This is a genomic window from Brevundimonas diminuta ATCC 11568 (assembly GCF_000204035.1).
GTDB classification, from domain to species: domain Bacteria; phylum Pseudomonadota; class Alphaproteobacteria; order Caulobacterales; family Caulobacteraceae; genus Brevundimonas; species Brevundimonas diminuta.
Genome location: NZ_GL883086.1, coordinates 524,853 through 571,127, shown reverse-complemented (window position 1 = coordinate 571,127; position 46,275 = coordinate 524,853). Strand labels below are relative to the sequence as shown.

Annotated in this window: 48 protein-coding genes and 2 tRNA genes; 16 read left to right on the top strand and 34 right to left on the bottom strand. The window is 65.8% G+C overall.

Annotation, left to right across the window (positions count from 1 at the left end; all coding sequences use genetic code 11):
- Positions 1-700: 700 nt before the first annotated feature.
- Positions 701-2,374: a lysine--tRNA ligase gene (locus tag BDIM_RS06515; protein ID WP_003164768.1), complete on the bottom strand. Its 1,674-nt coding sequence runs from the start codon at positions 2,372-2,374 to the stop codon at positions 701-703.
- 88 nt (positions 2,375-2,462) lie between these two features.
- Here BDIM_RS06515 and BDIM_RS06510 point away from each other — a divergent pair, with 88 nt between their 5' ends.
- A complete protein-coding gene (locus BDIM_RS06510; protein WP_003164767.1) occupies positions 2,463-2,891 on the top strand; it encodes a GNAT family N-acetyltransferase in 429 nt (142 codons plus the stop codon).
- On the opposite strand, the gene BDIM_RS06505 is transcribed toward BDIM_RS06510, so the two are convergent.
- Positions 2,888-3,346 (bottom strand): MaoC family dehydratase, encoded by a 459-nt coding sequence (locus BDIM_RS06505; protein ID WP_003164766.1) that lies wholly within the window; start codon positions 3,344-3,346, stop codon positions 2,888-2,890. The two genes, BDIM_RS06510 and BDIM_RS06505, sit on opposite strands and share 4 nt — an antisense overlap.
- Positions 3,347-3,461: 115 nt before the next feature.
- On the opposite strand from BDIM_RS06505, the gene queA reads away from it, so the two are divergent.
- From queA to tgt, 3 genes are read left to right on the top strand one after another with little or no spacing between them, the layout of a single operon-like run.
- The gene (queA, locus tag BDIM_RS06500) at positions 3,462-4,556 is read left to right on the top strand and encodes a tRNA preQ1(34) S-adenosylmethionine ribosyltransferase-isomerase QueA (protein ID WP_003164765.1); all 1,095 of its coding nucleotides are present in this window, start codon (positions 3,462-3,464) and stop codon (positions 4,554-4,556) included.
- Positions 4,553-5,029, top strand: a complete 477-nt coding sequence (locus BDIM_RS06495; protein WP_003164763.1) for a hypothetical protein — start codon at positions 4,553-4,555, stop codon at positions 5,027-5,029. The genes queA and BDIM_RS06495 overlap by 4 nt, the downstream gene beginning before the upstream one ends.
- Before the next feature lie 53 nt (positions 5,030-5,082).
- Positions 5,083-6,195: a tRNA guanosine(34) transglycosylase Tgt gene (gene tgt / locus BDIM_RS06490; protein WP_003164762.1), complete on the top strand. Its 1,113-nt coding sequence runs from the start codon at positions 5,083-5,085 to the stop codon at positions 6,193-6,195.
- Here the strand turns inward: tgt and BDIM_RS06485 are convergent.
- The 4 genes from BDIM_RS06485 to BDIM_RS06470 form a co-directional block, all read right to left on the bottom strand.
- Positions 6,192-6,740 (bottom strand): hypothetical protein, encoded by a 549-nt coding sequence (locus BDIM_RS06485; protein WP_040345294.1) that lies wholly within the window; start codon positions 6,738-6,740, stop codon positions 6,192-6,194. The two genes, tgt and BDIM_RS06485, sit on opposite strands and share 4 nt — an antisense overlap.
- Positions 6,741-6,968: 228 nt before the next feature.
- Positions 6,969-9,482 (bottom strand): TonB-dependent receptor, encoded by a 2,514-nt coding sequence (locus BDIM_RS06480; protein ID WP_003164761.1) that lies wholly within the window; start codon positions 9,480-9,482, stop codon positions 6,969-6,971.
- A 94-nt stretch (positions 9,483-9,576) separates the two neighbouring features.
- Complete coding sequence (locus tag BDIM_RS06475) at positions 9,577-10,584, bottom strand: FecR family protein (RefSeq protein ID WP_003164760.1); 1,008 nt, start codon at positions 10,582-10,584, stop codon at positions 9,577-9,579.
- On the bottom strand, positions 10,584-11,144 hold the full coding sequence (locus BDIM_RS06470; protein ID WP_003164759.1) for an RNA polymerase sigma factor: 561 nt from the start codon (positions 11,142-11,144) through the stop codon (positions 10,584-10,586). Before BDIM_RS06470 ends, BDIM_RS06475 begins: the two co-directional genes overlap by 1 nt.
- A 155-nt stretch (positions 11,145-11,299) precedes the next feature.
- Between BDIM_RS06470 and BDIM_RS06465 the strand changes: the two genes are divergently transcribed.
- From BDIM_RS06465 to BDIM_RS06450, 4 genes are all read left to right on the top strand, one after another.
- Positions 11,300-12,439: a metallophosphoesterase gene (locus BDIM_RS06465; RefSeq protein ID WP_040346638.1), complete on the top strand. Its 1,140-nt coding sequence runs from the start codon at positions 11,300-11,302 to the stop codon at positions 12,437-12,439.
- Positions 12,440-12,534: 95 nt separating this feature from the next.
- Complete coding sequence (locus BDIM_RS06460) at positions 12,535-13,782, top strand: TetR/AcrR family transcriptional regulator (protein ID WP_112999899.1); 1,248 nt, start codon at positions 12,535-12,537, stop codon at positions 13,780-13,782.
- A 228-nt stretch (positions 13,783-14,010) separates the two neighbouring features.
- Positions 14,011-16,239, top strand: coding sequence for a TonB-dependent receptor (locus BDIM_RS06455; protein ID WP_040345291.1), 2,229 nt, complete (start codon positions 14,011-14,013; stop codon positions 16,237-16,239).
- A 69-nt stretch (positions 16,240-16,308) separates the two neighbouring features.
- On the top strand, positions 16,309-17,613 hold the full coding sequence (locus BDIM_RS06450) for a metallophosphoesterase family protein (RefSeq protein WP_003164755.1): 1,305 nt from the start codon (positions 16,309-16,311) through the stop codon (positions 17,611-17,613).
- 122 nt (positions 17,614-17,735) lie between these two features.
- Here the strand turns inward: BDIM_RS06450 and BDIM_RS06445 are convergent.
- From BDIM_RS06445 to BDIM_RS06415, 7 genes are all read right to left on the bottom strand, one after another.
- Positions 17,736-17,812 (bottom strand) — tRNA-Pro (locus BDIM_RS06445).
- A 72-nt stretch (positions 17,813-17,884) separates the two neighbouring features.
- Positions 17,885-18,301, bottom strand: a complete 417-nt coding sequence (locus BDIM_RS06440) for a MerR family transcriptional regulator (protein ID WP_003164754.1) — start codon at positions 18,299-18,301, stop codon at positions 17,885-17,887.
- A 5-nt stretch (positions 18,302-18,306) separates the two neighbouring features.
- Entirely contained in the window at positions 18,307-18,615 is a 309-nt protein-coding gene (locus BDIM_RS06435; protein ID WP_369822381.1) for an integration host factor subunit alpha, read from the bottom strand.
- 74 nt (positions 18,616-18,689) lie between these two features.
- Positions 18,690-19,667 carry a beta-ketoacyl-ACP synthase III gene (locus BDIM_RS06430; protein ID WP_003164752.1) on the bottom strand — a complete coding sequence of 326 codons (978 nt, stop codon included), beginning with the start codon at positions 19,665-19,667 and terminating at the stop codon, positions 18,690-18,692.
- Positions 19,664-20,734: a phosphate acyltransferase PlsX gene (gene plsX / locus BDIM_RS06425; protein WP_088411635.1), complete on the bottom strand. Its 1,071-nt coding sequence runs from the start codon at positions 20,732-20,734 to the stop codon at positions 19,664-19,666. Before plsX ends, BDIM_RS06430 begins: the two co-directional genes overlap by 4 nt.
- Positions 20,735-20,834: 100 nt before the next feature.
- On the bottom strand, positions 20,835-21,362 hold the full coding sequence (locus tag BDIM_RS06420; RefSeq protein ID WP_003164750.1) for a YceD family protein: 528 nt from the start codon (positions 21,360-21,362) through the stop codon (positions 20,835-20,837).
- Complete coding sequence (locus BDIM_RS06415; RefSeq protein ID WP_040345284.1) at positions 21,359-21,886, bottom strand: ubiquinol-cytochrome C chaperone family protein; 528 nt, start codon at positions 21,884-21,886, stop codon at positions 21,359-21,361. Before BDIM_RS06415 ends, BDIM_RS06420 begins: the two co-directional genes overlap by 4 nt.
- An 89-nt stretch (positions 21,887-21,975) precedes the next feature.
- On the opposite strand from BDIM_RS06415, the gene BDIM_RS06410 reads away from it, so the two are divergent.
- Complete coding sequence (locus BDIM_RS06410) at positions 21,976-22,455, top strand: outer membrane protein assembly factor BamE (RefSeq protein ID WP_003164749.1); 480 nt, start codon at positions 21,976-21,978, stop codon at positions 22,453-22,455.
- A gap of 118 nt (positions 22,456-22,573) precedes the next feature.
- Here the strand turns inward: BDIM_RS06410 and BDIM_RS06405 are convergent, their stop codons facing one another.
- From BDIM_RS06405 to gor, 16 genes are all read right to left on the bottom strand, one after another.
- Positions 22,574-24,724: a sodium-translocating pyrophosphatase gene (locus BDIM_RS06405; RefSeq protein ID WP_003164748.1), complete on the bottom strand. Its 2,151-nt coding sequence runs from the start codon at positions 24,722-24,724 to the stop codon at positions 22,574-22,576.
- Positions 24,725-24,899: 175 nt separating this feature from the next.
- On the bottom strand, positions 24,900-25,325 hold the full coding sequence (locus BDIM_RS06400; protein WP_003164747.1) for a hypothetical protein: 426 nt from the start codon (positions 25,323-25,325) through the stop codon (positions 24,900-24,902).
- A gap of 40 nt (positions 25,326-25,365) precedes the next feature.
- On the bottom strand, positions 25,366-26,355 hold the full coding sequence (thiL, locus tag BDIM_RS06395) for a thiamine-phosphate kinase (RefSeq protein WP_040346631.1): 990 nt from the start codon (positions 26,353-26,355) through the stop codon (positions 25,366-25,368).
- Positions 26,342-26,836 (bottom strand): transcription antitermination factor NusB, encoded by a 495-nt coding sequence (nusB, locus tag BDIM_RS06390; RefSeq protein WP_081461936.1) that lies wholly within the window; start codon positions 26,834-26,836, stop codon positions 26,342-26,344. Before nusB ends, thiL begins: the two co-directional genes overlap by 14 nt.
- A gap of 41 nt (positions 26,837-26,877) precedes the next feature.
- Positions 26,878-27,339: a 6,7-dimethyl-8-ribityllumazine synthase gene (ribH, locus tag BDIM_RS06385; RefSeq protein WP_040345280.1), complete on the bottom strand. Its 462-nt coding sequence runs from the start codon at positions 27,337-27,339 to the stop codon at positions 26,878-26,880.
- A complete protein-coding gene (ribB, locus tag BDIM_RS06380; RefSeq protein ID WP_003164746.1) occupies positions 27,336-28,472 on the bottom strand; it encodes a 3,4-dihydroxy-2-butanone-4-phosphate synthase in 1,137 nt (378 codons plus the stop codon). The genes ribH and ribB overlap by 4 nt, the downstream gene beginning before the upstream one ends.
- Positions 28,469-29,059 carry a riboflavin synthase gene (locus BDIM_RS06375; RefSeq protein ID WP_003164745.1) on the bottom strand — a complete coding sequence of 197 codons (591 nt, stop codon included), beginning with the start codon at positions 29,057-29,059 and terminating at the stop codon, positions 28,469-28,471. The genes ribB and BDIM_RS06375 overlap by 4 nt, the downstream gene beginning before the upstream one ends.
- Positions 29,060-29,136: 77 nt before the next feature.
- Positions 29,137-29,763, bottom strand: coding sequence for a RibD family protein (locus BDIM_RS06370; RefSeq protein WP_003164744.1), 627 nt, complete (start codon positions 29,761-29,763; stop codon positions 29,137-29,139).
- Positions 29,763-30,236: a transcriptional regulator NrdR gene (nrdR, locus tag BDIM_RS06365; RefSeq protein ID WP_003164743.1), complete on the bottom strand. Its 474-nt coding sequence runs from the start codon at positions 30,234-30,236 to the stop codon at positions 29,763-29,765. Before nrdR ends, BDIM_RS06370 begins: the two co-directional genes overlap by 1 nt.
- A 12-nt stretch (positions 30,237-30,248) precedes the next feature.
- On the bottom strand, positions 30,249-31,532 hold the full coding sequence (glyA, locus tag BDIM_RS06360; protein ID WP_003164742.1) for a serine hydroxymethyltransferase: 1,284 nt from the start codon (positions 31,530-31,532) through the stop codon (positions 30,249-30,251).
- Positions 31,533-31,657: 125 nt separating this feature from the next.
- Positions 31,658-32,059, bottom strand: coding sequence for a GFA family protein (locus tag BDIM_RS06355; protein WP_003164741.1), 402 nt, complete (start codon positions 32,057-32,059; stop codon positions 31,658-31,660).
- Positions 32,060-32,122: 63 nt separating this feature from the next.
- A complete protein-coding gene (locus tag BDIM_RS06350; protein ID WP_003164740.1) occupies positions 32,123-32,308 on the bottom strand; it encodes a DUF6898 family protein in 186 nt (61 codons plus the stop codon).
- Entirely contained in the window at positions 32,305-33,531 is a 1,227-nt protein-coding gene (gene hemA / locus BDIM_RS06345; RefSeq protein WP_040345275.1) for a 5-aminolevulinate synthase, read from the bottom strand. Before hemA ends, BDIM_RS06350 begins: the two co-directional genes overlap by 4 nt.
- Before the next feature lie 134 nt (positions 33,532-33,665).
- Positions 33,666-34,562, bottom strand: a complete 897-nt coding sequence (gene mmsB, locus BDIM_RS06340) for a 3-hydroxyisobutyrate dehydrogenase (protein WP_040345273.1) — start codon at positions 34,560-34,562, stop codon at positions 33,666-33,668.
- Between the two features lie 83 nt (positions 34,563-34,645).
- Entirely contained in the window at positions 34,646-35,389 is a 744-nt protein-coding gene (locus BDIM_RS06335) for a class I SAM-dependent methyltransferase (protein WP_040345270.1), read from the bottom strand.
- A 94-nt stretch (positions 35,390-35,483) separates the two neighbouring features.
- Entirely contained in the window at positions 35,484-36,869 is a 1,386-nt protein-coding gene (gor, locus tag BDIM_RS06330) for a glutathione-disulfide reductase (protein WP_003164738.1), read from the bottom strand.
- A 241-nt stretch (positions 36,870-37,110) separates the two neighbouring features.
- Between gor and BDIM_RS06325 the strand changes: the two genes are divergently transcribed.
- Complete coding sequence (locus tag BDIM_RS06325) at positions 37,111-38,061, top strand: hypothetical protein (RefSeq protein ID WP_003164737.1); 951 nt, start codon at positions 37,111-37,113, stop codon at positions 38,059-38,061.
- On the opposite strand, the gene rpiA is transcribed toward BDIM_RS06325, so the two are convergent.
- Complete coding sequence (gene rpiA / locus BDIM_RS06320) at positions 38,051-38,734, bottom strand: ribose-5-phosphate isomerase RpiA (protein ID WP_003164736.1); 684 nt, start codon at positions 38,732-38,734, stop codon at positions 38,051-38,053. The two genes, BDIM_RS06325 and rpiA, sit on opposite strands and share 11 nt — an antisense overlap.
- A complete protein-coding gene (gene glmU, locus BDIM_RS06315; protein WP_003164735.1) occupies positions 38,731-40,095 on the bottom strand; it encodes a bifunctional UDP-N-acetylglucosamine diphosphorylase/glucosamine-1-phosphate N-acetyltransferase GlmU in 1,365 nt (454 codons plus the stop codon). Before glmU ends, rpiA begins: the two co-directional genes overlap by 4 nt.
- A gap of 75 nt (positions 40,096-40,170) precedes the next feature.
- Here glmU and BDIM_RS06310 point away from each other — a divergent pair, with 75 nt between their 5' ends.
- The 3 genes from BDIM_RS06310 (at position 40,171) to BDIM_RS06300 (ending at position 42,582) form a co-directional block, all read left to right on the top strand.
- Positions 40,171-40,857 carry an HAD-IA family hydrolase gene (locus tag BDIM_RS06310; RefSeq protein WP_003164734.1) on the top strand — a complete coding sequence of 229 codons (687 nt, stop codon included), beginning with the start codon at positions 40,171-40,173 and terminating at the stop codon, positions 40,855-40,857.
- Between the two features lie 256 nt (positions 40,858-41,113).
- Complete coding sequence (locus BDIM_RS06305; RefSeq protein ID WP_003164733.1) at positions 41,114-42,403, top strand: dicarboxylate/amino acid:cation symporter; 1,290 nt, start codon at positions 41,114-41,116, stop codon at positions 42,401-42,403.
- Positions 42,404-42,507: 104 nt separating this feature from the next.
- Positions 42,508-42,582: transfer RNA gene (locus BDIM_RS06300), tRNA-Val, on the top strand.
- Positions 42,583-42,754: 172 nt separating this feature from the next.
- Here BDIM_RS06300 and BDIM_RS06295 read toward each other — a convergent pair.
- Positions 42,755-43,633, bottom strand: a complete 879-nt coding sequence (locus BDIM_RS06295; protein WP_003164732.1) for a quinone oxidoreductase family protein — start codon at positions 43,631-43,633, stop codon at positions 42,755-42,757.
- 153 nt (positions 43,634-43,786) lie between these two features.
- Between BDIM_RS06295 and BDIM_RS17120 the strand changes: the two genes are divergently transcribed.
- The gene (locus tag BDIM_RS17120) at positions 43,787-44,125 is read left to right on the top strand and encodes a winged helix-turn-helix transcriptional regulator (RefSeq protein ID WP_197733815.1); all 339 of its coding nucleotides are present in this window, start codon (positions 43,787-43,789) and stop codon (positions 44,123-44,125) included.
- A 2-nt stretch (positions 44,126-44,127) separates the two neighbouring features.
- Here the strand turns inward: BDIM_RS17120 and BDIM_RS17450 are convergent, their stop codons facing one another.
- Both BDIM_RS17450 and BDIM_RS06290 read right to left on the bottom strand, forming a co-directional pair.
- Positions 44,128-44,496 carry an SDR family oxidoreductase gene (locus BDIM_RS17450; RefSeq protein ID WP_143276810.1) on the bottom strand — a complete coding sequence of 123 codons (369 nt, stop codon included), beginning with the start codon at positions 44,494-44,496 and terminating at the stop codon, positions 44,128-44,130.
- Positions 44,493-45,338 carry a DUF3313 family protein gene (locus BDIM_RS06290; protein ID WP_040345258.1) on the bottom strand — a complete coding sequence of 282 codons (846 nt, stop codon included), beginning with the start codon at positions 45,336-45,338 and terminating at the stop codon, positions 44,493-44,495. Before BDIM_RS06290 ends, BDIM_RS17450 begins: the two co-directional genes overlap by 4 nt.
- Before the next feature lie 234 nt (positions 45,339-45,572).
- Between BDIM_RS06290 and BDIM_RS17115 the strand changes: the two genes are divergently transcribed.
- Together BDIM_RS17115 and BDIM_RS06280 are read left to right on the top strand one after the other, a co-directional pair.
- A complete protein-coding gene (locus tag BDIM_RS17115; RefSeq protein WP_081461851.1) occupies positions 45,573-45,935 on the top strand; it encodes a response regulator in 363 nt (120 codons plus the stop codon).
- Complete coding sequence (locus BDIM_RS06280) at positions 45,932-46,216, top strand: winged helix-turn-helix domain-containing protein (RefSeq protein ID WP_081461850.1); 285 nt, start codon at positions 45,932-45,934, stop codon at positions 46,214-46,216. The genes BDIM_RS17115 and BDIM_RS06280 overlap by 4 nt, the downstream gene beginning before the upstream one ends.
- Positions 46,217-46,275: the final 59 nt, after the last annotated feature.

Genomic DNA, 46,275 nt, shown 5'->3' with positions numbered 1-46,275 from the left:
AGACCGCCCAGCACGGCGCCGATTGCGGCGCCCGCCTGCTGACGGCCGCCCGGCGCGTCACAGTTGGTGATGCCGTTGGCCTGAGGCATGGCGCTGGCGGTCATGGGCGCAGCGGCGGCGGCCAGCGCGGTGAACATGGCGGTGGCGGCCAAACCCGCCTTGAAGGTCTTCGACATATGGCTCTCCTGTCATCGAGTTGTCGATGGAGTGAGAATGCCTCGCCCAAGCTGAAGGCTCCCCCAGCCTTGTCGTTATGTGCCGTTCATCTTTCTTGTCGGACGCAGAGCCGCCTGACGCTCCGGCCCCGCCCAAGTTCGTATGAAAAAACAGATATTGTTCATTTCCTCCCCCATACGGGGGATGGGCAGAGGCCGCATTGTCGTGCGCTATGGCATCCATGGGCGCACTTGGAAAAGCAGACGTGGCTCTGGATGTGCTGTGGCGCAGCCTTTACGGCCAACCGCTGCCGATCTCCGGCTCTGCTGAGCTCGCCCTGCAGGTCATTATGGAATGTGAGCGAAAATCATGGTCTCCAGCACCCGCCGACGCCATCGCCGATCAATCTGGCTGCCGTCCCCGTTTGAGAGTCTGCTCTTGATGCTGGCTCTAGCCTCCCTGGCCGGCGCCGTCTTCGTCTCCTGATCAGATCCAGAACGAAGACGGGCCGCTGATGAGATCAGCGGCCCGTAACTTTCAGTCCCTACCCCTCGACCAAGCCGCCTGCAGCGCCCTTCTCGAGCAGTTCGATTGTCTGGGACAGGCCGTAGATGGCCGCGAACGAACCGAAACGCGGCCCCTGCGAGGCGCCCAAAAGCACTTCATACAGCGCCTGGAACCAAGCCCGAAGCGGCTCGAACTCGTGCGCCTTGCCCACGGCGTAAACCTCGCCCTGGATGATCTCTCCGTCGGTCGTGTCGGCCGGCAGGGCCTTCAGACGTTCCGCCAGATCCAGCAGCGCCGCCTTCTCCTTGTCGTCGGGCAGACGATAGGTCTTCGAGGGCTTCACGAAGTCCTCGTAGTAGTTCAGCGCATAGCCCATCAACCGGTCCAGAACCGGCTCATTCTCGGGCGTGGCGTCCGGCAGGTATTTGGCGAAATAGGCCCACAACTGTTCCTTGGTCGAGGCGTTGGCCACGCCCACCAGGTTCAGCAGCAGGGCGAAGGACACCGGCGAGACGCTCTCGGGCGGAGTCCCTGAGTGGATATGCCAGACGGCGTTGTCGATCTGCTTGGCCGGTTCCTGCGTCTTGTACTGCTCGATGAAGGACAGATAGTCGTCCGTCGCGCGCGGAATGACATTGAAGTGCAGGCTCTTGGCCGACTTCGGCGACTGGAACATGTACCAGCTCAGGCTCTCAGGCGTGCCGTAGCGCAGCCACTCCTCCATCGTCAGGCCGTTGCCCTTGGACTTGGAGATCTTCTTGCCCTCAACGTCGAGGAAGAGCTCGTAGTTGAAGCCTTCCGGCGGCGTGCCGCCCAGGGCGCGACAGATCTTGCCGCTCTCGCGCACGCTCTCGATCAAGTCCTTGCCCGACATCTCGTAGTCGACGTCCAGCGCGGTCCAACGCATGGCCCAATCGGGCTTCCACTGCAGCTTCACATGGCCGCCGGTGACGGGAACCTCGGTGCGGCCGCCGGCCGGGTCGTCGAAAACGATAGTCCCGCGCTCGACATTGCGTTCCAGCGTCGGCACCTGCAGCACATGGCCGGTGATCGGGCTGATCGGCAGGAAGGGCGAATAGGTGGCGCGGCGCTCTTCGCCCAGGGTCGGCAACATGATGCCCATGACCTTGTCGAAGCGTTCCAGCAGGGTCATCAGGGTCGCGTCGAACCGGCCCGACCGATAGGTCTCGGTCGAGGACATGAACTCATAGTCGAAGCCGAAGCTGTCGAGGAAGGCGCGCAGGCGAGCGTTGTTGTGCGCGCCGAAGCTGTCATGCGTGCCGAACGGATCGCGCACCTTGGTCAGCGGCAGGTGCAGGTCTTCGCGCAGCATCTCGGGGTTGGGCACGCCCTCGGGCACCTTGCGCAGGCCGTCCATATCGTCCGAGAAGGCGATCAGTCGCGTGCGCCAGTAGTCGCCGGTCAGGGCGCGAAACGCGTTGCGCACCATGGTCGTGCGCGCCACTTCGCCGAAGGTGCCCATGTGCGGCAGGCCCGACGGGCCGTAACCCGTCTCCAGGATCACCGGCCGGTTCAGCGCCTCGAAGGTCACCAGAGCCTCGTCCGTCTTGCCCGCGTCGATCAGCAGCTTGGCCGCATCGCGCTCCGCATCCGACAGCCGTTTCTTGAGCACGTGGGCCAGCAGATTGCGCGCTTGCTCAAACGGCCACGAACGGGCCTCACGGGACAGGGTTTCGAGGTTCTGTAGCATGCACCGGGCTTTGACGCCTTGAGCGCGCGAGGTCAACTTTTGATGACTCTCCCTGTCGCCCTGACCGCGCATCCAATATCAGGAGGTAATGAGCCCCGATTACCGCCTTGTCGCCCGCACGCCCGTCATCGACGACTACCGTCGCCTCAGGGCCATCTCAGGTCTAACCCCGCGTAGCGCAGAAGCAGCGGCCGCCGGCCTGCCTAACACTGTCTTCGCCGTGGTGATTGAGAACCAGTCGGGCGAAGTCGTCGGCATGGGACGGGTCATCGGCGACAAAGGGCTGTTCTTCCAGATCGTCGACATCGCCGTCGATCCCGTCCACCAGGGACGCGGTCTGGGCAAGGCGATCATGAAGGCTCTGGTTGAACACCTGCGCGCCGCCGTGCCCGCAGAGGCCTACATCAGCCTAATCGCCGACGGAGAGGCCCATCGCCTCTATGCCCAATACGGCTTTCAGCCCACGGCGCCCGCCTCAATCGGCATGGCGTTATTCCTGCGCCCGAACGACGCCTAGAGCCGCGCTTCAGCGTTTCTCGGCAGTTGCATCTGGTTCTCGAAGCTCATGGCCAGATCGCCGTCCTGATTGGTGACGGTCGTCTTGGTGCGCACGACGCCGCGATCGGGCTGGCTCTTGGACGGGCGGATCTCGATGATTTCGCGGCGCACCGTCAGGGTGTCGCCGGGCCGCACGGGCCGCACCCACCACAGCGCGTCGACGTTCATGCCCAGCAAAGGCGTCTGGCCGAAATAGGCTTCATCCACAAACTGCCGCATCACGCGCGAACAGACGTGCCAGCCGCTGGCGATCAGGCCGCCGAACCGCCCCGCCTCGGCGGCCGCCTTGTCGATATGCATGGGCTGGGGGTCGAACTCGGTCGCGAAGGCGATGATCTCGGCTTCGGTCATGGTGAAGGGTTCGCTGTCCCAGCTTTCGCCGACGGTCAGGTCGTCCAGATAGCGGTCGGTCATGCACTCAAACTCCCATGGGCTGCGTCTGACATAGCGGCTGGAGCGGTTTTCGCCAGTCGACTTTCCGCCGGGTCTCGCTTGACCGCAAAGGCGGGGCGTGAGCATTCCCCGCTCCATGCGGACATCCGATTTCGACTTCGACCTGCCCGAGGCGTGCATCGCCCTGCGTCCCGCCGACCCGCGCGACTCGGCCCGCCTTCTGGTCGTGAAGGGCGGCGATCTTCAGCACCGGATCATCCGCGACCTGCCGGATTTTCTGCAACCGGGCGACGCCTTGGTCTTCAACGACACTCGCGTGATCCCCGCCCGTTTGTCGGGCGTGCGCCACCGCACCGCGCCGGAGGGCGAGCTGCTGTCGGTGCCGGTCGAGGCTACCCTGCACCACCGCGACGCGCCCGATGTCTGGAGCGCCTTCATGAAGCCCGGCAAGCGGCTGAAGGTCGGCGACCGCGTCCGTTTCGGTCGCGAGGAAGACAACGCCTGCCTTCTGGGTCAAGTCGACGCCGAAATCACCGCCAAGGGCGAGGACGGCCTCGTCACCCTGCGTTTCGATCTGGCAGGCCCTGTGCTTGACGACGCCATACGCGAAGTCGGGGTCATGCCACTGCCCCCCTATATCGCGGCCAAACGGGCCGAGGACGATCAGGATCTGAAGGACTACCAGACCGTCTTCGCCGAGCACGACGGCTCAGTCGCGGCGCCGACGGCGGGTCTGCACTTCACCCCGGCCCTGCTGGACGCCATCCGCGCGAGGGGCGTGACGACCCACGCAGTGACTCTACACGTCGGGGCGGGCACCTTCCTGCCGGTCAAGGCGGACGACACGGCCGATCACAAGATGCACTCCGAGTGGGGCGAGGTCTCTGCCGAAACCGCCGCCGCCCTGAACGCCGTGCGCGCGGCGGGCGGGCGCATCGTCTGCGTCGGCACCACCTCGCTGCGCCTGCTGGAAAGCGCGACGGGTGAGGACGGCGTGATCCAACCCTTCCACGGCGACACGGCCATCTTCATCACGCCGGGCTATCGCTTCCGCGCCTGCGACGTGCTGATGACCAACTTCCACCTGCCGAAATCGACGCTGTTCATGCTGGTCAGCGCCTTCGCCGGGCTGGAGACGATGCGCGCCGCCTACGCCCACGCCATCGACAGCGGCTACCGCTTCTATTCTTATGGCGACGGAAGCCTGCTGTTTCGGGAAAACGCCCAATGAGCCACATCGACGACCTGCCCGAAAATCTGGCCGCGACCTTCGACATCCTGGCCTCGGCGGCCAGTGAGCTTCAGGATCCCTGGTGGGTGTTCGGCGGCGCCGGCATGGCCCTGTCGGGCCTGTCGGAGTGGCACGTGCCTGACGTCGACGTCATGACCAGCCCGCGCGACGCGCGGCGCCTGATCGAGGCCCTGCACGGCGAAGCCATCGAAGACCCCGGCGAAGGCCTGTTCCGGTCGCAGGTGTTCGGCGAAATCCTGACCACGCCGGTTCCAATCGAGGTCATGGCGATGATGGACGTCCGCGCGGGCGCGGACTGGACTCCGGTCATCTTCACCACGCGCCAGGGTGTCGAACTGGACGGGGGGACGATTTACATCCCCACCGTCTCCGAACAGATCGAGAAATGCCGCCTGTTCGGTCGCCCGAAGGATCTGCAGCGCGCGGAGCGCCTCGAGACGCTACTGCGCTGACTGGCGGTTACGGAGCAGACGGCCTAAGACGCGCCTCCCTGCAAGGAACGCCCATGCCTTTTCCATTTGAGATCTCCGCTGTCGAAGGCCGCGCCCGCACCGGCGTGCTGAAAACCACGCGCGGCGATATCCGCACCCCCACCTTCATGCCCGTCGGCACCGCCGCAACGGTCAAGGCGATGACGGTGGATCAGGTCAAGCAGACCGGCGCGGACGTCATACTGGGCAACACCTACCATTTGATGCTGCGGCCCGGTCCCGAGCGGATGGAGCGCCTGGGCGGCCTCCATAACTTCATGCGCTGGGACAAGCCGATCCTGACGGACTCAGGCGGCTTCCAGGTCATGAGCCTGTCGGGCATCTCCAAGCTGTCCGAGGAGGCCGTGACCTTCTCCAGCCACATCGACGGCTCCAAACACGTCCTGACGCCGGAGCGCTCGATTCAGATCCAGGCCGACCGCCTCGGCTCCGACATTGTCATGCAGTTGGACGAATGCGTCGCCTGGCCCGCCGAGGAAAAGCGCGCGCGCGAAGGCATGGAGTTGTCGGCGCGTTGGGCCCAGCGCTCCAAGAACGCCTTCGGCACGCGCGATGCGCAGGCCCTGTTCGGCATTCAGCAGGGTTCGACCTATGAGAACCTGCGCCGTGAATCCTCAGAACGCCTGCAGGAGATCGGTTTCGACGGCTACGCCCTCGGCGGCCTGGCGGTCGGCGAAGGCCATGAAGCCATGTGCGAAGTGTTGGACTATGCGCCCGAGTTCCTGCCCAAGGACCGCCCACGCTATCTGATGGGCGTCGGCAAGCCGATCGACCTGGTCGAAGCGGTCTATCGCGGCGTCGACATGTTCGACTGCGTCCTGCCGACGCGCGCGGGGCGCCATGGTCAGGCCTGGACCTGGGACGGCCCGCTGAATCTCAAGAACGCGCGCTTCGCCGAGGATCAGGATCCTCTGGACCCCGAAGTTCCCTGCCCGGCCTCACAAGATTATTCAAAGGCTTACCTGCACCACCTGATCCGCGCTGATGAGATTCTCGGCAAGATCCTGCTGAGCTGGCACAACATCGCCTTCTTCCAGGCCCTGACGGCCGCCATGCGCGCGGCCATCGCCGAGGGGCGGTTCGAGCAGTTCCGCCGCGACTTCCGCGCGCGGCACCTGAAGGCCTAGCCTCTACGCGGAACGAAGCCCGCCGGAGCCGCCGGAGGCGCACAATTCCGCTGCATTCCCACGCCCTTCAGGAAGGAGCGGCGACGCAGGCCCGCCTGAATGGCTGACTGAACGTGCTTGCTGTGCGCGTCGGCGCCGGTCAGACGGCGCACCCAGCTGCGAGCCGGAATGAAGTCCGTCACCGTGCCGCGCACGGCGTCCAGCGTCGCGCCTGCCGCAGCGTCGGCAGCGCGCTCGCTCATGAAGGTTCCATCGTCGGTGGGCGCAACGTCCGTATCCGGGCCCAGAGCCTCATCCAATCGCCCGATTTCGGCAGCGATCACCGAGCATCGCGTCATGTTGCGCAGGTCATACGGATTGGATTCCGCCTGAAGCAGAATGGTTGGGATTTCCTGACGCTTGAGATTCAGATCCTCAAGCGGCGCGGTAACGGCGTCGCCTAATCCCGTGCCCACCTGATCCACGCCGTCCCGAGCGGAAGCGCCGGCGTTGCAACCGGCGAGCAACAAGGACACGGCGATGACGGTCAATGAAATCTGGCGCATGAGTTGGTTTAATCACGCCTCGCGCGTCAAAGCCAATCAACCTCCCTCGACGGACATCAGGGCCGAAGCCGACCTAGGCTTGCGGCCTTCCATAGCCACGTCCGGCTGCCAACCTACAAACCTTCCTGCTCGCTGTCGTAGGCAAACCCCGCTGCCCGCTAGCGGGCACGCGCTGGTGAGGTTGCGCCGCCGCTCCAACACGCGAGAGACGGCGCGACCTCAGTGTCGTCAGAACCTGTAGCGCAGGCCCACGCCATAGGTCGCAGGCGCCCCGACCAGACGCGAAGCGCCGTTCTTTTCAGGGAAATACACCTCGTCGGTGATGTTGCGGCCATAGGCGTAGACCGCCCAATCGGCCGCCGTCTGCAGTTCCACGCGGGCGTTCAGCAGGGTATAGGCGTCCGCCGTATTGCCCGGAGCCGCGTTCAGGCGGTTGCTCTCCTCGCCGTGGTGCGAGACCGACAAGCGGCTGTCCAGACGCCAACCGTTGGCCAGCACCAGACCGTGGTTCAGCGAAACCGTCGCCGTCACGTCCGGCGCACCCGGCAGGGGGTCGCCGACGGTCGACAGCACCTCGGCCACGCGCGCCGAGCTGAACGAGATGATCTCCGTGTCCAGGAAGGCGGCGGCGACGTCTAGATCCAGGCTCTGGTTCGCGCTTTCGAACAGGACGGCGTTGAGCGCGAACTCGATCCCCTTGCTCTCGGCCTCGCCGACGTTGGCGCGGCCGTTGGTGTCGTTGGCCAGACGGGTCGTCGCCTGCAGTTCCTTGAACTCATAGGAAAAGACGTCCACCGACAGGCGAAGACGGTTCGTCGTCCAGCGCAGCCCGGCCTCATAGGCGGTGACGGTTTCGGAATCGAACGGCAGGGTCTCGGCCTGGGTGAAGATCGAGGTGCCGTCGAAGCCGCCGCCGCGATAGCCGGTCCCCGCCGAGACGAAGACGTTCAGGTTCGGGGTGAAGGCGTATTTGGCCGTGACCCGACCCGACACGTTGTCGTCCTCGAAGGCGCGGTCCCAGACAAAGGGATCGGTCGTGGCGAAGGTCTTGGTGAAGGTCGAGATGCCCCACGGGTCCAGGTCGTCGTTGCGCCCGCTGAAGGTCGCCTCGTCGCGGGTGTAGCGCAGGCCGCCCGACAGGGTCAGCTTGTCGGTCAGGTCATAGTCGACCTGGCCGAACACGGCGAAGCTGTTGCGCGTCTGCTTGTGCAGGTTGTCGTACTGGGTCCGGGCCGTATAGCTGGTCCAGTGGGTGTCGAAGTCGATATCGTCCGAGACGTAGAAGGCGCCCACGATCCAGTCCAGACGACCGTCGTTGTCGTCGCTCAAGCGCATTTCGAGCGAGGTCTGGTTCAGCGTCTCATCGGCATCGAAGCGCGAGGCCGGATAGGGCGAGCCGTCGCCGTTGCCCTGCACCGAGCGAGTCGTGCCCTGGACGTTGCCGATCACCGCCAGATTCAGGTCATCGCCCAGACGATGCTGCAACGCCGCCGACACGCCATAGATGTCGATGCTGTGGGTCGGATACTCCGACGAATAGAACTCGTACGGGTCGTCGTTCTCGCCCGCATTGGCGATATTGCTGTCCAGCGTCGTCGAGATGCGGTCGTACTGGCGCGTGTCGCCCCGGTCGCGGCTGCCGAACAGCTTCACGGTCAGGTTGGTGTCCGGCGTAAAGTCAAAGGCGACCGTGGCCCGGCCGGCGAACAGATCCTTGTCGCCGAAACCTTCACGGCGGCCCGGATCGACGATGGGCGGAACCTGGGCCTGGGTCACGCCTGCGATGACCGGCTGGAAGCCCGCCAGGTCGCCCGCGCCCGCCCCGGTCATGAAGCCGCCGCCCTGCTCGGCCAGCACGGCCAGCCGCACGCCGACCGTGTCGCTCAGGGGACCGCCGACGGCCGCCTCCATCGCCAGATAGTCATAGCTGCCGAACTCGAGACGGCCCGAACCTTCGACCGCCTCGCCCGGCCCCTTTGTGATGGCGTTGATGACGCCCGCCGTGGTGTTGCGGCCGTACAGGGTGCCTTGCGGTCCTTTCAGGATCTCGACCCGGTCCAGGTCGAACAGAGGCATGCCCAGATAGGCGTTCGAGGTCTGATAGACGCCGTCGACGTGCAGGGCGACCGAGGGATTGCCGTTAGGCTTGTAGTCATCGGCGCCGCCGATGCCGCGGATGCTGATCAGGCCGTAGTTGGTGCCGCCGAAGGCGTAGTTCACCGACACGCCTGGAACTTCGTCCACCAGGTCGGTCACGCTGTCGATGCCGCGACGAAGGGCGTCTTCGCCGTTCAGCATGGTGACGGCCAGCGGCACGTCCTGGATGCGCTGGGCGCGCTTCTGAGCCGTGACGATCACGTCCTCGATCGCGGTGACGCCGTCGGATCCGAGATCGGCATGAGCGACTGCAACAGAAAAGGTGCGCGCGCCGACCGGCGTCACGGTCAGGCCCGTGCCCTCCACCATGCGGCGCAGCGCCTCGGCGGGCGCTAGGACGCCGACCACGCGATTGGCGCGGCGACCGCGCACGGCTTCCGGCGCGAACAGCACCTGCACGTCGGCGGTGCGCGCCAGCGTCGTCAGCGCCTCTTCCATCGACTGGCTTTCAATGGCGAAGGAGACGGCCGCGCCGCCGCTCGGCGACTGGGCCAGAGCCGGCGTCGCCGCTGCGACCGCAGCGACGGCCGAGCAGGCCAGCAGCATGCGCTTGAAGGCGCCGGCGCGCGGCTTGGAAATGAACATGGTAGCCCCTGAGATCTGGTCCGCCGCTCGTCGGCGGCTCCCCCTCAGAAACGGAAGCGCCTGCGCAGACCCCCACCCCGTCGTGGAAATTTCATCAAAGCGCAGCCGTTTCGTCAGACGTTTTTTCGGGCGATCCGATGCGCCAGTCCCCGTCCGTCGTGCGCCGCACCGACAGGCCGAACCCGCGCGCCAGAGCCAGGGCGAACTCCTGCCCGCCGTCATAGCGGAACGAGCCTGAAATGCGGACCTCCCCCGCCGCCGCATCCGTCAGCGTCAACCGCTCCGCCGAATAGCGATTGAAGCGTTCGACCACCTCGCGCAGCGGACGGTCGCGCACGACCAGACGCCCCATCCGCCAGGCCGTCTCGGCCTCGACGTCTGCCGGCGCGGCCCGCAGTTCATCGCCGCGCGCCAGCCCGCCCTGCCCCGCCGTCAGGATCAGAGGCGCGCCAGCGCCGCCTCTTTGAACCACCCTCAGCCGTCCCTGTTCGACCAGCGCCTCCGGCCCTCGGTCTGCGTGGGTCGCCTGGAAGCGCCCCTGCGCGGTCGCCATCAAGCGATCGCCGACGCGCAGGACGAAGGGCTCGGCGTCGGGCTGAATGTGGAAATAGGCCTGACCGGCTTCCAGCACCGCCGCGCGACGTTCGGCGCCGTAATCGAGGCGCAGTCGAGAAGACGGCGCCAACGTCACCTCCGACCCGTCCGGCAGGGGCGCGGTCAGTCGCTGCCCCGCCTCGGTCGCGATCAGCGCCCGCGCCGGTGACGACGCCGTCATCACCCACAGCCCGCCGCAGGACGCCGCAATGGCCCCGCCGGTCAGGCCGAGCAGAGCCCGCCGTCGCGTCGCGCCTGAATCGGCACGCCCCAGCGCCGCCGCCCTCAGGGCCAACACCTCGGGCTGCCCCGCCTCAAGCTCCAGCATTCTCCACGCCTGCTGACAGGCTCGATAGTCGCGGATATGGCCAGGATCTTCATCCAACCACCGCCGGAAGGCGATCTCGTCTTGAGGGCAGGGCGTATCGCCGCCGTTCATTCGCGCGAACCAGAAGGCGGCCGGATCGACCGCTTCCTCGTCGTTTAATCGGGGGTGAACCGGAAACATCAGCGATCCCCCTCGACCAGGTCGACCCTCAGCGCGGACATGGCTCGCACCATGTGCTTCTCGACCGCGCTGACCGAAATGCCCAGACGCTGGGCGATCTGCGGATAGGTCAGGTTCTCGAACCGACGCAGGATCACCACGGCCCGCGCACGCGGCGGCAGGGCGTCCAGCGCCGCCAGCATCCGTTTCAAACGCTGCCTCCCCGCGATGATCTGTTCGGCGTCAGGCGCGTCATACTCGGCCACGGCGTCGTTGATCTCGACATGCAGGCCTCGACCCCGCGCCTGCTCATAGCGCCCCCGATCCCGCGCAATGTTGGCCGCCGCCTCAAAGACATAACCGTCGATGTTCTGCAGGCTCATCAAGTCCGCGCGGCGCATTAGGCGCAGGAACAAATCCTGAACCATCTCCTCCGCATCCGCCGACGATTTCGACCGCCGCAGGAAGAAATGCGTCAACGGCGCCCGCAACCGCCGCGTCAACGCCGCGAATCCCTCGTCGCGCGTCAGGGCGGACGTCGCGTCGTCCCTGTCGAAAGGCTGGCTTGGCTGTCGGTTCACCGCGCGCCCAATGACGCCGCATCGTCACCGCCTCATGTCGGTCGCACGACATTTCCGTATCAGCGCATCCCCGATGCGTTCAGGCGCGTCATCGCAGCCAAAGCGTCACACAGCGTCGCTAAGGGCGGCTGCATATCGGTTTCAGGATGACGCATATGACGATGTTCAAACACCTGGGCGCGGCGGTCGCCTTCAGCGCGGCGCTGCTGGGCGCGGCGGTTCCGGCCTGGGCCGAGGTCTTCACCATCGCCGTCGTCTCCGACACCCAGAACTACGCCGACGTCACCCTGCCCCAGCCGCGCGGCGCCGACACCTTCGACCAGCAGATGCGTTATCTGGTCGAGACCCGCCAGGACAAGAACCTGGCCTTCGTCACCTTCGTCGGCGACATCGTCCAGCATGGCGACGGCCAGTTCCGACGCGCCATTCCAGACGCAGAGGGCGAATACCAGCTCTTCGACACGCGCGAGGAATGGGACATCGCCAACCGCGCCCTCTCGATCCTGACCGACAGCGGCCTGCCGTTCGGCATGGTTCCCGGCAACCACGACTACGACAACTATGCATGGCGCGGCTACGACGGCGTCTCCGAACCCCTGTCGGGCGGCCGCGCCTGGAACTTCTATTTCGGCCCCCAGTCGCGCCATTTCACGGATAAGGCCTGGTATGGCGGCGCCTCGGCGAACGGTCTGAACAGCTTCCAGACCTTCACGGCCGGCGGCCTGTCCTTCCTGCACCTGTCGCTGGAGATGCAGCCGCCCCAGGCGGCGCTGGACTGGGCCCAGGGCGTGATCGACGCCCATCCGGACACGCCCGTCATCGTCACCACCCATGAATGGCTGAAGCCTGACGTGCAGGAACGCTCCAACGGCTACGACAGCTATTTCGCGGGCGCAGACAACCTGCCGCCCGATCAGGTCTGGGACCGTTTCATCCGCAAGAACGCGATGATCTTCATGGTCCTGAGCGGCCACAACTACACCCGCCCGATCGAGGGCGTATCCAACGGCGAGAACCTGCGCATCGACCATAACGACGCCGGGCGTCCCGTCTATCAGCTGATCCAAGACTATCAGGGCAACACCGTCGGCCCGGACGGACAGGCCGGTTCGGCCAACGGCGGCGCAGGCTGGCTGCGTTTCATGGCCTTCGACACCGAGGCCCGGACCATCCGCTTCTATACCTATTCAACCCTGCTGGGCCGGTATGCTGGTCGCGACGGCGAAGCGACTTTCGGCGTCGCGCCCGAACGGTCCGAGTTCGTGCTGCCCTTCCCGCCGCAGCTTCAGGATTGAGTCCGCGACGCGATCCGCCGTTTTTCGTCGCAGGCCTTGCCCAAGAAAGCGATCAGGCCTCGACACGACCGTTTCAGGCGGCCATGCACGCTGCGATGACGACGATCGCTTCATCACGCTCGCTCGAGGCCGACCGCGTCGTCGCCGCGGCCATGACCCTGGTCACGGACGTCGGCCTGGGCGGCCTGACCATGCGCGACCTGGCCCAGGCCGTCGGCAAGAGCACGACCGTCATCGTCAATCTGTTCGGCGCCAAGGCGGGGCTTATCGAAGCCATCGCCTTCAGGGCGTTCGAGCAGGACGAGGCCTACCACGAGGCCTTCTTCGCCGCCGCCGACGACCTGGCCCTCAGCCGCGACAGCCTGCTGGCCCTGACCGCCCGTTACTTGCGAGAACGCGCCGCGTCCTCTGCCGACTTCGCCCGGGTGTGGGAAGAACTGCTGGTCAGCCCCGACCCGGCGGCCTTCCTGCCTCCCCTGCTGCGACGCTGGGATCTCATGCGGCGCGACGCCTGGACGGCCTTCCTGGCGCGTCGCCCCGGCCTGGAAGCGTTCGGCGAGGCGATCTCCACCTACCTGATCATCGAGCAGTTTTACGTCGGCGCCCTGGGCGGTCGCTCGGACTATGAGGCGATTGCGGCCGAGGGATTGGGCGGCCTGATCGATCGGGCCTTCGGCCGCCCCGACGATCCGGCCTCAGCGACCGAAAGCTATGTCGATCGGATGGTGATCCCCAAGGCGCCGAGCGACGGACTGGAACCGGATTCCATCAAGCGGCGTCTGCTCGACGTCGCCGCAGACCAGATCCTGAGCGGAGGCGTCGGGATCGTCACCAACCGCTCGGTCAGCACGGAGGTCGGCACTTCGACCTCCACCATCGCCTACCATTGGACGGATATGCGGCGGTTCGTGATCGACGCCGTCTGGCACGCGGTCTTCCGCGAGATGCCCCGCTACCTCGACTACCGCCATCCGCTGGGCGCCGGTCCTCCGGATATGCAGCGGTGGGGCGAGATGATGGCCCTTACCCTGGAGACGCCTGCGGGCGGCGAACGCGGCTTCTACGTCAAGTACGCCCGTCTGATCGCCCAGGTCTGCCTGCAGGCGCGTCGCGATCCGTCCTTCCAGGAACTGGCGATGATCCTGCGCGGGCCTGAAGGCGGCGGCAACTACACCAACCGCGGCGAACTCTGGCCGCCTCAATTCGACCTGACGCGCCGCGCCGCCACCCGTTTCGCCTTATGGATCAAGGGCGCGGCCATCATGGCGGCGGCGACGGGTGATGCGCCCGATGCCGCGCGCCTGCAAACCGTCGCCAAGACCTTGGTCACCCAGCGCGACTGAATCGAACAATCGTTCCTTATTCGGAACAGTCATCGACAGGCAGCGCGACAGCAACACTTCAAATAAGCTTCACCAAAGCATCACGACCATCTCCTACAGCGGAAATGTTGTCGAACAGTTGTTTTTTTAAGGCCGGTCACACGGCGTGAGAACTACGGCTGATCGCGACATTCCCCAACTTTCCAGCCTGAGCGACTGGATCGCCCGCGCTGCCCGATGGATCGACACATGAACCGTCTTCTTTTCGGCGCCTCGAGCGCCGCCCTGCTCCTTGCGGCGGCCGCGCCCGCGGCGGCCGAGGTCGCGACCGAGCCTCAGGCCACCTCCGTTCAGGACATCATCGTCACCGCGCAGCGCCGCGAGGAATCCGCGCAGAAGGTCGGCCTGGCCCTGACGGTCGTATCGGGCGAAGACCTGGACAAGCGCAACATCCAGACGGTCAACGACCTGGAAAACGCCGTCCCCAGCATGGAGGTCGACAGCCAGCTGGGCGGCGGCCAGCCCCAGTTCCGCATCCGCGGCGTCGGCCTGACGGACTACGCCGCCAACAACACCTCGACCGTCGGCGTCTATATCGATGAAGTCGCCTATCCCTACGGCGTGATGACCCAGGGCCAGTTGTTCGACATCGCCCGCATCGAGGTTCTGCGCGGGCCGCAGGGCACGCTGTACGGCCGCAACACCACCGGCGGCGCGGTCAGCGTCGTCACCGGAGCGCCGACGGACTATGTCGCGGCCGGCTTCAACGCCAGCTACGGCAGCTATGACGCCGCCAAGTTCGAGGGCTTTGTTTCGGGTCCGGTCGCCGGAACCCTGAGCGCCCGCTTGGCCGTCGCGGCCGAGACGGGCGGCGGCTGGCAATACCACCGCGACACGGGCGAAACCCTGGGCGACAAGGACACCAAGGCCCTGCGCCTGCGCCTGAACTGGCGCCCCAGCGACCTGACCGACCTCGACCTTAACGTCCACTACAGCCAGGACAAGTCGGACGGTCGGGGCCTGCGCCTGATCACCACCCCCTTCACCTCGGGCGGCGGCAAGGTCTATCCGATCGATACGGCGCACCGGATCACCGGCTGGGGCATCTCCCCCTATTTCGCCCAGCTGATCGGCGTCTCGCCCAACACCAAGCCGTTCCGCGACAACGAGGGCAAGGGCGTCAGCCTGCGCCTGAACCACGACCTCGGCTGGGCCGCCCTGACCGCCGTCGCCGCCTATGAGTCCTTCGACCGCAAGGAGTTCAACGACTGGGACGCCACGGCCTCGAACGAAGCCGGCACCTACTTCTTCAACGACATCGAGACGATCTCGCAGGAAGTGCGCCTGGCCTCGAACGGCGACGGTCGTCTGCAATGGCTGGCCGGTCTCTACCACGCGACCGAGGACATCGACGGCGGCTTCTACTCCGACTTCTCGGAAGCGAAGAGCCTCCGTTTCTGGATGAGCACCACCTACGGCCAGAAGGTCCAGACGACAGGCGCCTTCGCCAATGTGGACTACCGCCTGACCGATCGCCTGACCCTGATCGGCGGCTTGCGCTACGAGGATGAGACCCGCGAGCTGAACGACTTCAAGACCGAGGTTCTGGCTCCGGTCCCGCGCGTCAACGCCACCGCCTCCAAGTCTCAGAGCATGGGCGAATGGACTGGCAAGATCGGCGCTGAATACGCCTTCAGCGACAGCGTCCTGGCCTACGCCAACGTCTCGCGCGGGGTGAAGTCCGGCGGCTTCACTACCTACAACAGCGGCCTGCCCGATCAGCTGGAGCCCTTCAAGTTCGAGGAGCTGATCGCCTATGAGACCGGCGTGAAGGCCAGCCTGTTCGACAACCGCCTCCAGGCGAACGCGGCGATCTACTACTACGACTACCGCGACCAGCAACTTCAGGGCGTGCTCTACACCCAGACGGGGCGCGTCGGCCGCATGATCAACGTGCCGAAGTCGCATATCCAGGGCGCCGAGCTGGAGCTGCGCTGGCAGCCCCTGGACAACCTGACCATCACCCAGGCGGTCGGCTACAAATACGGGGAGTATGACGAGTTCTTCTTCGTCAACGCCTCGGCCACCGAAGCCGCCAAGGATCCGGTGACGGGCGAATACAACACCATCATCTACAGCGATCGTGCAGGCGAGCGCCTGCCCTTCCCGCGCTTCGACTACAAGGGTTCGATCGCCTACGAGCACCAGATCGGCGACTGGGGCGTCGAGGCGGAAACCAACTACGCCTACCGCAGCGAGAAGTTCAGCACCTCGTCCAACTCGGTCATCGGCGACTACTGGCTGATGAACGCCAACCTGACGTTCCGCCCGATGAACGGCAGCTATGCCTTCGGCTTCTTCGTCAACAACCTGACGAACGCCTATTCGGAAGAGTCGCGCAACCGCTTCATCTCAGCGTCCACCGGCTCGCCCAACGCCCCGCGCACCTGGGGCGCCCGAGTTAGCTATCGCTACTGATCTCTGCCTGCGAGGCTTCGGACTTGGCTCCGAAGCCTCGCGCTTTTCCTCGCGAAGAAAGATGCGTCCATGTCGATGATGCGTAAGCTGTTCCGCTCTACCGTCCTGGCCCTCGGCCTTCTGGCGGCCTCCCCCAGCCTGGCCCAGCAGGCGACTGACGCCCGTTTCACCATCGCCGTGATCCCCGACACTCAGAACTATGTCGATCACACGCGCCAGCGCGCGGCCGGCTTTCCGTTCGACGCGCGGGACATGATGACCGAGCAGTTCCGCTTCATCGCCGACAACGCCGCCTCGCGCGGCGGCGACATCGTCTTCGCCACCGGCGCGGGCGACGTATGGCAGCACCCCGTCATCGACATCGACCCGGATCACGCCGCGCGCGGCTTCAGTCCCCGCGCCCTGCCCTCCGACGTCGGACCGGCGAAATGGGCGCCGGGCGTCCGCGAGGTGGAGATCCCCGCCTCCATCGCCGCCTATCGCCTTCTGGACGGCGCCCTGCCCTTCTCGGCCGTGCCCGGCAATCACGACTATGACGCCCAGTGGTGGGAAGAGTCCTGGCCGCGCGACCTGACCGCGCCTGAAGGCGACCTGCGTCGCCTGGGCATGATCCATGTCGGCGGGCTGACCGAATGGGTCCGCGTCTTCGGCGCCGCCTCGCCCTTCTTCAAGGACCGCCCCTGGTACGTCGGATCGCACGACGGCGGCGCGGACAGCGCCCAGGTGTTCGAGGCCGGCGGCTACCGCTTCCTGCACATCGGCCTGCAGTTCGCCCCTTCCGACGCCAGTCTGAAATGGGCCGAGACCGTCATCCACGCCCACCCCGGCCTGCCGACCCTGATCAGCACCCACGACTTCCTGGACAAGACCGGACAGCGCCGCGCCCATCCGGTCGTGGACATCAACGCCCTCGATCCCTTCGACAACAGCGCCCAGGGCGTGTGGGACAAGCTGATCAGCCGCAACCCGCAGATCTTCATGGTCCTGAGCGGCCATCACAACGGCCAGGCCTTCCGCACCGACCCGAACCGCCAGGGCGGCGCCGTCTATCAGCTGCTGTCCGACTATCAGGACCGCAACCGCGCCGCCGTCGGCGCCGGGCTGGATGCGGCCAAGGCGCCGGGCCTGGGCGATGGCTGGCTGCGTTTGATGGCCTTCGACATGACGGGCGAGGTTCCGACCGTGCGCGTCCGCACCTATTCGACCCACTTCAAACGCTACGCCTCGGATGAGCCGAACTACGCACTCTGGTACAAGCCGAACGAGCAGCCTCAGATGACCGACGAGGAATTCCTAGCGCAGGACGAGTTCACCATCCGCCTGGAGGACTTCCGCGCTCGTTTCGGTCCCGGCCGCAGCGCCAGTCAGCAGTAGGCTGCCCTGTTCACAGTTCCGACTGGAAGACTCGTCTTTTACGCGAAGCGCGCTAGCGCCCAATTGCAAAGGGGTCGCCTTACGGCGACCCCTTCAAAACCATTCCAAATCAAAGATTTAGATGGTCGGAGCGACAGGATTCGAACCTGCGACCCCTTGACCCCCAGTCAAGTGCGCTACCAGGCTGCGCCACGCTCCGAAGGCGCTCCGTATAGACGGCGGTTCGGTGCTCCGCAAACCCTAAAACGCTCTATCGACAACAACTTCCGTCTTAGCGGCGCAGAACGCCCTCCAACCGGGCCTTGGCCGCTTCCAGTTCGCTCAACAGAGCCTCAAGGCGCGCCGGAGCCGCCGGAATCGCCGCCGCCTGCGACACCGTTTCAGCCCGATCCCCCGAATCGATCTCGAGCGTCGAGGCCGGGTCGGCATAGGCCGTCAGGCGCGCCAGACCCTGATCCTGCACCAGGCGTTGCACCCCGCGAATCGTCAGCCCCTCGTCGTGCAACAGCCGCCGCACAGCCTTCAGCACCATGACGTCGTCGGGGCGATAGAAACGGCGGCCGCCCGCACGCTTCACCGGGGCGACGAACTCGAACTTCGTCTCCCAGAACCTCAGCACATGCTGGGGGGCGCCGACTTCATCGGCCGCTTCAGAAATGGTGCGGAAGGCTTTGGGGCTTTTGGCCAAGGGTCTCAGGTCTCGACGACGGCGTCGTGCACCCGGCTCTTCATGATCTGTGAGGCGCGGAAGCTGATGACGCGGCGGGGGTTGATGGCGGCCGGTTCGCCGGTCTTGGGGTTGCGGCCCATGCGGGCGCGTTTCTCGCGGACCTGGAAGACGCCGAAGCCCGACAGCTTGACCGTCTCGCCCTGCTCAAGAGAGTCGACGATCAGGTCCAGCGTGCGCTCGACCAGTCCGGAGCATTCCTGCCGGGACAACCCGACCTCTTCGTGGACCGCTTCGCACAAATCCGCACGGGTAAGCGTCTGATGTCCGGCCACTTGCATCTCCCCGCAATCAATTGGCGGGGCATTGAAGGGCAAAACGGCCGGAAATCAAAGTCCTCAATGCAAATCTAGAATCGGAAGGCGCACGCGCCCCATGTCAGGCCGCCGCCCATGGCTTCGACCAGGACCAGATCGCCCTTCTTGATTCGCCCATCCTTGATGGCGACGTCCATCGCCAGCGGGATGGAGGCGGCCGAGGTGTTGGCATGCATGGCCACGGTCGAGATGACCTTGTCCTCGTCCAGGCCCAGGCGATCGCCCACGCCCTTGATGATGCGCTGGTTGGCCTGGTGAGGCACGAACCAGTCGATCTCGGGAATGTCGACGCCCGCGACCTCGGCGGCGGCCGTGATGGCCTCGGCGATGTTCACGACGGCGTGGCGGAAGACCTGATTGCCCAGCATCCGCAGATGGCCGACCGTGCCGGTAGTGGCCGGGCCGCCGTCGACATAGAGCATGTCAGCCTTGGCGCCTTCGCAGCGCAGGGCGAAGCCCAGCACGCCGCGATCATCCTTGGTCCCCTGCCCCTCGCCCGGCTCCAGCACGAAGGCTCCGGCGCCGTCGCCGAACAGGACGCAGGTGGTGCGATCCGTCCAGTCCATCAGCTTGGTCATTTCCTCGGCGCCGATGACCAGGGCGCATTTGGCCTGACCGCGCGCGACAAAGCCGTCAGCCACGCTCATGGCGTAGACGAAGCCCGAACAGACCGCCTGAACGTCGAAGGCGATGCCCACCGGCGCGCCCAGCTTGCGCTGCACGATGGCCGCCGTCGCCGGGAAGGTCTGGTCCGGCGTGGTCGTGGCGACGATGATCAGATCGACGTCCGCCGCCGTCTTGCCCGCGTCGGCCAGGGCGCGCTCGGCCGCCTTGAGCGCCAGATCGCTGGTCGGCTCGTCGTCGCGGGCCTTGTGGCGTTGGCGGATGCCGGTGCGCTCGATGATCCATTCGTCGGAGGTGTCGACGATCTTGGTCAGGTCGGCGTTGGTGACGACCTGCTCGGGCAGGAAGGAGCCGACCCCGGTAACGACGCTGCGGATGACGCTCACTGTTCGGTCTCTCCCATGACGACGGGCGCGGGTTCGTCCATCGCGGCCGCCAGACGCGCGAAATTGGCGCTGACCTTGGTCAGATAGTCACTGCGGGCCAGTTCGACAGCCACGCGGATGGCGTTGGCGTAACCCTCGGCCGTGGCGCCGCCGTGGCTTTTTACGACGATGCCGTTCAGACCCAGCAAGGGGCCGCCGTTGACGCTGCTGGGGTCGATGCGGCGCGCCATCTTCTTCAGGGCAGGCATGGCGATCAGAGCGCCCAGCTTGGCCAGCGGCCCGGAGGTCAGCGCTTCCTTCAGCAGGCCCGAGATGAAGCGGGCCGTGCCTTCGGCCGTCTTCAGCGCGATATTGCCGGTGAATCCGTCCGTCACCACCACGTCCACGGTTCCGGCGGCGATGTCATGTCCCTCGACGAAGCCGGTGTAGTTCACAGGCACGGCGTCGGTGCGCAGCACAGCGTGGGCCTCGCGCACCTCTTCGTGGCCCTTCATCTCTTCGGAGCCGACGTTCAGCAGGCCGACCGTCGGCCGCGCCACGCCATGCACGGCGGACTGGAAGGCCTCGCCCATGATGGCGAACTCGACCAACTGGCGCGCATCGCTGCCGATGTTGGCGCCGACGTCCAGCACGGCGGTGAAACCGCGCTTGGTCGGCCAGCTGGCGACGATGGCCGGGCGCTCCAGCCCGTCGACCGCCATCCGCAGAACCAGCTTGGAGATCGCCATCAAGGCGCCGGTGTTGCCCGCCGAGACGGCGGCCTGGGCCTCTCCCGTCTTGACCGCCTCGATCGCGTTCCAGAGGCTGGAGCCCTTGCCTCGACGCATGGCCTGGGCAGGCTTTTCGTCCATGGCGACGACCTTGTCGGTGTGCCGGACCTGGCAAAGGTCGTCCGATACGTGCAGGCGCGCCATCTCGGCGCGGATCGCCGCCTCGTCTCCGTGCAGCAGGAAGCGCACGCCGTCGCCGCCATACAGCGAATAATAAGCCTTCACGCCGCCGACCACGACGGCAGGACCGTGGTCGCCCCCCATGGCGTCGAGCGAGATCAATGTGGATGATGCCAAGTGGAAATCGACTCCGTCGCCGTCTTGTCGCGGCGCTTCAATGTTAGGGCGTGCAGACGCAAATGTCGCACCCTGTGGATGCAACCGAGGCGCCCTTAGGTCAACTCTTGTCGCCGTCGTTCGGCTTCAAGGCCCGCAACACGCCGAAAGGCGAGATCTCGCCCGGCTCAGGCGGTTGCTCGAACACCGCGCCATCCTTGCGGGGATAGGGATCCAGATGCAGCGCCAGTTGCTCGACCGCATACTGGCCCAGGTCGATCTGACCGTTTTCCACCACGTCGGGCGAATCGTCGTCCAGCTCCAGGTCGATCTCCCCTTCGTCCGAAGGCGCCGTATCCACGGCCTCGACCAGATTGATCTCGAATCGATCGTCGACATGAACGGGCAGAGGCTCCAGCGTCAGCACGCAGGACTGGACCGCATCGGCAACGACACGCCCGGTCAGGCGCCAGCCCGAAACCGTCGCCGTCACCTCCAGATCCGCCTCGAAACGGTCCAGCGACTTCAGGTTCAGCGCGCGCGCAATGCGCTGACGCGCCTCGGCGTCCGGCTCCAGGCGCCGGGACAGGCTCGCCCCGATCTGATGCAGGCGGACGGGGTCGCTGTAAGGCAGGGCGGGAATCGTCATGCGACGATCATGGCCCAGTCAGGCGCCTTTTCCACGGCGGAAATAGGCTGACGCGCCAGGCGTTCGTGCGATTCCAGCGCATAACGGGTCAGTTCAGCGCCGGCGGCGGGATCGTCGCTCTCGAACACATTGCGCGCGATCGAAGCCTGAAAGCCGTCGCGGTCGCCTTCGCGCAGCGCCTTCTCATAGGCGCTCATACGGCCATAAAGGGCCTCACCCAACTTGCGCATCTTCTTGCCGACAGACACGTCGCCGACGCCCAGTTCACGCAGAACGTTGTCCAGAGCCGAGACATAGGTGTCGAACATCTTCTGGGCCAGATCGGCCCCGCGCTCGCCCTCGGCCTTGGTCCGCACGAACAGCAGAAGGACGTGCAGGGTGTAGAGCTCGAACCGCGCATCGATTCGATCCGCCACGCCCAGGCGGGCGTAAAAATCGGGCTGACGCGCCTGTTCCACCGCCAGGGCGTATAGGCCCTGCGCCTGGCGCTCTTGCGTCTGTCGTCTGAAGAGTGTCTTGAACATAGGTTTTACGGCCCCTTTTCCGCCGCGCCGTTGCACTAGGACGCAGCGACGGTTAGGTCAAAGACCTTGTTTCTAGAGGCCCATCGCCGATGCCCCGTTTTACGTCGCTCATCATCGCCGCCTCGCTCGCCGCCGCTGCAGGCGCCTGCGCCCCGGTCGTCGCCACCCAGGGCTTCCAGGCCGTGGACGCCAAGCCCCAGGACATCGAGGCGGGCGTCGACACCCGCGAAACCGTCCTGGCCAAGCTGGGCACGCCCTCGACCACCTCGACCTTCGAGACCGACAACGTCTGGTACTACCTGACCCAGACGACCCAGCGCTACACCTACAACAAGCCTGAAGTGTCGCAGCGGACGGTCACCGAAATCACCTTCGCCGACGGCGGTGAAAAGGTCGCCAACGTCCGTACCCTGGGACTTGAAGACGGCCGCCAGATCGCCATGGAGCGCCGCGAGACCCCGACCCGCGGCCGTCAGCTGACCATTCTCGAACAACTGCTCGGCAACGTCGGCCGCGGCCAACTGCCCCGCACCGAGGACGACGTGCCCGGCCAGCGCCGCCCAGACTAAGCTCCAGAAGATAGGCGCCCTCAAGCCGCGAGCGACTGCGTCGCGAACGTAGGGCGCAAAAAAAGACAACGCCCCGGAGATCGCTCTCCGGGGCGTTTTCAGTTTCAGCGAAGCGCAGTCAGACGATCTTGCCGCTCGCCAGCACCGCCAGCAGCAGAAGCGCCACGATGTTGGTGATCTTGATCATCGGGTTCACCGCCGGGCCGGAGGTGTCCTTGTAGGGATCGCCCACGGTGTCGCCGGTGACGGCGGCCTTGTGCGCTTCAGAACCCTTGCCGTGGACGACGCCGTTCTTGTCGGTGAAACCTTCCTCAATCACCTTCTTGGCGTTGTCCCAGGCGCCGCCGCCCGAGGTCATCGAGATGGCGACGAACAGACCCGTCACGATCACCCCCATCAGCATGGCGCCCAGGGCGGCGAAGGCGTTGGCCTTGTCCGGCTGGATGAACAGGATGACGACGAACAGGACGATCGGCGACAGCACCGGCAGCAGCGACGGCACGATCATCTCGCGGATGGCCGCGCTGGTCAGGATGTCGACCGCCCGGCCGTATTCGGGCTTGGTCTGGAAGGTCATGATGCCGGGGTTCTCGCGGAACTGACGCCGAACCTCGGCCACCACGGCCTCGGCGGCGCGCCCCACGGCCGTCATCGACAGGCCGCCGAACAGGAAGGGCAGCAGCCCCCCGAACAGCAGGCCGACCACGACATAGGGGTTGGACAGGTCGAAGGCGACCGCGCCCAGTCCGTGGAAGAAGCTGCCCGGCTGCGCCTCGGCCGCGAAGAACTTGAGGTCCTCCACATAGGCGGCGAACAGGACCAGCGCCCCCAGGCCCGCCGAACCGATGGCGTAGCCCTTGGTCACGGCCTTGGTGGTGTTGCCCACAGCGTCCAGAGCGTCGGTCGAGACGCGGACTTCCGGCGGCAGGCCAGCCATCTCGGCGATGCCGCCCGCGTTGTCCGTGACCGGACCGAAGGCGTCCAGCGCCACGATCATCCCCGCCACGCCCAGCATGGTGGTGGTGGCGATGGCGATGCCGAACAGGCCCGCCAGCTGATAGGCCGCGACGATGCCGACGATGATGGTCAGAGCCGGAAGCGCCGTGGCCTCCAGCGACATGGCAAGCCCCTGGATGACGTTGGTGCCGTGCCCAGAGACCGAAGCGTTGGCCACTGACTTCACCGGCCGGAAGCCCGTGCCGGTATAGTATTCGGTGATCACCACAATGGCCGCCGTAACCAGCAGGCCGACGACGCCCGCCCAGAACAGGTTCATGGGCTGGATCAATAGCCCGCCCGAGGTTTCGACCGCCCCCGGCAGAAGTTGGTTGATCACCCACCAGACGGCGACCAGCGACAGCAGACCGGTCACGATCAGCCCCTGATACAGGGCGCCCATGATGTTGCCGCTCTTGCCCAGACGGACGAAGAAGGTGCCGATGATCGAGGTCACGATACAGACGCCGCAGATCGCCAGCGGCAGCAGCATCAGCACGTCGACATAGGGCTGGTTGCGGAAGAAGATGGCCGCCAGCACCATGGTCGCCACCGTGGTGACGGCATAGGTCTCGAACAGGTCGGCGGCCATGCCGGCGCAGTCGCCGACGTTGTCGCCCACATTGTCCGCGATGGTGGCGGCGTTGCGGGGGTCGTCCTCGGGGATGCCCGCCTCGACCTTGCCCACCATGTCGCCGCCGACGTCGGCCCCCTTGGTGAAGATGCCGCCGCCCAGTCGCGCGAAGATGGAGATCAGAGAGGCGCCGAAGCCCAGGGCCACCAGGCCGTCGATGACTTCGCGACTGGTCGAGGCGTGGCCCAGACCCTGGGTCATGAAGGCGTAGTAGCCGGACACGCCCAGAAGCGCGCCGCCCGCCACGAACATGCCGGTGATGGCGCCCGAGCGGAAGGCCAGGTCCAGACCCTTGGACAGGCTCTGCGACGCGGCCTGGGCCGTACGGACGTTGGCGCGCACGGAGATCAGCATCCCCGCATAGCCCGCCGCGCCCGACAGGACCGCGCCGATCAGGAAGCCGAGCGCAGCCCAGATCCCGATAAGAAAAAAGGCCGCGACCAAGATCACGACCCCTACAATGCCAATCGTTGTGTACTGACGCTTCAGATAGGCGGATGCCCCTTCCTGGATCGCCGCGGCGATCTCACGCATCCGTTCATTACCACTGTCGGCCTTCATCAGGGCGGCGGTCTGGACGGCGCCGTAAAGCACCCCCAAGGCGCCGGCCGCGATGACCAGCCAAAGATATGACGTCATGGCGTTTCCAAGCCCTATGCAACTGGGCGCGCGGATCCATGGGCTGCGCTACGGGCGTTTTCGCCTCTCGGCCGCCTTCCGGTCCCCCCGTGCGCTTACGGACGCAAATTCACGCCCCTCGGGAATTGCGGCTAAATCGTGCCAAAAGCAGAGCCGTGGCGCAACAGCGCTCTTTTTAGACGGCGCGAACGGTCGTGCGGCGGCGCGCGGCCTGGCTGACGACCTCGACGCGGGCGATCGCGCCCTTGCCGATCAGCGCATCGGCCGAGCGGATCAGGCTGGCGCTCAGGGCCTGAGCGTCCAACTGGTTCCAGTCGTCGGCCAGGACGAAGGGCGTGCGATGCCCGGCGCGGACCAGAGCGTCGCGCAGATAGGGCTCCTTGGCCTTCACCGCGTCCAGAGCGTGGCCTTCGCCCAGATGCAGCTTCAGCACCACGAAGATGTAGTTCCGAACCCGACCGCCCACAATGATCGGCAGGCCCACCCCGGTCAGGTTGAAGCTCGCCAGCTGAGCGGGCGTCTCCGCCGATGGCGAGGCTGCTGCGGCCGCCCCCGACAGGGCGGCGCCGGCGACGGCGAGGATCAGGGCGCGGCGGTTCATGGCGGCAATGTGGGCCAGTCCCGTTAGGATTCCGTTGCCCTCAGCCGTGGGTCCAGCCCGTGCGCGTCGCGGTGATGACCTGGCCCAGATAGCGTGGCGACAGCCCCCTGCCCTCGACCACCCGCCCGACGCAGGTCAGACGCAGATGGCGCCGCTCGGCCTCACGGCGCAGGGCGTTTTCGGCGCCCGCCGGGACGGTCAGCAGGATCTCATAGTCGTCGCCGCCGCCGGCCAGCAGCTCCAGCGCCGCCTGCGGATCGACGCGCCCCTCGAACCAGGCCTGGGCCGCCGCCGACATGGGCAGACGCTCCAGGTCGATCTCCAGACTGACGCCGCTGGCCTCGGCGATATGGGCGGCGTCGGCCAGAAGGCCGTCGGACACGTCGGCGCTGGCGGTCGCCAGGCCCAGAACGACAGGTGCGAACTCCACGCGCGGCATGGGGGTGCGATAAGCGGCCTCCAGCGCGTCCATACGTTCGGGCTCCAGGCTCAGGGTCGCCTGGGCGGCCTGAAGGCCCAGCCAGCCGTCGCCGATGGTACCGGTGACGAAGACCAGATCGCCCGGTTGCGCCCCGGCTCGGCTGACCGCCGCGCCCGACGGCGCCCAGCCCAGCAGGGTGGCCGAGAAGCTGGCCGGTCCCGGCGTCTTCACCGTGTCGCCGCCCAGCAGGGAAATGTCGAAGATGGCCTGATCGCGCCGCAAACCGGCGACGAAGGCCTCGCGCTCGGGCCAGCCGCAGCGTGGGGACCAGTGGCAGGCCAGAAGATAGCCGAACGGCTCGGCCCCCTTGGCGGCCAGATCGGACAGGTTCACGCGCAAAAGCTTCTGCGCCACCGTATCCAGCGGGTCGTCGGGCAGGAAGTGGACACCCTCGACGATCGCATCCTTGGTCAGGATGAGGTCGTGTCCCGGACGCGAGGGCAGCGCGGCCACGTCGTCGGCCAGCCCCCGCGCCCATTCCGGGTGCGCCAGCGGCTTCAGCAGCCGCTGGATGGTCTCGAATTCGCCTGCGACGTCAATCGCGGGCATCGCGCGCCACGCCGTCAAGCGCCGCGTTCACGAACTTCGCCTCCGCATCGTCGAAGAAGGCCTTGGCCAGCTCGACGTATTCGTCGATCACGATTTCACGCGGCACGTCGGGCTTGTGCTTCAGCTCCCAGGCGCCGCTGCGCAGCAGGGCGCGCAGGGTCGCGTCCAGACGCTCCAACCGCCAGTTGGAGGCCAGGCGCGCCTTGACCGCCTCGTCCACCGCGCGCTGGTCCTCGACCACGCCGTGCACGACAGCGGCGAACCAGTCCTCGTCCGCCTCGGCCAGGGGGGCGCCGTCGATATCGGCGTCAAAACGGTGATTGCGGAACTCGCGCACAACGCTGTCGACGCCCTCGCCCGCCATCTCCATCTGGTACAGGGCCTGAACGGCGGCCAGGCGGGCGACCGTGCGGGCGCGGCGCTGGCGGCTGGTCAGCTGGGGCTCGGCGCGGGCTTTGTCAGCCTCGGCCAGTTGAGCCATGACTTCGGCGACGGTCGCCGGGGTGGTGTTGGTCGGTTCGCTCACGAGGCCAGTCCTCCGCGCAGGCGCTTGCGGATGGCGATCAGGTCCAGGCAGGCGCGGGCCGCAAAGCCGCCCTTGTCGCCCTCGCTGAGACGGGCTCGGGCCCAGGCCTGATCCTCGTCCTCGGTCGTCAGGATGCCGTTGCCGATGGCCAGGCCCTTGAGGCCCAGTTGGGTGATGCCCGCCGCCGACTGATCCGAGACGATCTCGAAATGATAGGTCTCGCCGCGGATGATGCAGCCCAGGGCGACATAGCCGTCATAGCGCGGCGCGGTCGGATAGCGTCCGGCCTCTTCGGCCATGGCGATCACGGTCGGCACTTCCAGGGCGCCGGGCACGGTCACGACGTCATACTGAACGCCTTGCGCGCGCAGGGCGTCCTTCGCCCCTTCCAGAAGGGCGTCGGCCAATTCGTCGTAGAAGCGCGCCTCGACGATGAGGACGCGAGTGGGGTCGTTCAAGATTGGTCTTCTCCGTCCATGTCGCGCCAGCCGACGATACGCAGGCCGTAGCCTTCCAGCGCCGTCGGATTGGGTCGCGTCGAACTCATCACGATCATGTCTTTGACGCCGAGGTCGAGCAGAATCTGCGCCCCGACGCCATAGGCTTTCAGCGAACGATCCACGGCGGCGGGCTTGGCGACGCCGCCCAGCCGCTCGGCCAGACCATGCAGGTCGGGATCACGCAGGAAGACGACGACGCCCGGCCCGTCCTGGGCCGCCAGCGCCTGCATCGCCTTCGGAATATAGTCCTGGCGGGCCTCGACATGGCCCAGCAGATCGGCGGCGAAGTCGACCTGGTGCATCCGCACGACGGTCGGCTTGGTCGGATCGATGTCGCCGCGCACCAGGGCGACATGCTCCGCGCCCTCGATGGTGTTGCGGTACAGGATCAGCTTGAACGCGCCGCCGTGGACGCTTTCGAACGGCGTCTCCATCACGCGCTCGACAAAGCGCTCGGTGCGGCGGCGATAGGCGATCAGGTCGGCGATGGTGCCGATCTTCAGCCCGTGCAGCTGGGCGAAGGCGATCAGGTCGGGCATCCGCGCCATCGTCCCGTCGTCCTTGATGATCTCGCAGATCACCCCGGCCGGGATCAGGCCCGCCATGCGGCTGATGTCGACGGCCGCCTCGGTGTGGCCGGTGCGAACCAGGACGCCGCCGTCGCGCGCGACCAGGGGGAAGATGTGGCCCGGCGAGACAATGTCGTCGGCAGTGCGCGACGGATCGGCCGCCACCTGGACCGTATGGGCGCGATCGGCGGCCGAGATGCCGGTCGTGACGCCTTCCTTGGCCTCAATCGAGATGGTGAAGGCCGTGCCCATGCTCTCGCGGTTCTCGGCGGCCATCGGCGGCAGGCGCAGCTGCTTGGCGCGCTCGGCCGTCAAGGCCAGGCAGACCAGGCCGCGCGCATAGCGGATCATGAAGTTGATCTGGTCCGGCGTGGCGAACTGGGCCGGAATGACGATGTCGCCCTCGTTCTCGCGGTCCTCGGCGTCCACCAGGATGTAGGGGCGGCCGTTGCGGGCGTCCTCGATAATGTCCTCGATCGAGCTGATCGGGCTGTCGGTGTTGTGGACGGCCAGTTTCATCATGCGGTCTCCTGCCACCGCGCGAGGTAACGCGCCAGCATGTCGATCTCCAGATTGACCCTTTCGCCGACCTTCAGGCCGCCGAGGGTGGTCGCATCCCACGTGTGCGGGATGATGTTCACATCGAAGCGGCGCTCATGCACCCCATTCACCGTCAGGGAAACCCCATCGACCGTGATTGAGCCCTTTGGGGCGATGAATCTGTGCAGGGGCGCGGGCGCCTCGATCACGATGCGGTGCGATCCGCCCTCGGGGGTGATGGACACGACCTCGCCCAGGCCGTCGACGTGACCCGAAACGATGTGACCGCCCAGTTCGTCGCCGAGTTTCGCCGCGCGCTCCAGGTTGACGCGGGTGTTCTCGGTCCAGTCGCCCAGCTTGGTCTTGGACAGGGTCTCGCCCGAGACCTCGACGGCGAACCAGCCCTCGCCCTTCTCCGTGACGGTCAGGCAGCAGCCCGCGTGGCTGATGGAGGCGCCCAGATCGATGGTCGCCGTGTCCCACACGGTCTCGACCTCATAGCGACGGTCGCGGTTGGTTTCACGGACGCTGCGGACGCGGCCGATGTCGGTGACGATGCCGGTGAACATGAAAGCTCCGGTCCCTTCGGACCCAAAAAACAGAGTCTAATTAGTCTAATTCGTCTGAAATCGCGCCTGAGGAGGCGTCAGGCGCGGGCGTAGCGTTCCCACAGATCGTCTCCGACAGGCTCGACGCCCAGACGACGGAACTTGGGGGCGTGGGCCAGCTTTGCAAGCGCCAGGGAGGCGATGCAGGGCCGCCCTTCCCCCCCCAGCAGCATCGGCGCGCGGAACCACTCGATCGCGTCCACCGCGCCCGCCTGGATGAAGGAGGCGGCGACGCGGCCCCCGCCTTCGATCAGGATGGAGCCGATATTGCGGGCGGCGAGCGCGTCGAGGACGGCGGAAATAGCGGGACGGCCGTCATTGGGGGCGACGGCGACGACCTCGGCCTGGCCGATGGGATGGGGTTGGGCTGTTGTGAAGATCAGGGTGTTGCCGGATGCGACCTTGGCCGTCGCGGGGGTCCGCAGGCGGCTGTCGAGAACCACGCGCAGCGGATGCGTCCCGGCGTAGTCAGGAAGACGGACGGTCAGTTCCGGGTCGTCGGCCAGCACGGTCTCGACGCCGACCAGGATGGCGTCATGGGTTGCGCGCAGGCGGTGGCCCTGAAGGCGCGCCTCCGGCCCGGTGATCCACTGGCTTTCGCCCGTGGCCGTGGCGATGCGGCCGTCCAGCGAGGTGGCCAGCTTAAGGATGACGCGCGGGCGCATCAGTCCTGGCCGGACTTGGTCTCGTCGAAACCCTCATCGCCGAGGAATTTGGCGAAATCGCTGGTGTGGCGGAAGTCCTTGTAGACCGAGGCGTAGCGAACGTAGGCGACTTCATCGACCGACTTCAGCGCCTTCATGATGAAGTCGCCGACGATGTGCGACGGAATCTCGGTCTCGCCCAGGCTTTCCAGCTGGCGCACGATGCGGCTGACCAGCAGCTCGACCTGATCGGGCTGGACCGGGCGCTTGCGAAGCGCGATGCCCAGCGAGCGTTCCAGCTTGTCGCGGTCGAAGGGGGTGCGGCGGCCGTTCCGTTTCAGGATGACCAGTTCGCGCAGCTGCACCCGCTCGAAGGTGGTGAAGCGCCCGTTGCACTGCGGGCAGGACCGACGGCGCCGGATGGCCGCGCCGTCGTCAGACGGGCGGCTGTCCTTCACCTGGGTGTCGGCGTTTCCGCAGAAGGGGCACTTCATTCGAGGGGCCTCTTAGCGATAGATCGGGAAGCGCGCGGTCAGTTCGCGCACCTGAGCCGCCACGCCCGCGACGACGGCCGGATCGGCTTCATCGCCGCCGTTCATCGACGAGACGACATCGGCGATCCAGTGACCGATCTGCTTGAACTCTTCCTCGCCGAAGCCGCGCGTGGTGCCCGCCGGCGTGCCCAGGCGAACGCCCGAGGTGACGGTGAAGGGCGCGGTGTCGAACGGCACGCCGTTCTTGTTGCAGGTCATCAGGGCCTTCTCGAGCTCATGCTCGGTCGCCTTGCCGGTCACGCCCTTGGGACGCAGATCGACCAGCATCAGGTGGCTGTCGGTGCCGCCCGAGACGATGGCCAGGCCGCGATCGACCAGAACGGCGGCCAGGGCCTGGGCGTTCTTGACGACCTGCTGGGCGTAGAGCTTGAACTCGGGCTTCAGCGCCTCGCCGAAGGCCACAGCCTTGGCGGCGATAACGTGCTCCAGCGGGCCGCCCTGCAGGCCGGGGAAGACCGCCGAGTTGATCTTCTTGCCCAGATCCAGGTCGTTGGACAGGATCATGCCGCCGCGCGGACCGCGCAGGGTCTTGTGCGTCGTGGTGGTGACGACGTGAGCGTGCGGGATCGGGTCGGGATAAACGCCGCCGGCGATCAGACCGGCGTAGTGGGCCATGTCGACCATCAGATAGGCGCCGACGCTGTCAGCGATCTCGCGGAAGCGCTTGAAGTCGATGTGGCGGCTGTAGGCCGAGGCGCCGGCCAGGATCAGATTGGGCTTCTCCTTCTGGGCCATCTCAGCGACGTGATCGTAATCAATCAGATGGTCGTCTTCGTTCACCTTGTAGGTGACGGGACGGAACCACTTGCCCGACTGGTTGGCGGGCGAGCCGTGGGTCAGGTGTCCGCCGCAGGCCAGATCCATGCCCAGGAAGGTGTCGCCCGGCTGCAGCAGGGAGAAGAAGACCGCCTGGTTGGCCTGGGCGCCCGAGTGGGGCTGGACGTTGACGAAGGCGGCGCCGAACAGCTCCTTGGCGCGCTCACGGGCCAGGTCTTCGGTGATGTCGACGAACTCGCAGCCGCCGTAGTAGCGACGACCCGGATAGCCCTCGGCGTATTTGTTGGTCAGAACCGAGCCCTGCGCGTCCAGCACCGCCTGGGAGACGATGTTCTCGGAAGCGATCAGCTCGATCTGCTCCTTCTGGCGGCCAAGCTCGCCCTGGATGCCCTTGAAGATCGCCGGATCGGCGTCGGCGAGGCTCTTGGAGAAGTAGGAATCGTGCGTGAAGGCGGTCACAGGCGGCACCCCGAAGGCTGAAAGCGAAAACGGCGCCCCTATCTAGGCCGCGCCGCCGAACACCACAACATCTAGGGGGATGCGAGGCCGCAGGCCACGTCATCGCGGACGGCGGCGAAAATCGCCTACCAGTTGTTGCGGCCGTCCATCTGCTCGATCTTGATCGAGGACAGGTCCAGGTCGGGCGCCATGCGCAAATTGACCGCCGCGATGCGCGTCGAGGGCATGGAGCCGGGCTGATGCCCCTCTTTCGGCGTCCCGTCGGCGTTGTAGACAGAACCCCAGTCCGGCGAGAAGCCGTGGGTGTTGCCGCCGCAGGTCGCACAGAAGTGATGGTGGTTCATGCCGTTGGGAGCATAGTCGCCCACCGGTCCTGTCGTGGTGATCGTCAGTTCATCCAGACTGTAGTAGCCCCAGACCGCACCGGTCCGATGGCACCACGTGCAGTTGCAGGATGCGGCCTGCTTGGGCAGGTCCGGCGCCTCGATCTTCACGGCTCCGCAGTGGCAGGCGGCGGTCAGGGTCATGTGGGGCTCCTCCTTCATATCAAGAGGATACTGCCTTCTGCTGTCAGAAAACGGCAGCGGCGCTCACATCTGGGTCAAGGCGCGCTTCAACTTGGCCAGGGCGACCCGTTCGACGGACTTCGGCTCGTTGACCGGCCCCATGGCGCTGACCTCGCGGCCAGTGGCCACGTGGATCGCCGAGCATTTCACATAGGGGCCGTTGCGGACGAACTCGACGATGACCTCGCCGAGCTCGGGGTCGTGCGTCATGCGGCGGCCGGTTGACGCGCCACGTTGCAGTGAGACCAGAGCTTGTCCATCGCCTCGACCAGCTTGTCGATCATGGCGTCGTCATGGTCGGGCGAAGGGGTGAAGCGCAGGCGCTCGGCCCCCTTGGGCACGGTCGGATAGTTGATCGGCTGGACGTAGATCCCGTGCTCTTCCAGCAGCATGTCCGAGATCAGCTTGCAGTGCACCGGGTTGCCGACGTGAACCGGCACGATATGGCTGACGCTGGGCAGGACGGGAATGCCCGCCTCAGACAGACGGCGCTTCAGGGTGGCGGCGCGCTCCTGATGGGCGTCGCGCAGTTCAGGGTGCGCTTTCAGATGGCGCACCGAGGCCAGGGCCCCGGCGGTCAGAGCGGGCGGCAGGCTGGTGGTGAATATGAAGCCCGAGGCCCAGCTGCGCACGGCGTCCACGATCACCGCATCGGCGGCGATGTAGCCGCCCATGACGCCGATGGCCTTGCCCAACGTGCATTCGACGATGTCGATGCCGTCCAGCACGCCGTCACGCTCGGCCACGCCCGCGCCGGTTTCGCCGTACAGGCCCACGGCGTGAACCTCGTCCAGATAGGTCAGGGCGCCGTATTTCTTGGCCAGGGCGATGGTGCCGGCGATGTCGGCGATGTCGCCGTCCATCGAATAGACGCTCTCAAAAGCGACCAGCTTGGGCGCAGCGGCAGGCGCCGCCGCCAGCAGTTCCTCGAGGTGTTCGAGGTCGTTGTGGCGGAAGATATGACGCTCGCCGCCGCCGTTGCGGATGCCCGCGATCATGGAGGCGTGGTTCAGGGCGTCGGAGAAGATGATCAGGCCCGGCAGGATCTTCTGCAGGGTCGACAGCGTCGCCTCATTGGCCACATAGCCCGAGGTGAACAGCAGAGCCGCTTCCTTCTGGTGCCAGCTGGCCAGCTCGGCTTCCAGATCCACGGCCGAACGCGTCGTGCCCGAAATGTTGCGCGTTCCCCCTGCCCCGGCGCCGGTCTTTTCGATCTCGGCCTGCATGGCGTCGATCACCACCGGGTGCTGGCCCATGCCCAGGTAGTCGTTGGAGCACCAGACGACGACGTCCTGCTGGGCGCCGTCCTCGCGACGACGAACCGCACGAGGAAACTGGCCGCGCACCCGCTTCAGATCGGCGAAGACGCGGTAGCGACCTTCGCTGCGGACCTGATCCACAGAGTTCTGAAAGGCGGACTTATAGTCGAACAAGGCGGCGCTTCTTTCGCTTATGCAGCTTTCGCGGCCTAATTGCGCGCGCCGCCCTGTCTTGTCCATGTCAGGAGCCGGACAAAACGTCCCAACCCCTTAATTGATAACGGTTCTCAGCTTCATCAACGCCTGCATCAAGCCAGGGTGTCGATGCGGCCGCGCAGCATCTGGACCATGGCGGAGAAGTCCTTGCCGCCGTAGCCGAGGCCGTTGAACAGGGCGTAGAGAGCCTCGGCCTGGGCGCCCATCGGCGTCGCGGCGCCCGCCTTGGCGGCGGCGTCCTGGGCCAGTTTCAGATCCTTCAGCATCATGGCGCTCGCGAAACCGCCTTCATACTCGCGGTTCGACGGGGCGGTCGGCACTGGCCCCGGCCAGGGGTAGTAGTTGCTGACGCTCCAGCACTGGCCCGAGGACTTGGAGGCGATCTCGAAGAAGCGTTCCGGCTCCAGACCCAGCTTCTCGGCAAGGGCGATGGCCTCGCACGTGCCGATCATCGAAATGCCCAGCAGCATGTTGTTGCAGATCTTGGCCGCCTGACCGGCGCCGTGGTCGCCCGCGCGGATGGTGATGCGGCTCATGGGGTCCAGCGCCGGTTCGACGCGGGCGAAGTCGGCCTCGTCGCAGCCGACCATGAAGGCCAGGGTGCCGGCGTCAGCGGCGGCGGTGCCGCCCGAAACGGGGGCGTCGGCGAAGGCGTAGCCCGCCTCCTTGGCCAGACCCGCGACCTTGCGCGCCGTCTCCACGTCGATGGTCGAGCAGTCCAGCAGCAGGGCGCTGGCCGGAGCCACGCCGATGATCTGGTCGGAATAGACGCCGAGCACGTGCGGCCCGGCGGGCAGCATGGTGATGACCACCTCGGCGTCCTTCACGGCCTCGGCGACCGAGGCGACGGTGCGGCACCCGGCCTCGGCGGCGCGCTCCAGCGCGACGGGCGACAGGTCGAAGGCGGCCACGTCATGCCCGGCCTTGGCCTGATTGGCGGCCATGCCGCCGCCCATGTTGCCCAGGCCGATGAAGGCGATGCGAGTCATCTGTGCGTTTCCCTTATGGATTTTGGCCGAGGGTTAGCGCCGCCCGTCCCGCTTCGCCAGTCACCAATTTGAGACGAGACGCCTCAGTTCGGTTTGCGGAAGCGGTAGACGAACTGATCCGTCTTGCCCCGGATCGCCTCGTCGAAGACGTTCAGGCTGTGGTCGTCGGCCGGGTTGGCGACGGCTGTGCTCTCTCCGTCGAAGACGAAACCGGCGGCCTCGACCTCCTTGCGGAGCTGGGCGCCCTCGATGCGGTGCAGGCTTTCGACCACGGTGTTGGCGGCGCCCGGCGCGGCTTGGTGGTCGATGACGACATAGAGGCCGCCGGGCTTCAGCGCCTTGAAGATGTCAGCGTTCATCTTGGCCACGTCCACGCCGAAACGGGGGATGTGGAAGTCGTGATATTCCTGACTCATGAAGACCAGGTCCAACGGCTGGTCGAAGCTCATGGCGTCCAGGTCGCCGTTGACGCGGCTGACGTTGGGATAGGCGGCGACCAGGGCGTCGGCGCGCGGATTCTCGCGCTCGGCCGTGCGGTTCGGCACGAAGGCGTAGACATGACCGCCCTCGCCCACGACCCGCGAAAACAGGCGGCTGAAATAGCCCGCGCCGGGACGGATGTCGGCGATGCGCCAGCCCGGCTTGACCTGGGCGAAGGCCAGCATCTCGGCCGGATGACGCAAGGGGTCGCGGGCCACTTCATCGGCCGGGCGCAAGGTGTCGGCGACGGCGGCCTGATAGGCGGGCGCGGCGGCGTTCTGGGCCATGGCGGGCGCGGTGCTGAGGATGGCGGCGACGACGGCGGCGGCGAGCAGATGCGGCTTCATGATGAACTCCTTGATCTCTTGCTGCCCCGGTCGGGGCCTTCGGACGGCATAAGGCGCGCAGACGGGACGGCTGGCAAGCCGCCCCGGCGTGCGATCAACCGGCGGACATAGAGGCCGGGGTCTGCTTCTCTTTCAGGGTGACAAGCTCCTCGGCCATGGTCGGGTGGACGGCGCAGGTCGCGTCCCACTGGGCCTTGGTCAGGCCCGCCTTCACGGCGATGGCGGCCAGTTGGATCATCTCGGGGCTGTCGGGGCCGACGATGTGGCAGCCGACGACGCGCTGGGTCTCCCCATCCACCACCAGCTTCATCAGCACCCGTTCGTCCGAGCCCGTGAAGGCGTATTTCATCGGCCGGAAGCGGGTGACATAGACGTCCACCTCGCCCGGACAGGCGTGGCGGGCCTCGGCCTCGGTCAGGCCGACGGTGCCGACTGGCGGCTGGCTGAAGACGGCGGTGGCGACGGCTTCATAGTCGAAGCTCTGCGGATTGTTCCGATAGACCGTCTCGTGGAAGGCCACGCCCTCGCGGATGGCGACGGGGGTCAGGTTCATGCGATCGGTGACGTCGCCGATGGCCCAGATGTTGGCGGCCGTGGTCTGGGAATACTGGTCGACCTTGACGGCGCCGTCGTCGTTCAGTTCGACCCCGGCGGTCTCGAGGCCCAGACCCTTGACGTAGGGAACGCGGCCGGTGGCGAACATGACCACATCGGTTTCGATCTTCATGCCGTTTTCGAGGTGGTTGACCAGGCCGGTCTCGGTCTTCTCGATCGAGGAATGCTGGCAGCCCAGGATGACCTTGACGCCGCGCTTCTGGATCTCGCCCGCCAGATGGGCGCGCACGTCGTCGTCGAAGCCGCGCAGGATGTTGGGGCCGCGATAGATCAGGGTCGTTTCGACGCCGAGGCCTGCAAAGATGCCCGCGAACTCCACCGCGATATAACCGCCGCCTGCGATCAGGATGCGCTTGGGCAGTTCCGGCAGGTGGAAGGCCTCTTCCGAGGTGATGGCGTGTTCGACGCCCGTCAGGCCTTCCGGCTTCCACGGGCGGCCGCCGGTGGCGATCAGGATTTTCTCGGCGGTGATGGTCTGGCCTTTTCCGACGATCTCGACGGTATGGGCGTCCTTCAGGATGGCGCGGCCATGGACCAGATCGACGCCCGCCTTGGCCAGGTTGGCGGCGTAGATGCCCGACAGGCGGGCGATCTCGACGTCCTTGGCCTGCAGGAAGGTCGGCCAGTCGAACTTCGCATTGTCGAAGGACCAGCCGTAGCCCTCGGCGATCTCCAGCGCGTGGCTGACCTCGGAGGCCATGACCATGAACTTCTTGGGCACGCAGCCCCGCACGACGCAGGTGCCGCCGACGCGATACTCTTCCGCGATGGCGACCTTCTTGCCGCCCAGCGCCGTCAGCCGCGCCGCCCGCACCCCGCCCGAACCGGCGCCGATGACAAAGAGGTCGTAGTCGTATTGGGCCATCGGGCTCTCCGGCAATGGACCCGAAAAGATGAGTCCAATTCGTCTGAATCGTCTGAAATCCGCGCGGCCGAACCGCGGCGCTGACCCGACTTAGGCGCCGGGGCGCGAGGGGGCAAGGCGCTTGGGCGCCACACGGTTGAGCAATCCCAGAACAAGTCTGTGTGCGAGCGACTTTGAAGCTTTGACAAACCACAACTCTTGAATAGAGTTTAAAGAACATCACTACGTCAAAGGGCGCGGCATGATTGCTCAAATTTTCGCTCTGGCTCTCAGCGCGAGCATGCCGCTAGACCAAGCGCCCGCACAGGCGAACTCTAGCGCTGAAGATCAAGCCGTTCGCCTGGAGGACATCCAAGTCTCAGGGCGGCGCCTGGACGCCCTGATAGAGAACTTTGTGAGCGAGGTCGCCGCGCCCAATCGCGGTCGCGGCATCGCACGATGGGATCGCAGCGTCTGTGTCGGCGCCGTCAATCTGCGTCGTGAAGCCGCGCAATATCTGGTGGACCGTGTTTCGACCGTGGCGGAAGATCTTGGTCTGAATACAGGCGATCCCGGGTGCACGCCCAATCTGCTGATCGTCGCAACCACGGATGGCGACGCCTTTGCGCAGGAACTGGTTGAGCGCCGCCGTCGGGCCCTACGCATGGGCGGCTCCGGCATGGATCGTGGCGCTGCTGCACTGAGAGATTTCCAAGAAACCAGCCGCCCCGTCCGCTGGTGGCAGGTCAGCATGCCGGTCGATTCTGAAACGGGTCAGCGCGCGGTTCGCATCCCCGGAGAGTGTACGAACGATTGCTCGGGGCCGATGGACTATGCCCCGGTAATCAATGTGTCCTCGGCTTCACGTCTGACGACACAGATCGTCGACAACATTTTCCGCGCCATCATCGTCGTGGACATCAGCAAGACCGGCGCAATCAATTCGCTGCAACTGGCCGATTACGTCACTATGGTGTCGCTGGCGCAGATCGACCCAACGGCGGACACTAGCGCTTATGCGTCGATCCTGAACGTCTTCGACGACCCGGACAGCGCCCCACACCTGACCGAGTGGGACAAGGCGTATCTTCACGGCCTCTACGGCGCAGAGCGCACCCGTCAAAACGTACGGGCGGGCAAGTCAGAGATCCAGTCCTCCATCCGTCGCGCGCACGCCCGACTGGCCGATGAGGCGCCGACAACTACGGATTAAGCGTTTCGAACCCCTCGTTCGTGCCGATGACGGCTAGGTCCGTCAGGTCGAGGAAGAGGCCGTGTTCAACCACGCCGGTCAGGCTTTTCAGGTCGGCGGCGAGACGAGCCGGGTCCGCGATCAGCTTGCAGGCCGCGTCGTAGATCAGGTTGCCGCCGTCGGTGCGGATCAGGCCGCGCTCGGCCTCGCGCACGCGGGCGGGCGAAGCGATGTCGTGATCGGCCAGAACGTCAGCGATGCGGTTGGCGGTCGTCTTGTGGCCGAAGGCGACGACCTCTATCGGCAGGGGGAAGGTTCCCAGCGCCGGAACCACCTTGGCCGCGTCGGCGATGCAGATGCAGCGGGCGGACGCCTCCCACACCAGCTTTTCGCGCAGCAGGGCCGCGCCGCCGCCCTTGATGAGGGCCAGGCCGGGGCCGATCTCGTCAGCGCCGTCGACGGTCAGGTCGATCTTCGGCGTGTCTTCCAGCGTCGACAGGGTCAGGCCCAGCTCGCGCGCCAGATCGGCGGTGCGCTCGGAGGTCGGGACGCAGCGCAGGTCCGGCAGGTTGCGGGCGGCCAGCGCCTTGACGAACCAGGCGGCGGTGGAGCCGGTGCCCAGGCCCACAACCATGCCGCCCTCGACGTAGGCGGCGGCGGCTTCGCCGGCGTTCTTCTTCTGCAGGTCGCTCATTGGGATTTCGCCGCCTTCTTTGCGCGCATGGCAGCCATAAACCGGGCCGCCCAACCGGGTTTCATTGTCTGTTCCGCGCGGCCGAGCGCCAGATCGCCGGGCGCGACATCCTTCGTCACCACCGAGCCGGAGCCGACCATGGCGCCTGCGCCGATGGTCACGGGAGCGACCAGCGACGAGTTCGAGCCGACAAAAGCGCCTTCGCCCACCGTGGTGCGCTGTTTGAAGAAGCCGTCGTAGTTGCAGAAGATCGTGCCCGCGCCGATGTTGGCCTTCGCCCCCACCTCGCCGTCGCCGAGATAGGCCAGATGGTTGGCCTTGGCGCCCGCATCCATGCGGACGTTCTTCACCTCGACGAAATTGCCGATCTTGACCCCCTCGCCCAGGTCCGCGCCGGGACGCAGGCGGGCGTAGGGACCGACCTCGGCGCCCGTCGCGACCTTGGCGCCCTCGATATGGCTGAAGCTGCGGATGCGCGCGCCCTCGGCCACCTTGGCGCCGGGGCCGAAGACGACGAAGGGTTCGATGGTCGCGCCCGCTCCGATGTCCGTGTCCCAGGCAAAGTGGACGGTGTCTGGGGCGCTCATGGTCACGCCCTGCGCCAGGAAATGCTCGCGCTGGGTCTTCTGGAACAGGGCCTCGGCCTGGGCCAGTTCGCCTTGCGCGTTGACGCCCATGACGGAGTCTTCAGCAGCGAAGACGGCGCGGGTCGGAGCGCCGCGCTTGCGCGCCAGCTCGACCACGTCGGTCAGGTAGTATTCCCCCTTGGCGTTGTCGTTCGTCACCTCGGACAACAGCTCGAACAGCAGGCCGACCGGGGCCGCCATGACGCCGGAGTTGCAGGCGGTCACAGCCAGAACCTCGGCCGACGCCTCCTTGGCCTCGGTGATGGCCACCAGGCTGTCGCCGTCAAGGATCAGGCGGCCGTAGGCACCGGGATCGCGGGCCTCGAAACCGATGACGGTGACGCCTTCATGGGCGGCGAAAACCGGCTCTATGTCGGCCGCCTTCAGCAGGGGCACGTCGCCGTAGGTGACGACCACATGGCCGACGAAGTCGCCCAAGACGGCCTCGGCGGCGCGAACGGCGTGGCCGGTGCCCAGCGGCGGATCCTGAACGGCGATGCTGTCGGCGCCCAGACGCTTTTCGACATGGGCGCGGACTTCCGGCGAGTGGGCGCCGACCACGACGACGATGCGCTCGCAGCCCAGAGCCTCGGCCGCATCGATGGCGTGGTCCAGCATGGCGCGCGCGCCGACCGGGTGCAGCACCTTGGGCAGAGGCGACTTCATCCGCGTGCCCTGACCGGCGGCGAGGATGATGGCGGCTCGCGGATGACTGTGGGGATGATGTGCGGTCATGAATCGATCCGGCGGCTTGTCGTTGCCTGCGATCTAGCCCATTGCCGGGGTCTTCGCGAGCCGGGAGACAGATGAGTGAGCATTGAGCGCGACCTGGAAGGCTGGACCATCGCCTTCGACCTGGACGGCACCCTGGTGGATTCGGCGCCGGATCTGATCGGCACGCTGAACCGGATGCTGGCGGAGTATGAACTGCCGCCCGTGCCCATGTCCTCGACCCGGCATCTGGTCGGACACGGCGCCATGGCCATGCTGCGCCACGGCTTCGTGGAAGCGGGCGCCGCCTGGGACGAGGCCCACGCCCCCGGCCTGTTCGAGCGCTTCATCGAGCATTACCTGGCCCACATCGCCGATGAGAGCCGCCCGTTCGACGGCTGCGTCGCCGCGCTGGATCGGCTGAGCGCGCGCGGGGCGACCCTGTGCGTGGCGACCAACAAGCGCACCGACCTGTCGGTGGCGCTGATCGAGGCGCTGGAGCTGACGCGCCATTTCGCCTTCATCGCCGGACCGGATGCGGTCTCGGCCCGCAAGCCCAGCGGCGCCCACATCATCGAAGCGGTGCAGAAGGCGGGCGGCGACCCGGCGCGCTGCGTCATGGTCGGCGACAGCACCACGGACACCAAGGCGGCCAAGGATGCGGGCGTGCCCTGCATCGCCGTCAGCTTCGGCTACAACGACGTGCCGCACGCGGAACTGGGCGGCGACGTGATGATCGACCACTACGACGGGTTTGAAGAGGCGCTGGCCGAGGTGATGCGCTGAATCCTTCTCCCCTTGTGGGAAAAGGTGGCAGGCGGAGCCTGACGGATGAGGGGTTGCGCCGACCCGCAAATCATCGCTCGTCAGTCTATGCCGAGAGGCCCCTCATCCGGCCCTGACGGGCCGCCTTCCCCCACAAGGGGAGAAGGAAAACTAAAGGCGGCATTAGAACTTCTACCCCTCAACCGCCCCTGCGGCTGTTGCGGTCTTTGCGCCTGCGAAACACATAGATCGACCCGTTCCTCCTCCCAGGGTCGTCATGCTTCGTCGCTTCTTCGCCATTCCCTTGTGGCAGCGCACCGCCGCCGGGTTCGTCCTGGGCATCATCGCCGGTCTGATCCTGCGCGAGCAGGCGACCATCTGGCTGCAGCCGATCGGCGACGTCTATCTGAACCTGATCCGCATGGTGGTGGCGCCGCTGGTGCTGTTCACCATCGCCAGTTCGATCGCCAAGCTGGGCGAAGGGGTCGGCGCGGTGCGGCTGGGGGTGCGAACGATCGTCTGGTTCGCCATCACCTCCCTGCTGGCCGTGCTGGTGGGTTTCGCGTTCGGCCACATCATCAATCCGGGCGTCGGCCTGTCCGACCTGCCGCTGGGCGAGGTGAAGGCGCGCGAGATTCCTTCGCCCCTGCAGGTTCTGCTGGGCGTCGTGCCGACCAACCCCTTCGCCTCCCTGGCCGAAGGCAAGGTGCTGCAGATCATCTTCTTCTCGGCCTTGCTGGGAGCGGCCCTGGTGGCGCTGGGCGACCGGGCGCAAAACGCGCGCAGGCTGGTGGATGAAGGCGCGGCCCTGGTGTTCCGCATCACCCGCTGGGTGATCCAACTGACGCCTTTCGGGGTGTTCGGCCTGATCGGCTCGGTCGTCGGGGGCTATGGCTGGGAGGCGCTGTTGCCGTTGGGCAAGTTCATCTTCGCCATTTATGCGGCCTGCCTGTTCCACATCTTCGTCGTCTATTCGGGCCTGCTGAAGCTGCACGGGCTGAAGGTCGTCAGCTTCTTCCGAGGCGGAGCTGCAGCCATGCAGACGGCCTTCGCCACCTCGTCGTCGCTGGGCACCCTGCCCGTCACCCTGCGCCAGACAGTCGAGCGGCTGGGCGTGCCCCAGGCCTACGCCGCCTTCGCCGTGCCGCTGGGCGCCAATGTGAAGATGGACGGATGCGGCGCCATCTATCCGGCCATCGCCTCGATCTTCATCGCCCAGTATTTCCAGATCGACCTGACGCTGACGCAGTACATCCTGATCGGCCTGACGGCCGTGCTGGGGTCGCTGGGCACGGCGGGCGTGCCGGGGACCAGCATCGTCATGCTGACCCTGACGCTGTCGACGGCGGGCCTGCCGCTGGAAGGCGTCGGCTACATCATCGCCATCGACCGCATCATCGACATGATGCGTACCGCCACCAACGTGACCGGCCAGATGGTCGTGCCGGTCCTGGTCGCGAAGGAAGAAGGCATCCTGAACCAGGACATCTACAACGGCCATGTCGCCTGGCTGCCCGGCGATCCGGAGGATGAAACTCCGGAAGGCGCGCGGGCGGCGGGAATCTGAGCAAGCGACGCTGCTATTTGATGAATTGAGGCTTGCCGTCGTCGGAATCGCGGGCTATGTCCCCGCCTCCCGACGGCGCAGTCACTGACCGCCCCGTTCCAGGCGGACGCGTAGCTCAGCGGGAGAGCACCTCGTTCACACCGAGGGGGTCACAGGTTCAATCCCTGTCGCGTCCACCATTTTTCCAACTAAAATTCGAAGCGTCATGGCGATCATTAGTTCCCGTTTAGGGGGTGCTAGCGGGGTGCCAGGGTCGGCGAACAGGCCGAAATCAACGTCAAGGCGACGCCCACGTCGGTAGTCAGTCGATCTGAAAAGCTCGTCATCAAGCGCTCATCAGATACTCACAGATTATCGAACCATGCGTGGATCCGGCAGCAAGACAACCTTGCCGACGATCCCGCCCGCTTCGAGCAAGCGATGCGCCGCATTGGCTTGGCTAAGCGACATGGTCTCAGCAACGATCGGGATGATTTTTCCTGCCGCAACATCGGTGAACACCTCATTTGCGGCGTAGCTCACAACGCTAGGAGGATAGCTATCCAGGCTGAGGGTCATGAGCGACCGAGAGCGCCTGAAGTCCGTAAGGAGCGGACCCGCGAAATCCGCAGGCGGCATGCCGGCGGAAATTCCGGCAATGACATAGCGGCCATTTGCATTCAGTTGTTCAATGCAGGCGCGAGCGCCTGAACCCGCGACGAGATCTATCACCACATCAGCGGGAACTGGCGGGCTATTTTTGCGGCCCTCAATTACCTGAGCTCCAAGGATTCTCGCCATCTGAACGACCAGATGCCCGATGCCGCCCTGGGCTCCACGCACAAGAACAGTCTCGCCTGCAATCAACTGCGCCTTCGCAATGCAAAAGCGAGCGACCAGCGCATTAACGCCCGAAGCCACAGCGGATTCAAAGGCCACGCCGTCCGGCAAAGCGACTATGTCATCTTCGCTGACGACTACCTGCTCAGTATAGCCGCCCGCTTGCATCCGGGCGAACACGCGTCGATCGCCCCATCGCGAATCCACATCCGCCCCTACAGACGTGACGATACCCGCAACCTCGATCCCAGGGATAAAATCTGCAGGCATGAGTTGCCGCATGATCAGGTCGACGCGCCCAACGCCAATCGCGCGCACATCGACGACTACCTCGCCGGAACCGGCAGTCGGCGGCGCGATGTCCATGGCTACGAGTTCGGCCTGCGCCCCTTTGGAAACGATGGCTCTCATGTTTGCTTTTCCTTTGAGCGACACACGAGATACCAGCTATATTCAGTATACTAAGCGCACAAGAACGCACCCATGGATCATATAGTAGCCATGACGATACCGCCGCCCTACGAGGGCCCTCCGCCGGAACTATCGGAAGGTGCAAGGAGCCTGATGGCGCATCTGTCGGAAAAATGGACCCTGCTGATCCTCGTGCAGCTTTGCCATGGCCCTCTGCGGTTCAACGCTTTACGACGATGCGTCGGCTCAGTAACGCCCAAGGCTCTGGCCCAGACCCTGCGCCGGCTGGAACGAAGCGGACTTGTCTCACGGCAAATTATCCCCGGCTCGCCGCCCGGAGTCGAATATCGCGGCACAGACCTAGGCTTCGCGCTTGCGCCAGCCATTAGGGCATTGGCGCAATGGGCCTCGACCAATTTCGAGGAAATCGAGCGAGCGCAGGCGCGGTACGACGCCTGCACTGCAAGCCAACGCGAATTTCATCGACAGTGATTTCAAGCATCATCGCCGCCCAGAGAAGAAAGGCCGTCGCGCCCTTCATCTGGATGAGCACATAGATCGAGCACAATATCGATAGGACCAAGCATCTGTTCGGCGCTATGCAACAACCACGCGTGTGCGCCTCGCCCCTCGGCGTCCTGCCGAAGCGCTACGATACGTCCTCCGCTGTCCCACAGCTCTTCAACCAACCCATTCATTTGCGCCGGGCAGCATCTGAAATGAGCAGCCACCCCTACCCCGGCTTCGACCAACAGGCGGATAACGGAGAAATCCGCCGTCCGCCTGACATTGAGAATCAATGAAGTCTTCCAAGGCGGATTCACGAAGACGGCCAAGTCACCAGCCTGATCGGTCCGATTCATCGCGGCGACTGCTCATCGCCCTTCACCGGCCTTCCGCTCCCCGCCACCGATGGAACGTAGAGACCGGTGGCCGCCCCGACCAGACGGCTGCCGATGAACCGCTGGACATCGCGGCGGGGGCCGAAACGGGCGCAGGGATCCGGCTCCGGGATCGACCTCACCTTCCTCGCATCTGATGCAAAGGCGTCCCCCACAGCGTCGCCCAAAGGCTCCGCGAGTTGAAGCGCATCACCTACAGGTGAAAGCGAGGGATCCGTTCTGCTGACGACTTCGACCGAACGCGACCAGATTATCGCGGCGGCCTGCTGACCGTCCGACGTCATTAATTCCGATTCGACGGCAAGCCCACCGGTCGCCGACGGCACTCGAAATTGCACGACAGGCACTGGGATAAAGAAGCCGGCTACGGCGCTGACTGCCGATCCCACCCGGCTCGTCGGTTCCACCCTGGTAATTACGCTGCGGATCAGGCCGACGCCGGCTACAGGTTCAGGCGCCAGGTCAAACCGCTCGCTGACTTCATAGCAGATCTGGCGATCCACCTCATTGCGCACCCGCGTCAAGTCTTCGAGCGCAATCCCACTCTCTTCCTCCAGATCAAGAACGCTAGGAAGTATATAGACGATTGAAATTTCATCAGAAAGAACGTCGTCTCGAATTGACTGGGGGCCGTCTATGCCCGCCGTCCTATCCGCCAGTCCCTCGTAGCTGGATAGGAACCCTGAGTGACCTATGGGAGACGACTGGCAGGCGGCGGCGGCAAGTGGAAGGACCGCAGTCAGCAATTTGGCCGTTATTGAACCTGCCCGACGGGCGTTACGTGCGGGGATCGGGGAAAACATGGCTGGCGTCTCCGTCTAGCGAGATCGCCACACTGCTGAGCGTTTCTTCCGCCAAGCTTTCAGGATGATGGGCACGGCGGACTCGCAAATCGCAACGAGGCCATCGCCATGAAAGACTGGTGAAAGCCTTGGTCGCGAGAATGGAGACCAGCAAGGAAAAGCCGGATAGGCTCGACTTGGCCCGCGGCGACACGACGCGAAGTCGGCGTTTCGCGCCAGACACACAGGCGATCAATGCGTATTCTCCTTATTGAAGACAACGTGCTTCTTGCTCGCAGCACGGCGCGGTCACTGACTGCTTCCGGCTTCACGGTCGATGTCTTCCACAATGCGGACGATGGATGGATCGCGTGGCGCTCAACCGAACATGATGTCGTCGTCCTTGATCTGATGCTCGGCCAGGACAATGGACTGGATCTCTTGTCGCGTGCGCGCCAAAGCGGGCTGACGACTGCAGTTCTCGTGCTGACGGCCCTGGGCGAAATAGACGAGCGTGTACGCGGGCTGGACCGTGGAGCTGACGATTACCTCGTCAAACCCTTCGCGATCAATGAGTTGATTGCACGACTTCGCGCGCTTGCACACTCGGACCTGTGACCTACGTCCCCGGAGCCCAGACGCTTTCCGGCCGCACGGGCCAGCTAAAGCTGTCTCGGGCTGAAAGCATAGTGGTTGAGCGGTTCTTCCGGCGGCCCGAGCGTGTGTTTTCCAAGGAGCAACTCGGCGACGCGCTTCATCCGCTTGAGGGCCATTACAGCGAAAACTCGCTCCACATCTTGATCCACCGTGTTCGCCGGCGGCTCGTCGCCATAGGGGGCGGCGTGACGATCGATTCGTTGCGCGGTATCGGCTACATCGCAACGGTGGAACGTCCCTGATGCTCTGGAAAAGACGGTCGATCCTGCAGACCTTGCTGGTCTCGATCGCTGGAGCCGCC

Bases quoted from the DNA above. Each gene is read 5' to 3' on its own strand.
- BDIM_RS17450 (WP_143276810.1), bottom strand. From the start codon at position 44,496: ATGAATCGGACCGATCAGGCTGGTGACTTGGCCGTCTTCGTGAATCCG.
- BDIM_RS06495 (WP_003164763.1), top strand. From the start codon at position 4,553: ATGAGCCACATCGACGACCTGCCCGAAAATCTGGCCGCGACCTTCGAC.
- BDIM_RS06410 (WP_003164749.1), top strand. From the start codon at position 21,976: ATGCCCCGTTTTACGTCGCTCATCATCGCCGCCTCGCTCGCCGCCGCT.
- nrdR (WP_003164743.1), bottom strand. From the start codon at position 30,236: ATGAAGTGCCCCTTCTGCGGAAACGCCGACACCCAGGTGAAGGACAGC.
- mmsB (WP_040345273.1), bottom strand. From the start codon at position 34,562: ATGACTCGCATCGCCTTCATCGGCCTGGGCAACATGGGCGGCGGCATG.
- BDIM_RS06370 (WP_003164744.1), bottom strand. From the start codon at position 29,763: ATGCGCCCGCGCGTCATCCTTAAGCTGGCCACCTCGCTGGACGGCCGC.
- BDIM_RS17115 (WP_081461851.1), top strand. From the start codon at position 45,573: ATGCGTATTCTCCTTATTGAAGACAACGTGCTTCTTGCTCGCAGCACG.
- BDIM_RS06485 (WP_040345294.1), bottom strand. From the start codon at position 6,740: ATGCGCCAGATTTCATTGACCGTCATCGCCGTGTCCTTGTTGCTCGCC.
- rpiA (WP_003164736.1), bottom strand. From the start codon at position 38,734: ATGAGCGACCTGCAGAAGAAGAACGCCGGCGAAGCCGCCGCCGCCTAC.
- queA (WP_003164765.1), top strand. From the start codon at position 3,462: ATGCGGACATCCGATTTCGACTTCGACCTGCCCGAGGCGTGCATCGCC.
- BDIM_RS06515 (WP_003164768.1), bottom strand. From the start codon at position 2,374: ATGCTACAGAACCTCGAAACCCTGTCCCGTGAGGCCCGTTCGTGGCCG.
- BDIM_RS06450 (WP_003164755.1), top strand. From the start codon at position 16,309: ATGTCGATGATGCGTAAGCTGTTCCGCTCTACCGTCCTGGCCCTCGGC.
- BDIM_RS06290 (WP_040345258.1), bottom strand. From the start codon at position 45,338: ATGTTTTCCCCGATCCCCGCACGTAACGCCCGTCGGGCAGGTTCAATA.
- BDIM_RS06400 (WP_003164747.1), bottom strand. From the start codon at position 25,325: ATGAACCGCCGCGCCCTGATCCTCGCCGTCGCCGGCGCCGCCCTGTCG.
- BDIM_RS17120 (WP_197733815.1), top strand. From the start codon at position 43,787: ATGGCGCATCTGTCGGAAAAATGGACCCTGCTGATCCTCGTGCAGCTT.
- ribB (WP_003164746.1), bottom strand. From the start codon at position 28,472: ATGATGAAACTGGCCGTCCACAACACCGACAGCCCGATCAGCTCGATC.
- BDIM_RS06510 (WP_003164767.1), top strand. From the start codon at position 2,463: ATGAGCCCCGATTACCGCCTTGTCGCCCGCACGCCCGTCATCGACGAC.
- BDIM_RS06480 (WP_003164761.1), bottom strand. From the start codon at position 9,482: ATGTTCATTTCCAAGCCGCGCGCCGGCGCCTTCAAGCGCATGCTGCTG.
- tgt (WP_003164762.1), top strand. From the start codon at position 5,083: ATGCCTTTTCCATTTGAGATCTCCGCTGTCGAAGGCCGCGCCCGCACC.
- BDIM_RS06505 (WP_003164766.1), bottom strand. From the start codon at position 3,346: ATGACCGACCGCTATCTGGACGACCTGACCGTCGGCGAAAGCTGGGAC.
- BDIM_RS06475 (WP_003164760.1), bottom strand. From the start codon at position 10,584: ATGTTTCCGGTTCACCCCCGATTAAACGACGAGGAAGCGGTCGATCCG.
- thiL (WP_040346631.1), bottom strand. From the start codon at position 26,355: ATGCCCGCGATTGACGTCGCAGGCGAATTCGAGACCATCCAGCGGCTG.
- BDIM_RS06350 (WP_003164740.1), bottom strand. From the start codon at position 32,308: ATGACGCACGACCCCGAGCTCGGCGAGGTCATCGTCGAGTTCGTCCGC.
- BDIM_RS06420 (WP_003164750.1), bottom strand. From the start codon at position 21,362: ATGACGATTCCCGCCCTGCCTTACAGCGACCCCGTCCGCCTGCATCAG.
- BDIM_RS06325 (WP_003164737.1), top strand. From the start codon at position 37,111: ATGATTGCTCAAATTTTCGCTCTGGCTCTCAGCGCGAGCATGCCGCTA.
- nusB (WP_081461936.1), bottom strand. From the start codon at position 26,836: ATGGCTCAACTGGCCGAGGCTGACAAAGCCCGCGCCGAGCCCCAGCTG.
- BDIM_RS06455 (WP_040345291.1), top strand. From the start codon at position 14,011: ATGAACCGTCTTCTTTTCGGCGCCTCGAGCGCCGCCCTGCTCCTTGCG.
- BDIM_RS06335 (WP_040345270.1), bottom strand. From the start codon at position 35,389: ATGAAGCCGCATCTGCTCGCCGCCGCCGTCGTCGCCGCCATCCTCAGC.
- BDIM_RS06295 (WP_003164732.1), bottom strand. From the start codon at position 43,633: ATGAGAGCCATCGTTTCCAAAGGGGCGCAGGCCGAACTCGTAGCCATG.
- BDIM_RS06415 (WP_040345284.1), bottom strand. From the start codon at position 21,886: ATGTTCAAGACACTCTTCAGACGACAGACGCAAGAGCGCCAGGCGCAG.
- BDIM_RS06405 (WP_003164748.1), bottom strand. From the start codon at position 24,724: ATGACGTCATATCTTTGGCTGGTCATCGCGGCCGGCGCCTTGGGGGTG.
- BDIM_RS06305 (WP_003164733.1), top strand. From the start codon at position 41,114: ATGCTTCGTCGCTTCTTCGCCATTCCCTTGTGGCAGCGCACCGCCGCC.
- BDIM_RS06355 (WP_003164741.1), bottom strand. From the start codon at position 32,059: ATGACCCTGACCGCCGCCTGCCACTGCGGAGCCGTGAAGATCGAGGCG.
- BDIM_RS06375 (WP_003164745.1), bottom strand. From the start codon at position 29,059: ATGTTCACCGGCATCGTCACCGACATCGGCCGCGTCCGCAGCGTCCGT.
- BDIM_RS06460 (WP_112999899.1), top strand. From the start codon at position 12,535: ATGACGACGATCGCTTCATCACGCTCGCTCGAGGCCGACCGCGTCGTC.
- BDIM_RS06465 (WP_040346638.1), top strand. From the start codon at position 11,300: ATGACGATGTTCAAACACCTGGGCGCGGCGGTCGCCTTCAGCGCGGCG.
- glmU (WP_003164735.1), bottom strand. From the start codon at position 40,095: ATGACCGCACATCATCCCCACAGTCATCCGCGAGCCGCCATCATCCTC.
- gor (WP_003164738.1), bottom strand. From the start codon at position 36,869: ATGGCCCAATACGACTACGACCTCTTTGTCATCGGCGCCGGTTCGGGC.